34 protein-coding genes (2 of these 34 only partly in view) are annotated in these 57,671 nt (G+C 33.1%); 18 read left to right on the forward strand and 16 right to left on the reverse strand.

Annotation, left to right across the window (positions count from 1 at the left end; translation table 11 throughout):
* Positions 1-1,744, reverse strand: the 5' portion of a protein-coding gene (locus tag ACW9UN_RS00640) for a GH39 family glycosyl hydrolase (protein ID WP_459483061.1). Its footprint begins 812 nt before the window's first position; the window shows 1,744 of its 2,556 coding nt (coding positions 1-1,744); the start codon lies at positions 1,742-1,744; its stop codon lies beyond the left edge, outside the window.
* A gap of 225 nt (positions 1,745-1,969) precedes the next feature.
* On the opposite strand from ACW9UN_RS00640, the gene yiaK reads away from it, so the two are divergent.
* Positions 1,970-2,983: a 3-dehydro-L-gulonate 2-dehydrogenase gene (yiaK, locus tag ACW9UN_RS00645; protein ID WP_459483062.1), complete on the forward strand. Its 1,014-nt coding sequence runs from the start codon at positions 1,970-1,972 to the stop codon at positions 2,981-2,983.
* A 166-nt stretch (positions 2,984-3,149) separates the two neighbouring features.
* Here the strand turns inward: yiaK and rhaT are convergent, their stop codons facing one another.
* The 11 genes from rhaT to ACW9UN_RS00700 form a co-directional block, all read right to left on the reverse strand.
* Positions 3,150-4,202: an L-rhamnose/proton symporter RhaT gene (rhaT, locus tag ACW9UN_RS00650; RefSeq protein ID WP_459483063.1), complete on the reverse strand. Its 1,053-nt coding sequence runs from the start codon at positions 4,200-4,202 to the stop codon at positions 3,150-3,152.
* A gap of 25 nt (positions 4,203-4,227) precedes the next feature.
* Positions 4,228-4,416 (reverse strand): hypothetical protein, encoded by a 189-nt coding sequence (locus tag ACW9UN_RS00655; RefSeq protein WP_459483064.1) that lies wholly within the window; start codon positions 4,414-4,416, stop codon positions 4,228-4,230.
* Positions 4,417-4,517: 101 nt separating this feature from the next.
* On the reverse strand, positions 4,518-6,914 hold the full coding sequence (locus ACW9UN_RS00660; RefSeq protein WP_459483065.1) for a glycoside hydrolase family 3 N-terminal domain-containing protein: 2,397 nt from the start codon (positions 6,912-6,914) through the stop codon (positions 4,518-4,520).
* A gap of 91 nt (positions 6,915-7,005) precedes the next feature.
* Positions 7,006-8,418, reverse strand: a complete 1,413-nt coding sequence (locus ACW9UN_RS00665) for a hypothetical protein (protein WP_459483066.1) — start codon at positions 8,416-8,418, stop codon at positions 7,006-7,008.
* 14 nt (positions 8,419-8,432) lie between these two features.
* Positions 8,433-9,887 carry a sulfatase gene (locus ACW9UN_RS00670; RefSeq protein ID WP_459483067.1) on the reverse strand — a complete coding sequence of 485 codons (1,455 nt, stop codon included), beginning with the start codon at positions 9,885-9,887 and terminating at the stop codon, positions 8,433-8,435.
* A gap of 32 nt (positions 9,888-9,919) precedes the next feature.
* Entirely contained in the window at positions 9,920-11,149 is a 1,230-nt protein-coding gene (locus ACW9UN_RS00675) for an enolase C-terminal domain-like protein (protein WP_459483068.1), read from the reverse strand.
* Positions 11,150-11,226: 77 nt separating this feature from the next.
* On the reverse strand, positions 11,227-14,505 hold the full coding sequence (locus tag ACW9UN_RS00680; RefSeq protein ID WP_459483069.1) for a glycosyl hydrolase: 3,279 nt from the start codon (positions 14,503-14,505) through the stop codon (positions 11,227-11,229).
* Positions 14,495-17,737, reverse strand: coding sequence for a family 78 glycoside hydrolase catalytic domain (locus ACW9UN_RS00685; RefSeq protein ID WP_459483070.1), 3,243 nt, complete (start codon positions 17,735-17,737; stop codon positions 14,495-14,497). The genes ACW9UN_RS00680 and ACW9UN_RS00685 overlap by 11 nt, the downstream gene beginning before the upstream one ends.
* Before the next feature lie 73 nt (positions 17,738-17,810).
* Positions 17,811-19,727, reverse strand: coding sequence for an ulvan lysase-like protein (locus ACW9UN_RS00690; protein ID WP_459483071.1), 1,917 nt, complete (start codon positions 19,725-19,727; stop codon positions 17,811-17,813).
* 128 nt (positions 19,728-19,855) lie between these two features.
* The gene (locus ACW9UN_RS00695) at positions 19,856-21,841 is read right to left on the reverse strand and encodes a T9SS type A sorting domain-containing protein (protein ID WP_459483072.1); all 1,986 of its coding nucleotides are present in this window, start codon (positions 21,839-21,841) and stop codon (positions 19,856-19,858) included.
* 173 nt (positions 21,842-22,014) lie between these two features.
* Positions 22,015-25,473 (reverse strand): glycosyl hydrolase, encoded by a 3,459-nt coding sequence (locus ACW9UN_RS00700; protein ID WP_459483073.1) that lies wholly within the window; start codon positions 25,471-25,473, stop codon positions 22,015-22,017.
* Between the two features lie 231 nt (positions 25,474-25,704).
* Here ACW9UN_RS00700 and ACW9UN_RS00705 point away from each other — a divergent pair, with 231 nt between their 5' ends.
* Positions 25,705-26,646, forward strand: a complete 942-nt coding sequence (locus tag ACW9UN_RS00705) for a hypothetical protein (RefSeq protein WP_459483074.1) — start codon at positions 25,705-25,707, stop codon at positions 26,644-26,646.
* A 290-nt stretch (positions 26,647-26,936) separates the two neighbouring features.
* Here ACW9UN_RS00705 and ACW9UN_RS00710 read toward each other — a convergent pair whose 3' ends face one another.
* Both ACW9UN_RS00710 and ACW9UN_RS00715 read right to left on the reverse strand, forming a co-directional pair.
* Positions 26,937-27,047 (reverse strand): T9SS type A sorting domain-containing protein, encoded by a 111-nt coding sequence (locus ACW9UN_RS00710; protein WP_459483150.1) that lies wholly within the window; start codon positions 27,045-27,047, stop codon positions 26,937-26,939.
* Positions 27,048-27,120: 73 nt separating this feature from the next.
* On the reverse strand, positions 27,121-27,459 hold the full coding sequence (locus ACW9UN_RS00715; RefSeq protein WP_459483075.1) for an RICIN domain-containing protein: 339 nt from the start codon (positions 27,457-27,459) through the stop codon (positions 27,121-27,123).
* Positions 27,460-28,026: 567 nt separating this feature from the next.
* Here ACW9UN_RS00715 and ACW9UN_RS00720 point away from each other — a divergent pair.
* The 8 genes from ACW9UN_RS00720 to ACW9UN_RS00755 all read left to right on the forward strand — a co-directional run bounded on the left by ACW9UN_RS00720 (position 28,027) and on the right by ACW9UN_RS00755 (position 35,785).
* The gene (locus ACW9UN_RS00720) at positions 28,027-28,854 is read left to right on the forward strand and encodes an SDR family oxidoreductase (protein ID WP_459483076.1); all 828 of its coding nucleotides are present in this window, start codon (positions 28,027-28,029) and stop codon (positions 28,852-28,854) included.
* Between the two features lie 30 nt (positions 28,855-28,884).
* A complete protein-coding gene (gene uxuA / locus ACW9UN_RS00725; protein ID WP_459483077.1) occupies positions 28,885-30,072 on the forward strand; it encodes a mannonate dehydratase in 1,188 nt (395 codons plus the stop codon).
* A 76-nt stretch (positions 30,073-30,148) separates the two neighbouring features.
* Complete coding sequence (gene kduI, locus ACW9UN_RS00730; RefSeq protein ID WP_459483078.1) at positions 30,149-30,991, forward strand: 5-dehydro-4-deoxy-D-glucuronate isomerase; 843 nt, start codon at positions 30,149-30,151, stop codon at positions 30,989-30,991.
* A gap of 4 nt (positions 30,992-30,995) precedes the next feature.
* Entirely contained in the window at positions 30,996-31,790 is a 795-nt protein-coding gene (locus ACW9UN_RS00735) for a gluconate 5-dehydrogenase (protein WP_459483079.1), read from the forward strand.
* Between the two features lie 61 nt (positions 31,791-31,851).
* On the forward strand, positions 31,852-33,024 hold the full coding sequence (locus tag ACW9UN_RS00740) for a BT3233 family polysaccharide utilization protein (protein ID WP_459483080.1): 1,173 nt from the start codon (positions 31,852-31,854) through the stop codon (positions 33,022-33,024).
* A gap of 3 nt (positions 33,025-33,027) precedes the next feature.
* Positions 33,028-34,014, forward strand: a complete 987-nt coding sequence (locus tag ACW9UN_RS00745) for a TRAP transporter substrate-binding protein (protein ID WP_459483081.1) — start codon at positions 33,028-33,030, stop codon at positions 34,012-34,014.
* Entirely contained in the window at positions 34,014-34,484 is a 471-nt protein-coding gene (locus ACW9UN_RS00750; protein WP_236548135.1) for a TRAP transporter small permease, read from the forward strand. The genes ACW9UN_RS00745 and ACW9UN_RS00750 overlap by 1 nt, the downstream gene beginning before the upstream one ends.
* A 2-nt stretch (positions 34,485-34,486) precedes the next feature.
* Entirely contained in the window at positions 34,487-35,785 is a 1,299-nt protein-coding gene (locus ACW9UN_RS00755) for a TRAP transporter large permease (RefSeq protein WP_459483082.1), read from the forward strand.
* A gap of 18 nt (positions 35,786-35,803) precedes the next feature.
* Here the strand turns inward: ACW9UN_RS00755 and ACW9UN_RS00760 are convergent, their stop codons facing one another.
* Both ACW9UN_RS00760 and uxaC read right to left on the reverse strand, forming a co-directional pair.
* Positions 35,804-36,769, reverse strand: a complete 966-nt coding sequence (locus tag ACW9UN_RS00760) for a Gfo/Idh/MocA family protein (RefSeq protein ID WP_459483083.1) — start codon at positions 36,767-36,769, stop codon at positions 35,804-35,806.
* Between the two features lie 6 nt (positions 36,770-36,775).
* Positions 36,776-38,179, reverse strand: coding sequence for a glucuronate isomerase (uxaC, locus tag ACW9UN_RS00765; protein WP_459483084.1), 1,404 nt, complete (start codon positions 38,177-38,179; stop codon positions 36,776-36,778).
* A 233-nt stretch (positions 38,180-38,412) separates the two neighbouring features.
* On the opposite strand from uxaC, the gene ACW9UN_RS00770 reads away from it, so the two are divergent.
* The 8 genes from ACW9UN_RS00770 to ACW9UN_RS00805 all read left to right on the forward strand — a co-directional run.
* Positions 38,413-41,553 carry a SusC/RagA family TonB-linked outer membrane protein gene (locus tag ACW9UN_RS00770; protein WP_459483085.1) on the forward strand — a complete coding sequence of 1,047 codons (3,141 nt, stop codon included), beginning with the start codon at positions 38,413-38,415 and terminating at the stop codon, positions 41,551-41,553.
* A 13-nt stretch (positions 41,554-41,566) separates the two neighbouring features.
* Entirely contained in the window at positions 41,567-43,477 is a 1,911-nt protein-coding gene (locus ACW9UN_RS00775; protein ID WP_459483086.1) for a RagB/SusD family nutrient uptake outer membrane protein, read from the forward strand.
* A 34-nt stretch (positions 43,478-43,511) separates the two neighbouring features.
* Positions 43,512-46,598, forward strand: coding sequence for a SusC/RagA family TonB-linked outer membrane protein (locus ACW9UN_RS00780; protein ID WP_459483087.1), 3,087 nt, complete (start codon positions 43,512-43,514; stop codon positions 46,596-46,598).
* A gap of 25 nt (positions 46,599-46,623) precedes the next feature.
* Positions 46,624-48,348, forward strand: a complete 1,725-nt coding sequence (locus ACW9UN_RS00785) for a RagB/SusD family nutrient uptake outer membrane protein (protein ID WP_459483088.1) — start codon at positions 46,624-46,626, stop codon at positions 48,346-48,348.
* Between the two features lie 40 nt (positions 48,349-48,388).
* Positions 48,389-49,552, forward strand: a complete 1,164-nt coding sequence (locus ACW9UN_RS00790) for a DUF5627 domain-containing protein (RefSeq protein ID WP_459483089.1) — start codon at positions 48,389-48,391, stop codon at positions 49,550-49,552.
* 332 nt (positions 49,553-49,884) lie between these two features.
* Positions 49,885-53,412 carry a family 78 glycoside hydrolase catalytic domain gene (locus ACW9UN_RS00795; protein WP_459483090.1) on the forward strand — a complete coding sequence of 1,176 codons (3,528 nt, stop codon included), beginning with the start codon at positions 49,885-49,887 and terminating at the stop codon, positions 53,410-53,412.
* 122 nt (positions 53,413-53,534) lie between these two features.
* On the forward strand, positions 53,535-55,637 hold the full coding sequence (locus ACW9UN_RS00800) for a BNR-4 repeat-containing protein (protein ID WP_459483091.1): 2,103 nt from the start codon (positions 53,535-53,537) through the stop codon (positions 55,635-55,637).
* A gap of 364 nt (positions 55,638-56,001) precedes the next feature.
* Positions 56,002-57,671, forward strand: partial view of a T9SS type A sorting domain-containing protein gene (locus ACW9UN_RS00805; protein ID WP_459483092.1) — the 5' portion only. The gene runs 544 nt beyond the window's last position; the window shows 1,670 of its 2,214 coding nt (coding positions 1-1,670); its start codon is at positions 56,002-56,004; its stop codon lies beyond the right edge, outside the window.

Raw genomic sequence — 57,671 nt, forward strand, 5'->3', positions numbered from 1 at the left:
CGGCAGACCAAGCAGAAAAATCTTCAGTGGTAGCCCAAATAAAAGTTACTGGAGTAATGGCGGTTACAAAATTGGCTTCTGGTCTAAATTCGAATTTTTCAAAAGCAAATGATCCTATTTCAGTAGATAGTGTAACTTCAGAACCAGATTTACCATCACTTCTTGCTTTAGTGGTTAGACTTTTCCATTCTGTAAATTGATGAGGATTTGGATTTTCATAATTTTGATATGCAGTATAACCTGCCTCTGTTAAGGTGCGATCTGGGTTTCCTTTAGAATCAAAACCACTCATCACAAAGTTTGCATTATTGATTAAAAAGTTCTGAAGCTTATTATTCTCTTTTCCATAAGATTTACTTCTATAATATAATGTTGTGCCCACTGCTAAATCTGTAGTAAACGAAACCTCTACAGTTTCATTCGTTTTATAAGAAATTGAACTACTATTGTAGTTATAGATTAATACATCATACTCATCTTTTGTTTCGTTTTTTGCAAAAATAGCATCCAACTCATTTGTGGAAGTATTAGGATTCCCTGAACTACTGGTTTCATAACGAACCAAACCTTGCATTGCATCTAATTCTTTTATACCATCTGGATTTTCACTACCAGTTCTATTTCCCCATCTGTAAATAAATTCTAAGCCTTTATCTTTATTCTTAAAATAGGTATTCGAAAAAATCAATTCTACAATTTCTCTATGCGAAGTTTCACAGGTTATATACCCTTTACCATCTGCTCCACTCATTGTAGTAACCGTAGAATATTCCATAATGTCTATTGTCGTTTCGGGATTCCATTTGGGATTATTGATTAATGGTGCAAAATTTTTAGTGTATTTTCCGTTCATATCTCTAAGACTACTATTGCCAATAATAATATAATCTGAAAGCCCCCAAAAATCACATTTAATATTATTCGCATCATTGTAATCTATAAGGTCTTCTATAAAAGAAGCATAAGGTTCACCTTTATAATTCAAAACAGTTCCATTTCTATACAAAAAACCAGGATTTCTAGTATGTAAACCTACTTTTGCATTGGGTAAAATGGCTCTTACAGCACTTTCTGTATTGGCAAAGTGTTCGATAAAATCTTGTTTAGTACCAAACCAATGATCTGGAGTTTCTATTTCTGAACCTACTCTAAATCGCCATTTTAATACCTGCTCTTCACCATAAGTTTCCACCAATTTAGTCATCAACGCTTTTATAAAATCATGATAAGCTTCTTTATCTGCAGGTGGTAGAGAGTTTCCATAAATGGATATTCTTTCATTTTCTCTAAAATTGATATTATCTCTTGTTCCTTCTGGAATAAATGTATATCCGTGCTGAAAAGCCCAAGGCGGTTGATCTAAAGCAATTTGTAAAATTTCTGTTTGTGAATTGACCACTTTATTTAATCTATTGATAAGCGGATCCCATCTATACACATATTTATTGTTGATAGAATCGTATAAACAAGGGTCAAAATCTAGATCTTTAGCATTCTCACCATTTACCTTTTTATTGATTCCACCAATCATTCTAACAATATTCATTTTAAGTCCAGTACGAATATTAGATCCATTTCTTGGACTTATTCTATTGGCAACATTCCAAACATCGTGTATTGGCAATTTTTTATCAGTTTCACTTGTAAAATCTGTAGATAACTTTACTTGACCTTGTGTCTGGATGATCAAGGTAAAACTCAATAAAAGAAAAACATATTTTTTTATAAAGGTTAATTTTTTCATTATCAATAATTTATTGTTGAATATATTTTCTCGAAACTAATATTTATTGATAATATTAACATCCTGTGATGTCCTGTCCTCTCTTTTTTAAAATTTTTATTAAAAAGAATTTACATTACTTTTGACTTTCAAGCAAATAACCCAGGACTAAACACAAAGAATTTTAAACGCAAATATTATATTGTTTTGACTCAAAAAATTAAAGTATAACATAAAAAAGAATACATGACCAAAACTATTCAAAGTAAAGAAATGAATGATGTTCTTACTTCGCTCTTTAGTAAATATGGATTTAATAATGAAAAAGCGAAACTATTAGCTGAGGTTCATACAGAAAACACCTTACATGGTGTAAATTCCCATGGTATTAACAGGGTTCCTTTTTTTATTGAACAACTTAAATTAGGGTTAATTGCCAAAGATGTTGAACCAGAAAAAGTAGAAAGTTTTGGTTGTATAGAAAGATGGGATGGTAAACTAGGTTCAGGAGTAATAAACGCAATTAAATGTACGAATCGTACTATCGAAATTGCAAAAGAAAACGGAATGGGATTGGTAGCGCTTAGAAATACCAACCATTGGATGCGAGCTGGTTATTATGGCTGGATGATGGCAAAGCAGAACTGTATTGGTATTCTATTTACAAATACAGAACCTAATATGCCTGCATGGGGAGGTAAAGAAGCCAGGCTTGGCAATAATCCTTTAGTGATTTCTATACCTAGAAAAAAAGGACACATTGTACTTGATATGGCCATGACCCAATTTTCTTTTGGAAAAATGAACGAATATAAATTGAATAAGAAATCCTTGCCTTTTGATGGAGGATGGGATACCAATGGTAACCTCACAAGAAACCCTGAAGAAATTTTGACCACTAAAAGTGGACTTCCTATAGGTTATTGGAAAGGATCTGCACTCTCTATGGTTTTAGATATACTTGCTACTTTACTTTCGGCTGGAAAATCTACTTATCAACTTGGTTTAGAACCACACGAATATGGGGTATCTCAAGTTTATTTATGCATTAATCCTAATACGTATAATGATCTTGATCTTCAAGAAAAACTTACTGAAGAAATCATTGCTTACACTAAAGATATTACACCTACAGAGCCTAATGGAAAGACTTATTATCCTGGTGAGCGATCACTTATAAACAAAATTAAAAACCAAAAAGAAGGAATGAAAGTAAGTGAAGAAGTCTGGGAAAAAATAATCGAGTTAATCAACAAATAAAATATTATGAAAACTAACAGGTGAGTAAAAAATGGTCTTAAAAATAAAGCGACACAACTTTCGTGGTTATGTGTCGTTTGAAAGTCTGTGAGATGGAGATCCGAAAGAAATTATCAAAGACATGCTTTATGATTTTAAGAGGGAATTTAACAAAGGCTAGAATAGCTTAAATAGAGTTTCCAATACCCACCAAAACAACAGATAAAATAATCACAACAATTCCAGATGTTATGGTCCATTTTGTTTTTTTGGTGACACCTTGCCATTCTTTTCGATAAATTCCCCAGAGATTGGCAGTTAAAATAATCGTAGACATATGTAAAATCCAAGAACTTGCTCCATTTCCTAATTTACTTTCTCCCATTCCGTAAAAGAAAAATTGTAAAAACCATATGGTTCCTGCTAATGCGGAGAATAAAATATTATTACGTATTGGTGTACTTTTATTTGTAAAATCTTTATACGATTTATTTCTGATACTCAAAATGGTAGTCCATACTAAATTAGTAGCTAAACCACCCCAAAGAATCACCACAAAAGTAACATTGTTAGCAAACAAGTGGTCATATCCTGCTGCAACAGCAGCATCTGCTAAAGGCTTTCCCGCTTCTATACCAAAGCTAAAAAAGGAACTTAAAATTCCTGATAAGATTGCAACAATTAATCCTTTTATCAAATTGAATTCTGAAACACTCTTTTTCTTTTCTTCTTCTGATAATTCCTTCTCTTTTAGCATTCCCGCTTTTCCAGAAAGCGCAATTCCTAAAAGACATACTAAAACTCCGAGTAAAACAACTTGTCCGCCAGTAGAAGATAACATCTCAGTAAATGAAGTTTTACCTTCTTGCGGATTAAAATTATAATAAATTGATGGTACAATGGCTCCAAAAGCAGCACAAAATCCAAGTACAACTGAATTTCCTAATGACATTCCTAAATAACGCACTCCTAAACCATAAGACAAACCTCCTATACCCCAAAGTAAGCCCATTAAAAAGGTAATTCCTAAAATTGTATTGGAGCTTGATGCAATAATTTCTACAAAACCTGGTACTGTTAAATAAGCTGCAATGGGTGGCACAATTAACCAAGACATAATACCTCCAACCATCCAGTAGGTTTCCCAAGACCAACCTTTTACTTTATTATATGGCATGTAAAAACTACCTGCTGCTACGCCTCCTAATGAATGAAATAAAACTCCTAAAATTGCTTGCATAATTTTTTTTTAATATAAATTAGTATTAGATCTTATTGATGTACTCTAGATTTTTAGTTTTTGGAATAGGTGCATTCGTGTCTTTCCAGCCCATATCATCAACATTTATAATGATGATATTAGGAGCTGCTACCTCTTGTTTTTTGTTGCACGAAGCTAATACCAAAGTAAATAACAGTAAGGTTCTTAGCAGTAATTTGTACACCCTATTCATAAACTATTCTTCTTAATTTTTATATTAAAACGTGTTTTCTAAATGCAACACTAACCCTCATAAGTTTTACATTAGCTTCTCTGTGCGTTTTCTTATAAATCTTAACGCAACTTAAACTCTCCTTTTAGTTTGATATCAACAGAAGAAGCTCCAACGTTTACTTTAAATACGCCTGGTTCTACAATCCATGTATTATCTAAACCTAGCATTTCTAAATCGCGCTTGGGATTAATGGTAAATGTGACTTTACGAGATTCTCCTTTTTTTAAGGTTACACGTTCAAAACCACGTAACAACTGATCAAAAGGAGACACAGAGGCTATTTGGTCTCTAAGATATAATTCTACCACCTCATCACCATTACGATTTCCTGTATTTTTAATCGTACATCTTATGGTAATGGTATCGTTTACAGAAGGATTCGCAGGACTTATCTGTAAATCGTTATACTCAAAAGACGTGTAACTTAAACCATGCCCAAAGTGATACAACGGATTGACCAAACGTGTTTGTCCCCACCCGTTTGGATCGTTCTTTTTGCTTTGTCCGCCCCAAGCTTTTACACGGTATGGAAATGCCATTGGCAATTGCCCTACAGTACTTGGAAAAGTAACGGGTAGTTTTCCACCTGGATTGTAATCGCCAAATAAGGTTTCGGCAACTGCTTTACCTACTTTTTCACCACCAAACCAACTAACGATAATACCTGGCACATACTGGTCTGTCCAGTTGATAGAAGCCGCACGACCAATCATTAATACAACAGTTACAGGTTTCCCTGATTTTACCATTTCTTGAATTAATAAACTTTGGTGCCCAGGTAAATTAAGTGAAGTTCTAGAATGCGCTTCTCCTGTGGTAAAATGATCGTCTCCAACAACAACCACAATAGCGTCTGCTAACTTTGCTTTTTCCTTGGCTTCATGAAGTGCTGCCAATTCTTCTTCATTGGGAGCTATTTGCATCACATCCGATTTTGGAAACATTGCATCTACATGTTCGCAACCTTTGGCATACAATACATCTACTTTTTTTCCTAATCGTGCTTTAATTCCTTTTAAAGGCGTAATTACTTTTGACAGTCCTGGCCCGTACTTGCTAATCATTGGTTTTACATGGTTGGCGTTAGGTCCGGTTACTAATAATTTCTTGATTTTCTTAGCATCTAAAGGTAACGCCTCATCCTGATTTTTTAAAAGTACGATAGATTTTCTAGCGGCTTCTAAAGTAATGGCTTCATGTTCTTTATTATGTACAATGCTTTCCGCTTTATCGGCGTCTACAAAAGGCGTATCAAAAAGTCCTAATTTAAATTTTACACGTAACACATCGGCTACTCTAGCGTTTACGGTTTCTTCTGTAACTTTTCCTTGCTTTACAGCATCACGTAAGGGCTGTACCAAATCTTCCATTTTTTTAAAATCGGTACGTACATTAAGCCCTGCGTTGTAAGCTTTAGCTATGGCATCAACAACGGTTGGTTCTGTTTTATGTTTGGTATACTGCCAAAAATCTGCGCCACTATCTGAAACCACATAACCTTTAAAACCGTATTGGTTTCTTAACAATTCGGTTAAAAAATAATGACTTCCTGTTACAGGAACACCATCATAGGTATTTAAAGAACTCATGGTACCCATCACATCAGTTTCTGTAAATACTTTGCGAAATGGTGCTAACAATAACTCGTGCATATCGCGAAAAGGTACTTGAGGATCGGTACGCCCTCCTCCATCACGTCCACCACTAGGAATACTATACGCTGCAAAATGTTTTACAGTGGATGCCATGCCCGCAGATTGAATACCATTGACTTGTGCTTTTCCCATCTCACCTACTAAAAACGGATCTTCTCCATAACACTCTACCGCGCGCCCCCATCTTGGATCTCTACTTACATCTAGTATGGGAGAATACACGTTGGTATAACCTACAGCTTTTCCTTCTCTACCTGTTACCATACCTACGCGTTTTACCAAATCTAAATCCCAAGTGGCTCCTATTCCTGTTTGGTTTGGAAAATTAGAGGCGTTGATATACCCCACACCGCGAATGCCTTCGCAGGTAAAATCGACTGGGATTCCCAAACGCGTTTCTTCTAAAAACCATGCTTGAATTTCATTCATTAATTCTGCGTGTTCTTTAAAGCCTAGATACGGTTTAATACCTCCACGTCCATTCATGTGCTCGTCTAAATTACCCGCGCCATCTTTCCAGATGCGTTTTTTCCAATCTTCTGTAGGATGTATGTCTTTAATGACTCTTTTGTATCCGTAAATAGTTCCAAACTGACAGGTTTTTTCATCTAATGTCATTTGAGACAATAGGTCTTCTACACGTTTATCTATGGGTGCATTCGGATTTTCATAGACATCCATTTTCCCATTTTTGTTCAAATCATTCCACTCTTTTTTATAGATTTTAGAATTTGTCTGCGCTATACTTAGTGTTGAAAACAACAGTAGTAAGTAGCTTATGGTAAAAAGTTTTTGTTTCATTTTATTTTAATTTTCTTTCAACTTAAAATTGAAATTGATTTAATACTTGGGAGCTCATTTGATATGATTTAACCCAGAATAAGGTTCTCTATTAGCAAATACGGACCACTCGTAAATTTAAAATATTTCCTAATTTTTCTATTTTGTTGGCAATATGTCCTACCCCAATAGCACAATGATGTGATGGTCCTTGTTTAGACCATTCATTCATAAATACTCTAGCGCCTATTGAAAAACGGTAACGACTGTTTGTGTTACCTATTTGTAATATTGGACCTTCAACAGACTCTCCTTCAGCCACTAATAGAAACACATCGTCTTTACCTTCAACAACTGATAATAAGGTTACTGGACCATGTTTTACAGTCATTTGAATAGACAACCCTTTACCTGGTTTTCCATGATAAACTGGTAATGGCACTAATTGAACATTACCTTCTGCAATTGCAAAATGTGCTGGCCCGTCATGACCAAGCATAACAATATCATCATTAAAATCCATTGCATAAAATTCAGAAAACGAACCGCCTACACCAAAAGCATCCATAATTTTCATGGCTTGTGCATTCTTCACTTCATATTCTCCTGCTACTGGAACATTTTTTCCCGTTAACAATGTGTTTCCGGCAATTACAGAAGTTACAATATTTTCATATTCGTTAGCATTTTCACCTTCGTAATAATAGGCTAAAGAACCTAAATCGTGGTTTTCTACCAATTTATCTAAAGCTATGGATGTTTTTGCTGCACGAACCAATTCTTCTTCTTCACAAGCATTAATCACTTCAAAATTAGTTTTAAACTCTTTCAATTTTTCATCAACCTCAACTTGTGTAACCGCATCTCTGTATTTTTTCACTTCACACATCTCCACAATTTCTATGTGTGTTCCAAAGGCTGAAGACTGTTTGGTTAAATCGGAATATACATCTAGCATTCCAGCATAATAATGCCCTAAAACTCCCAATCTGTTATTTTGCATTATAGCAGCAACTTTGGCAGCATCTATCCAATCCTGAATCTCATCCCAAACGACTTGTTCTCCTAAATAGCCTGTAACAAATTCATAATCAATTCCTGCACGATTAAATACATTCGCAAATTCTGGTACAGAACAAGCTTGACAATGTGCCAACCACTCTCCTGTCATTTTTCCACGATCTCCTAGCGCATTAAAACTATCGTAATCTATAGCGGCAACAGGTTGTATGTTTAAAATAATCACAGGGCATTTTACTTTTTGTACTACTGGTAATACTGTTGATGATAAGGCATACGTTGAGATGTATAAAAATAAGATGTCTACATCCTCTTTTTTTAGCACCTCTGCTTTTTCTCTAGCAACCACAGGAGAATCTACCAAATCAACATTTACAACCTCAGCACCAAAACTTTCCATTTTAGTAGCAATTTGTTGTTGATAACCTTCTAAACGCTCTAATAGTCCTTCAAATTGTGGCCAATAGGTATCTAAACCTATTCCAAATAATCCTACTTTTATCATTATTTAATTTATTTTTACTTTAGATTTAACCTAGACCTTAACTTCACTTTTAAGTCTTTAACTAATTCTGGATATTCTTCAGCTATATTCTTGGTTTCCTTTTCTTCAGTCGTGTGGTCGTATAACTCTACATACCCATCTTTATGAAGTGTCATCCTATGTGTTTCCGTTCTAATGGTTGAAGCTTTATTTGTATATGATATAGCTGTATGACCATTGGAATTCGGATTAACCAATATCTCTTTTAGCGATTCTCCTTGAATATAATTTGGCTTTTCAATACCTGTTAAATCACATAAAGTAGGGAAAAGATCGAGGGTTTCAACGACAGCATCAGTATTAGATCCTGACTGTTCCATCCCAGGGTAGTGAATGATTAGAGGAGAATGCAAGGACTCTTCAAACAAACTATGTTTCCCCCAAACGGAGTGCTCTCCCAAGTGCCAACCGTGGTCGCCCCAAAGCACAACAATGGTATTCTTATCCGCACCTGTTCTTTTCAGTTCGGCTAAAACTTTACCAACTTGAGCATCGGCATAGCTCACACAAGCGGCATAATGACGACGTACTTCATCCGCAAAAGCTATATCTTTATTTGGGTTTTTACCCCAACGATTATATCCCATAAACTCACCAGAGCCATGCCATGTTGTTTTTCCTTCTGGTTTTTGAGGGTGATTTATTGCTGGCAGTTTAACGCCTTCATACCTGTCATAGTAAGTTTTAGGCGCACCGAAGGGTAAGTGGGGTTTAATAATTCCAACAGCAAGAAAATATGGTTTTTCATTATTGCTTGCCAGTTCGCGCAGCTGCTTTAAAGCTTCATCGGCAATTGCTCCATCTGGATAAATGTTATCATTCCCTTCTACCGTTTGAAAAACGTCCATACCACCTCTTGTTACCCGAATCTCTCCATTAGCTAATCCGTGCATCATCCCACGCGGATGTTGCCATTCCGCAACTGGCATCAAATATCTATCCCATGCATTTGGCATTTCAATTTTTGTACTATCATTCCAATTTTTACCACCTCTTCCTCCAGGGTGATGAGATACTTTCCCGACTGAAACTGTTCTATAACCATGTGCTTTAAACCACTCTGGCATACTTTGTTTTGTTTCTTCTTTGCCATTTTTTATTTTCTTTGCTCTAAGAAAAAGTGCGTTATTTCCAGCTGGCCCATATTGTCCTGTTAATAAGGTATATCGAGATGGACCGCAACTTGGGGCATTTACAAAATGATTTTGAAAGGCTACCCCTTTTGCTGCAAAAGCATCTATGTTTGGTGAACTTATATAGTCTGCTCCAAAGCTCTTTAATTCTGGACGAAGGTCATCCACACAAATAAGTAGCACATTTGGCTTTTGAACAATTTGTTCTTTTTGACAACTCGTTATCATAAAAAAAGATAACGCCGCACAAATTAACGGTATTGTCTTTTTAAGGTTCATCATTATATTTTTTATCATTTTCAATATTCTTTTAAAAATTTGTATTTATGTTAAACTTCTATATACAATTCACTTACTTTTTTCAAACGGTCTGTATCTATTTCTAGTCCAAAACCAGGTGATGGTTTAAAGGAATAATATCCATTGGGTTCCTTTTTTGTAGCAGCGCTTTGCAAACATTCTAAATAGTTTTTAGAATCTTCTTTTTTCTCAATGGCTTCTACCCAAGTGGCGCCAACGCCTATTGCTATTTGTTGCCACGCAGAACAAGCAGGTCCAACTAAACTATCATCACCTATCATTACTTTTGCACCTATTTCCTTTACTTTATGGGCTAATTTTGCTGTGTGGGTTAAACTTCCCATTGTAGATGGATGCAAATTGTAAATGTGTCCCATTCCTTTTTGCATTATGTTGATTCCTTTCCAAGCAGGTCGCATAGGAGCATCAGGAATTAAAGTTAAATCAGCCACCATTTCTTGTAATTCTATCCATTGTTTTGTTTTTAAATGTGCAGGATCTTCTATGGCATTTAATCCGTTTTCTTTAAAACGATCTAAAATCCCTTTTAATTCGTCTAATGATTTCCACTTTTTATAGCCTTTATTCACGTCTGAAATTACTACAGCTTCATTTCCTAAAACATCTCTAATGGTTTTAAGTAACTTCATATCCACTTTTTCATCACCATACATTTTAAATTTTAGATGATGACCAAGGTTTTGTTCTATACTTTTTTCAGTTTCTTCTCTAACTTTTTTCTCGTCCTTGTCTAGTATGCAATACAATCCTGGCACTGGTTTAATTCCTGTTAAACCTAATAATTTAACAGCAGGTTTATTTTGCAATCTTCCTGAAAGATCTAAAAGTCCCATATCTAAAGACTCCAACATTTTTAAAGATCGTTTTGAACCCAAAACTTGTTCTGATGCTAATAATTTTTGAGCTTCACCTAAAGTCATTCCTTTAAATTGCTTTAAATAATCAACCCAAGCCGTTGGTTTAAAATCTGGATTATTTTTTGAGGCTGGTGTTTCTGTCCAACCATAAAAATTTCCTGATGATATTTTTATAAATAAATGCTGACGATTGTGCCAAGTACCCCAAGAAAAATAACGAGGTATATTAATATCGTATCGAAATATTTCGATTTTTGTAATCTTTTCGTTTAAATATTCATTTCCATTTTTAGGTACACAAGCAGATAAAAGAGGATATGTTGCACCAACAATACCCCATGCTGACATATTTTTTATAAAATCGCGTCGGTTGGTTTTCATACTGAAGTAAATATTTTTAAATCACTTAAGATTGATGAAATTACTTATTCAAAAACATTGGCTATTCTTAAAATTCACTAATAATTTATAGACTCAATTACCACTGGCCCTAACAATCCTGAAGGTTGTAAGTTAGATTCTGGCTTAATATCATCAGTTACCAACCAAGTATATTTTTCTTCTTTTGGTCTTTGTTTATCTTTAATTAATTGGTTTCTCCAAAGGTTAACTACTTCAACTTCTAATTGATTTTCTCCTTTTTGTATCGCTTTTGATATGTTTAAACGATAAGGTGCTATCCAAACACCTCCTAAATCTTTTCCATTCAATTTTACTTTAGCCATTACAGAAAGTTTGCCTAAGTTGATATAAACTTCTTGATTTTTTGGAAGTTTATCCACATTAAAGGTTGTGGTATAATTTGCTGAGCCTGAGTAATACTTTATTTTTTCATTTTCTGAGGTTGACCAATCTTCTAAAGCACTAAAAACAACAGGCTCTTTTGGACCAATTTCTTTGTTAAAAAAATCTACAGTAAACGACTCTTTTAACTCAGTTATCTTTTCAAAACTTGGAAAATTTTTGGAATTCATTGGTTTTGCTAATGATTTATTTTCTTTAGCAAATACAACAAACCAACTTTGAGCAACATTCAATTTTAAAGGTATTTTTATACCAGTTTCAGTAATTTCAAAATCAGGTAATGCTCTGATTTCTCCTGAAACTGCATCCCACAATTGTGGTTTTAATTTTTTATTGACCCTAAATACTGGAGCTATTTCTATTTCTTTATTACTTTGGTTAGTGATAAAATACACGTCCATTTCTGATGTACTTCTATGCGTCCATAATACAGGTGCATCATCAGCAATGGTAACATCTTTTGTGAGGTTTAAATCTAAAAAAACTTCTGCCAATTCGTAACCATCAAACACTTTTCCTTCTCCATATTCTTTTGTCATTTTTCCAGTTTTGTAATTTCCATCCCACATTTTGTTGGCGATAGTTTTAACGATATGGTCACTTGCTGGGTAATTTTCTAAACTTGGTGATTTTTCTGGTTTCTGCCCTAAAATTATTCCACCTTGTGCTACTAAACTTTCTATCTTCTGCAACAATTCTGGTCGCATGGTTTTAAAAGGTGGTAATACCATTACTTTGTAAGACATGCCATCTGGCAATACAAAACGACCATCTTTTACGGATAATCTTTTTAAAATAACTTCTGCATTAATGTAATCATAAGAATAACCTTTAGGAATTTCAGGAACCCTTCCACCTGTCATTATTGGAGCGTCTTCTCCAATAAAATAACACACATCAGCCACATATTTTCCTTGTTGTAATAAATATTGACAGCGTCGCAAATAATCAAAATAAGTATCCGCTTGACGGAACCACGTATTATGACGATTAAATTCTGTACCAAACCAAGCGTTCATTCCTGGTTTTCGATTATCATCTGGCTGTTGAATGTACAAATGTAAGACAAAGTGATTGATGCCTTCAGTTAACGCCCAATCTCCTCGTTTTTTTAGCATTGCAGGATGTCTTAAATAGGTTTTTCTGGCGGATGTAAATGCTTCTGCAGAAGTTATGGGTTTTCCGTAAGTATGTGCTGTTGATGATGATGCTTTACATTCAATATTTCCTAAAGTACCTTCGTTCCAAAACTCGCCAGCAATTAAATCAGATTGACCTCCATACATCATAAATTCTCCAGGAAACCCCCAATGACCATAGTTTTCTAACCAAGTTTTAAGGTTGTGTTTGTTACTTGCTTTTTTTAAGGCACCAACGTATTCATACGCCACATCATCTGCAATAGTTCGTCTTAAATCCCAAAGAAAACGCTCTGATTCGTCAACACTTCCTACAATTCTACCTGAAAGAACTGGTAAATATTTTACAGGGTCGTAACCGTATTTTTCTTTAAATTTTACTTCATAATTATCGGTCCAGTTTTGAGAACCCATTTCGTAACTGTCTGCAATTACATATTTAAAAGCAGGTTTGCTTTCTTCTGGAATTCGCTTTAGCAATTCGCCCACAAAATTATCGAAGTGATATTGCACCAGTTCGCTATTCATTTTATCAATTTCGTAACCTACACCTTGTGGTGCAGCAGGCGCATTTTTGGTTCCTGTAGGTGTCATCCCTAATCTTAAAATAGTCCAATTACCTTTTGGAGCATTCCATTTTAAATGTCCATTTTCATCAATTTTATCGCTAATATCAATAACTTCATCAGGGTTTATACTTAAATTTTCTGATAGTAATTCATTTTGCTTTTTAAATATATAGGTATTCCAATTGGGTTTAGGAGATGTGTGCATTTTACCCAACTGTTTTTCTATATATTTCTCTAAAACTGGAGCTTCTGAAATGTTGATATTTGCAATACCATAACCTCCATTTCTAACAATTCTAAAATCAGTAAATTTCAATTTGAACTGTTTTGCTTTTACATCTGGTATATCTGTAGCATAAGCACCCTTTTTTATAGGCCCCACATTTGGTGTCATTCTAATACGATTGAAAGGAAACTTTTTGATTACTTTTTCTTTACCATTAATTGTAGCATATAACGTTACGTTACAAGTAAATGGTTTGCTAGGTACTATAGCAATAGAACGTGCTGTAATCACATCCTCCATTGTAAAGGTTATTTCTAATGCTTTTTTCTTTTCGGGTACAAAACTAATATCAGTATTGATGTTTCCATCAATTAAACCACTAACATTTAAATTATAATTGTTCGTTACTTTTGTAGAAATATGTTGAATACTTTTATCTTCTTCAAGAAGCGCTTTAAAAGCTAATGTGTGCGTATCTTGAAATTTATTGTTAGGTCGCTTTAATTTTAAATTAACTAGTTTTCCACCAGCAACTTTGGTTTCACTAAAGGTTAAATAGCGCATCGCTTTTTTAGCATCTACCCAAGGGCCACCACTTTGACTCCAACCAGGGCAATTAAAAACGCCAATATCTACACCAATTCGTTTTCCTTCAACTACGGCGTGTACCATATGAGACCACCAATCTTCACTTAGCATGGGTACTTTTCCATCTTTACGAGCAGGATTGATGTTACCAATTAAAGCGCCACCAATACCTGCTTTTTTCATCGCCTCTAAATCTTTGGTAATCCCTTCTTTAGAAATGTCGTCATTAATCCAATACCAGTAACACCATAAATTATTATCTGGTGTTGGGTTTATAAAATCAGATTGGATTACATCAAAATATTTAAAATTATCCTGTTTAGGAGCATTAGAATTTTTACATCCTAAAGAGAGAAATACAACACAATTTAGAATAACAAATGAATTCTTTAAATGGTGTTTATGCTTCATTATTATAGATTTTCAGTTCTTTTATTGATGGTTCTTTTTTTGCATCAACAATAAATAACCTACATTTTGTAGATGTGATGTTTTCAAATTGATGCGTTTTATTTGTACCACAATTTTTTCCTTCTGTGATATCTTTCCATTTATCATTTTGCCAATATTGTAGTTTATATGAAGAAATATTATTCTCATATTCATCTACAACAATTTGATTAAAGGTTTGTGGTTTCACCCATTCTACCTCCAAATATTGATTTTTGGTTTCTGTAGCCAACCAACGTGTTTCTTCATCTTCATCATTTACCCTAAAGGCTTCAAAAACTGGTAATTTTTCAGTTTGAATACACATAGATGAGGCATTCATTCTTCCTAATTTTGCAAGATTTTTAATATCATCTAAAGGTGCTGGAAATTGTGTTTTAGGCATTTCATCAACTTTAAAATCATAAATTCCAGAAGTAATTTTGTAAATTATGTAATTACCAACAGCTTTGCTTTTTTCTGTTCCTATAAAAGTAATTCCTTCTGCATTTTCAGCCAATACACTACTTTCTTGAATTCCATCTTTACTTGTTGCTGGTAAATACACTTTTGCACTTGTATTTACAGGAACTTCAATATGAAATGTTGCACCTTTCCCTTCTTTTTTCCAGTTGACAACTACATTACCATACATCGATTCATATTCGGTATTTACAAAGGTTAAATCGCCAACAAGTGCTGGTTTAATCATCATATTTTGCATTCCTAATTCTTCAGGATTTGGGCGAATTCCACCAAAACCTTTGATAAAATATCCGCCAATTCCAGTATAACAGGTATGGATTTGGCTGTTACCAATTGCAGACCAACGTTCTGGCCAAACCGTTTTGCCTTGTTCTAAAAAATAGCCATAACTAGGGTGATGCTTGTCTCTTAACAACTCGTAAATTAAATCCATACGTTCTCCATACTCTGTAAAGTAACGAGTATATAATGCCTGTCCTGAACTTCCGGTGTCGTAATATGGAAATTTATACAATATATTATCCACCAAAACATCTTCTACTTTTTCTTTTTCAGATAAAGGCGTTACACCAGATAGCAATGCAAAGGCTTGATCTACTTGATAACCCTTTAAATATTTACCAGTTTCTGGATTGTAAGACAATTTATGAGTGGCCTCTTGTTGTACTTTTAATCTTTCTGCATAGATTTTAGCATCCTCAGTTTTGCCCAAAGTCTCTGCAATTTGCATTGCATTTTCCAACATAAACGCATACACACAATTGTTAAAATGTGCAGCGTCTGGAGAATTACTACTGGTCCAAAAATTACCTCTTGGAGTACACCAATCTCCTAAACCTGGCATTTCTCTTTTTCCTTGTTCTCCTATTTTTAAAGCGCCACCAATATTAAAATTAGAGTGTTCATACAACCAATTCATCCATTTTTGCATCGATTTATAATTGTCTATTAACACTTTTTTGTCCCCTAACATTCTATAGGTTTCCCAAACAGTTAACGGACTATTGGCTTTCCACATTAAAAACGGACGATCTTCTTCATTTAAAACCGCTCTTGTTTGTCCATCAGGGAGTTGCGCATCTCTAGTGTATTGTAAATACTGATCCATATACGCGCCACTTTCAAAGTTTGACAAGGCATCTCCATACATTGCAGCTACAGTAACTTCTCCCCAACCACGTCTTTCACGATGTGGGCAATCTACCAAAAGTCCGTCCATAGTATTGGCTAAATACGTATTTAAGTTGATTTGATAAATTTGATTGAGTTGCTCGTTTGAAGATGTAAACTTACTGACCTGTCTTCGATCATTGGTAACCACATATCCTTTTGCATCTTCTATTTTAGGTTGATATTTTAATCCGTAAACGGTAACCCATCTACCACCTGCAACATTAAAACGATTTTGAAATTTCCCTTTTCCAGATTTCCCGTAAATGTATTTACTCTTTTGGTTCCAACTTGTGGTTGTTTCTGTTTGATCGCTTATTTCAAACAAAATAGAATCGCCTTCTACACCTTTATACAGATCCATTTCGAAAAAACCAGTGTAGTTTTCGCCCATATCAATTCTGTACGTTCCGTCTTCATTTTTATCAACTCCAATCGCTTTTATTTCTTTAAATTTTACCTGAGGCTCTACCATTTGTGCGCTTAAAGTAGCTCTTATAGGGCTGTATAATGCACGTACTTCTCTATCTTTTCTGCTATTTAATGCAAAACTGATGTTGTTACCATCTGGTATTTTAGCGTTTAATTCTTTGTGATTGTACACACTGGCATTCATCCAATTGCTATCATCATATGCTACTGTATTCCAATCATTTTCTCGTTTACGGTCATCAATGGTTTCGCCTCCAAAACGCAAAATATCCCAATCGCCATAATATTCAGTATAACTCTTTTTGGTTTTCCAACTGGTATCTGTTTTTAGGGTGATATTTTTTCCTCCAGCTACAATTTCTGCTTGCGCTTTAAACACAAAAGGGATGTTTCTGTACTCTCTAATGCGTCGCCAACGAGCCCAACCTGCAGCGTGCCAAATGGCAATAACGTTATCTCCTTTTTTTAGTTTATCTGAAATATCATAAGTTAAATACGCAATTCTTTTCTTCATATAGGTAGAAACAGGATTCATTACATTTTCCGTAATTTTTTCTCCATTTACATACAATTCGTGATACCCAAAAGATCCAACAAAAACAAATGCAGATTCAGCGTCATCTGAAAGTGTTACCTTTTTTCTGTACCAATTGTGGTCTGTTTTTTTCTGATCTGATTTTAAAATCCAATCGCCTTTCCAATCCGATTGCTTTAATAAGCCCATTGAAAATTTCCCATAATCGCTCCAATTTGAGGCATTCCCATCTTTATCCCAAACTTTTACTTTCCAGAAATAGGGTTTCGCAGATTGTAATTCATTTCCTTTATACGTGTTATTCACAGATTGATTGGAATCTACCTTACCAGAATCCCAAACATCTGCAATATTTTTATCAAGGTTTTCTAAACTACTAGCTACAAAAATTTGATAAGCAGTTTGTTTTTGTCCTCTAGTTTGATTCGATTCAAAAAGTTTCCAACTTAAACGAGGTTTTGTATTCTCGATTCCTAATGGATTTTTGCGGTATTCGCATTTTAAATCGTCTACTTTTATTACTGATGAGGATTCGCATCCATAAAAAACAGCTATAAGAAAAATTAATATGAATGGGTACCTTTTAATCATTTGTGAATTTTTGGACAGATTTTAAATTTCTGTGATTATTGTATAAATTGTAATAAAATAGAATCAGAAAAAATTAACTTACGGTTATTGATATTTCTAATTCTTTACTTCCTTTTTCGAAAAACACTTCTAATGGTAAGGCTTCTACTCCTGGAACCATATTAAAAGTCCTTTTTCCTTCCATTTCTTTTGTCTTAATTGATGCTGTTGCCTTAATAGTTACCAATCCTTCTGGTTTTTGAATGGTAATTTCGTTCTCACTAATTTTTGAAACAACTTCACTTGAAGGAGAAATTATTGGCAATACAAAAGCAGTTTGTGCTTTGATATCTTGTTGTGTAGTTACTGTAATTTCTGTTTTATCAGCAGTACAATTGTACCCAATATCGAATGTAGCAGCAGTACCTTCAACTTCTTTTCTATCTACATTTTTTAATTTTACGTCTGCTATTAATTCAATAATTCCGTTTGTATCTTTAGTTGCTACTGTTGCTGGTAAATCGTATAAGTTTGTGTACCAAACCTCGTCTTTAAAAGTTTCAATTCTTGGCGTTAAACAAATATCTTTACCTGGTTGTGGTTGCTGATTGTTTTTTTCTACTAAATGATATTCTGCCATACTTGCAGCACATAAAAGTCCGACTTTGTTGTGATATAAAACTCCTAAAGCTCCACCAGATGCTTGTCTAAAATCGTATTTATAATGATATTCTGCATCGTAAGCACTTACAGTTCCTCTCCAATCTCCTCTTGCAAAAAGATACACATCTAAATCTTTAAAATGTTTTACACCATCAGTAGTTGCTCTTGGTAAACTTGTATTTGCATTTATTTCTGGTAAATGATCCCAATGATCTAACAATGCTGCCAAAGGTTTTGCGTGTGTAAACGTATGATGCACACAAGGTGGAATTCCTGCCTCAATAAAACCAGGACCTCCATGAATTAATCCATCTGCAGTACAACGTTGTAATAATTCAGTGTTTTTTACAGCTGCTGTTCCGAAAGCAGGGTTAATGTTTGACATCATTGCAAATGCTGGTTGACTACCATCACAAGTTCTACTTCCCCAATAACTCCATTTATACATTCTGTTACCCCAACTATTATCCCAAGCACCATCTGGCAACATAAACTCTAAATGACTGTTTAATGATTTGGTTAAGATTTGTAGTAATTCATCATCTTTCTCTTTTATTGCATACATTACTAAACTATTCAGCGTTTCTTCTACGTTATAACCTAAATCAACTCCATGTAAGCCTTTTTCACTTAGCTTACTTGAGCTTTTTTTACATTCACCAAATAATAAACCTTCATTTTCTGTAAAATAACCTTTTACTTGAGTCGCTAAAGTTTTACTCTTCGCTTTAAAATCTTCTCTATTTAAAACGTTCCCTATTAAATTTAGTCCATAAACTGCTGTTCCAGGATAATTAATATTGGTAAAGTCAATTGTAAATGTGTCATAAATATATTGACCCGCTTTTTCTAAACGAACTGTCCATGCTTTGCGAGTTTCTTCATCTAAAACATGGCCATGATAATGCAATGCTTCCGCTAACGCTATTGCACCAAAAATTGTAATTCCTTTCCAAGATTTTGGGTTTTTAATTACGGTCCAAGCTCCACTTTCTTGAGAGACATTGTTTTCTGCCCAAGTCATTACTAATTTTGCTCCTTCTACATATTTTTGATCTCCTGTTTTATCTGCCATATATAAAAAAGGATAGACAGCATCCATACATCGTCCATGAATATGAGAGCAAGAAGGACAACCTAATGCACCATGAACATCTAAATTAGATGGATTATTGATTTGCACTTTTAGCATTCCATCACTCCAATCTTTTAACAGACTTGTGATTAATTTTTTAAATTCTAAAGAATGTTTTGGCTGATTAGTACATGCGTTTAATATTCCTGACATGGGTAATGATAAACCAACACCTGCTAATGCAGAAAGTTGTAGAAAGTTGCGTCTTTTCATTTGGGTTGTATTTAGAGGTTTAAATTATGGAGGTATTGTTTAAATTCTATCCTGTTTTGTCCTGTTTAAATTAAAAAATCCAGAAGACATCTATATCTTCTGGATTTTTAAAATATTTAAAAAGTATATTATTTAATCATTAATTTAGAATGATAGAATTTATTATCATTAGAAATTACTTTTATCATATATAATCCTGGTGCAAACTGTGAATTATTTTCAATTTTAAGGCTACCATTAATGGTTGAACCTATATAGATAGATTTTCCTAGAGTATTGTAAATAATAATTTTTGCTTGAGAAACATTACGTAATGAAATTGTAAATACATCTTTTGCTGGGTTTGGATACACATTTAAAGAAACTGTATTTAAGTCATTATCATTAACACTTAAAGATTGGCTAGTAGGTATTGCTTCCCAATGACTTCTTTGATCATTTTCATTGGCATCAATATTAGAAACGCTTCCATCTTCTTCATGATATAAAAACTTACCATTATTCCTAGCTTCAATTCTATATATATTTTCAGTGCTAGTTTCATGTATGGTCCAAACTTTATCTGTGTCTGTGGCTGGAGCCGCTTTTGATGTGCTAACAACTCCTCCTGTTCCTAAAGCACGGATTATCCCAAAGGTTTCACTATCTATATTGAAATAATCTCCAGATTTCACAAAAGTCCAATGTGTGTTAGTTGCTTCACCTGCATCTGACATTGTAACAGGTGTAGCACTTGCACCCGCATCTGTTAAAAACTTACCTGTTTCTAGATTTCTTAATCTAAAAATATCATCAGATGGCTCTACAGTATTATTGTCTTCAATTTCTACTTTTTGATATGTAGTGTTTGCCCATCTAAATTGAGCTCTACCTCCTTTTACTCTGTAAGCTCCATATCTTATGCCAGATTCTAAACCTCTTTCTGGTGAAGGGATATTATAATTAAAAGCTTCGCCACCAATTATAGCATCACAATAATGTATTTTTTTCGTAGCATCATTTGGATCTGCTCTAAAACCTACTTCTAATTGAAAGTCAACTTCCTCATTTTTATTTACTCTTTTTAGAAAAACAACTTCTCTACCACTGCCTTCTCCACCACGTTCTAAAATACGTTCAGCATAAATATCAAAAGCTACTTGTTTATCTGCATTGATTCCATCTCCATAAACAGGGTGAGCTCTATATAAAAGAATAGCTGGGTCATTGGAACCTCCACCACCAGAATGTTTTCCTTTGGCCTGCGCTAAATAACTTCCATTTTGACTGAAAGAACCTCCATCACCCACTTCTAAAATTCTAAAAGTTCCATTAAATCTTGCAAAACTACCCACGCCAGTTTCACTAGCTCTAGGTAAAGAACGTTCTATTCTTGGTTGTAAAGATGTTCCATCCCAATGGTTAGAGCCATCAGTAATATTGTAAACACCCCAAGTTTTGCCGTTCACACTACTTTCAGAATAATCAGAGTAGCAGCTTCTATCATCTGCAGTACCTACATTAACAGCATTTGCTATATCTACATTTCTTGTACTGTTATTTTCGAATTCGCCTGAGGAAGGACAACTTAAATCTGTGTTGGTATCTTCATCAGGAGCAGTTTCTATAGGAGTTTGAACATAAGGAGTAAGTTTCCAGTTGCTTCTGTCGTCAGTATCTTCTGCAAGAGCATGAGTTACAGTTCCATCTTCCTCATGATACATAAATCTACCAGTTGTTCTAGAACCAAATCTATAGGTGTCATTTGTATCATTATGATATATGGTCCAAGTTTTATCTGTGTCAGAAGCTGGTGATGCTTTAGTTGTACTAACCACTACATAAGCTCCCCCTGGTCCACTAGCACCTGGTGCACGTAATATACCTAATGTTTCACTATCAATATTGTAGTACGAACCACTCTGTACAAATCTAAAATGTGTATTTGATGCTTCGCCTGAATCCGACATTGTCACAGCTGTTGCACTTGAACCTGCATCCGTTAAATATTTTCCTGTAGCTACATTTTGTAGTCTAAAAACACCATCAGAAGGTGGTGCGTTTTGAGCTATTATAGAAATATTACTAAGTACAAAAACTAAAAATAATATTAATTTAAAAGTATTTTTTATCATGATTTTAATCTTTTTAATTATTGTAAATTTCTAAGGTTTTGTTTTAGAAAGTATCCTGACCTATCCTGAGGAATACTAAATTACATATTACTTAACATTTAATTCAATTTTTTTAATTTTGAAAAAAGAATTATAATTTTTATTACATAAATTATATACTTTTAATCACACTATTAGTGATTTAATTTGATACTAACTGGACCAATTAAGCCAGATTTTTCCAATTCAGTTTCATTATTTTTTGGTCGGGCTGTTGTCCAAGTTTTCTTAGAGTTCTTTGGCCTTTTATTATCGAAAATCAATTGATTGCGCCAAGTATTGGTTACTTTAATTTCCAATTTGTTTTCTCCAACTTGTATTTCGTTTGTAATATCAAACTCAAAAGGTGGTGCCCATTTTATACCCACTTTTTTACCATTACACCACAATTCTGCAATGTTTGCAACTTCTCCTAAATCAATACTCATGAATTCTCCTAACTCTTTGACTTCAAAAATTTTGTTATACGTTATTGTACCTGAGTAATGTTGTATGGCTTTGTTTTCCAATTCAGTTAACGATTTTAATTCATCAACAACAATAGACTCTGGGGTATCCCAACCTTTATCAAAAGATAATTGCCAGTTGTTTTGTAATGACATTTTTTTAATATCAATTGACTTTACAATTTCCTTTCCATTTTGATGAAAGATATACTCTCCAGATTTTGATGCTTTAACATCATCTTTATCCCAAGATATTTTTGGGTAATCATTCGTTTTATGAATTCGATACCACTCTGTTTTGGCATCTAAAATAGTTTGGTTATTAGAGATTACTTTTGATGCAAATGATTTTTTATCACTTTTAGAAAACACAATAATTGTACTTCCATTTTCAGGTAAAGAAACAGCAACATTTGTTCTACCATTTATGGTTTTCCAAACTTTAGCATCTTGTTGAATTCCTGTAAACGCATCCCAAATTTGTGGGGTTAAATTTTGTATTCTAAAACTTAATGACACATCAACTGGATGTTCTACTTTAGAAGCTACAAAATAGATATGCGCATCTTTTGTTTCTCTGTGAATCCAATTGATATCTAAATCTTCAGAGACAATCACGTCTTTGGCTATTTTTTCTGCTTGTAAAACTTCATCAATGGTTTTACCCCAATAAACTCGACCTTTTCCAACTTGTTTCACACCGCTTTTGGTGTTACCCCATAATTCATCAGCTATTGATTTTAGTTCTAGCAAATCCTTTTCATCATCCATTAAACTAGGAGAGTCTTTAGGTTTATCACCCAAAATTACTGCCCCATTCGTCACTAATTCTTTCAGTTGTTTTGCTGTTGATAGCAGTATACTTTCTGAATCTCTCAATTTGATGATTCGATAATCCCCTCCATTTTCAACATGGATTTTATCCCCTTTAATACTGATTTTTTCTTGTAATATTTCTGCATTTAAATAATCAAATCTGAATCCTTTTGGGAATTCATCTAAATCAAATGGTGGACGTTCAAAATGATCTCCATAATACCACAATACATCTGCCACATATTCTCCTTGTTGCAACACATATTGATTTCTAGACAAATACGCTATCCAATCTGGCATGTATTTCCACCAAGTTTGTTGACGCACAAAAGGAAAACCGATATTACCGCCAAAACTAGATCCTGGATTAACATCTGTTTGTGGTGTATGAGAAAACGTGTGAAATACCAAGTGATTTACACCTTTTGCAAAATTATAATCGATTAAATATTTTACTGAAAAAGGATGTTCGTTCCACTTTACCCCAACTTGCGTACACGCTTCTGCTGCCAATTTTGGTTTATTATACAAATGAGTTGCTGAAGAAGCGTTGTAAATGGGTTTTGCGTATTCATTTTGATCTGATGGTGCTTTTGGATACCAAAATTCGGTCATAGGAATATCACTAACGCCATAATAACGCATTGGATCTACAGGCAACACCTCTCCACCTGCACCTTCTGTATACACTTCTGCGCCCATTTCGTGCGCAACTGTTGCAAAATGTTTGAAGAAATTATCAATAAAAACCTCATCCATTGTTTGGCGTAAATCTCTTAAAAATTTGGTTGTGGTTGCTGTACTTTCTACAATATAACCCATTGTAGCAGGTAGATATTTTTTTAGACTATATCCTCTTCTTTGTTCAAATTCTTTGAACATATCCTCAGAATTGATGGTCCAAGTAGGCACGTGACTTTCCCAACTATCAATTAATAAACCGTGTAATTTTCCATCTCCAATTGGTCCTCCATCTTTAATAAGATTTCCAATCATACCGTTTTTTAAATGATTTTCTATGGCAATTTTATCGAGTTTAGAAGATTCCCAACCTGTAGCTTCAGGAACTGCAGGTTTGTTGGTCAATCGCATATTGATGTGTCCAAAACGTACAATTGTCCAATTTCCATTAGGAACATTCCAAGTTAGTTTTCCATCAGCAGATAATTTATCGGTTAAGTTGATGATTGTCTCAGGTTTTATAATAGTATTTTCTGAGTAATTATACTGTACTTCTTTCTTTAAACGTCTCAATACTTTTGCTGCTTTTGCCTCATGATTGTGCAATTTGGGTTTTGCACTTAATCTTATAGATTCTGGAGCAATAGCGTGTTTTCCTAAAAAAGTAAATTTAAATACAGTAGCTGTTGTTTCTGGAACGGCTAAGGTTAGGTATTTGCGTCTATCATTCCAATTGGCATCTGGTATTTTTAAGGTTGTTATTTCTTGTAACTTATTATTGATAAGTGCCTCTACTTTAATCGAAACTTCTACTCTTGGATAATTTGTACCTGTAATAATATGGCGCAACTGAGGGAAAACTATAGAACGCAAAGTAATCTCTTTATCAAACGAAGTTTTTACCCAAGTTTTTTGTTTTTTCACTTGAGAAATTCCTACTTTTCTATACTCTTTAAGCGGTTTTTTTAATCGAGTATTTTTTCTGGTAACAATTAATTCTGAATCTGGATTAAAAATATCTTGCCAAGGAACTATCCAATTGTTTGTTTCAATTTTTGATGGATTGTATGGTTTTAAATCATCACCTGCTAAAGTTGGAAAAGCCAGTACCTGAATATCTTTATAATCGTAATCTGGAGTATGGTATAAGGAATCTACCTTTAAATTTTCTTGAAAATGTTTGCCTCCTGAAATGTGATATGTAGTTTCTACCACTTCACGTTGCGCCTCATTTGCAGGTACCCAAGGACCACCTGTCATAGACCAACCAGGACAATTTTGCATGGTAAATTTTAATCCTAAACGCTGGCATTCATCCGCAGCAAAACGAATCATTTCTTCCCATTCTGGAGATAAAATTTTTATTGGTTTTACGTTAGGAAAAGCACGACCTGCTTTGTTAAATAAATGAATACCCTGTAAACCAGCATCTTTAATTGCTTGTAAATCTAATTTTAATCCTTCTTTACTAATGTTGTTTCCATTTAAATGGAACCAAGTTTCTGGATGGTATTCTTTTGATGGAGAATTGAAGTTTTGAGATAACTCTTCTAAACTTATCTCAGATATTACCTCTGTTGTTTCAGATGTTTTTGGCTGACAGCTTAAAATTGAAACTAGTATAAGGCAGTTCAAAAATTTAATTTTCATATTGTAGATCTTTTAAAACATCAATAAACTGCTTTTATTTATTAAATACATCCTGCTGAATCCTGAGAATGGTAATTTTTACCCTAATTTTTACATAAGTCAGTTATCTATCACATCTTATTTGTTGACTACGCATATGGCCTTTCAATGTTAAAACTCTTATCCATCAGGATACCACAGAACAGTTAAGTTATAGTAAACCCTATCTTTGACTCAAATTTGTATTATTTTATGAAAAAATCAATATTCAGTTTCAAACTTATTTCGACATTAGCATTAATAGTTTTTGTAGTCTTTTCTTCTTGTACTAGAGATGGGCTTGGGCTCTACTCTGAAGACAGCCTAGTTTTTGACACCCCAGATCCAGACCCAGATCCAGCCCCAAGTGCTGTAGTTGTAGCTGAGGATGAAGATACAGGTTCTTACACAACCTGTAACACTGATGGTGAAAATGAGACTAGGACTTCAGATGATTTACCAAACCCTGTTAATGTAGGAACTATAGATGACAGGACTTGTTATGCCAACTATAAAGAAAGTACAATTGATGGTCTTACATGGGGTATATACAATATTACTGCAGATTCTAACAATCAAGACGCACCAAATACCTTACAACCTAGAATGGAACGTTCATTACCTATAGCGAATGCAAACGTAGGCTCATTCGTAAAATTTAATGGAGATTTTAGAATCCTTGAAGTAGCAGATAATGGCGTTTTTGGTCAAAGTGGGACTTACATTGCGCAGGCCAAAGGGCAACACACAGGTGGAGGTGGTTCTCCAGACCCTGCTATTTGCTTATATAGAGCACATCCCGTTTACGGTACAGGCGTCAATGCAGATAAGCAGGTGGCCTTTGATATTTATGCAGAGCGTATCTTAGAACGTGGTGGTTCTGGTAGTGGTAGAGAAGTTGTTTTTCTAAAGCAAGTTGATAAGAACGAAATAGTTTCATTTGAAATGAAAGTAGGTTTTATAGAAGACCCTAATGATGCCACAAAAAAAATACATTATTGCAATGCCATAATTGGCGGAGAAGAATTTAATTGGAATATCCCAGATCCCGAAAGAGGTACACAATCTAAAATTAGATATGGTGCATATCGCGTTAGAGGTGGGAGAGCACAAATTAGATGGGCAAATACAGTACATGAAAGAGTTCAACAATAGATTTAATTTCTTTGGAGCAAAATATGATTAGTATTCTAAGTCAATAGATACTTTGAATACTAATTAATATTCTGACTTAGCAACTAATACATCATCATAAAAATAATAGGAGAGGTGCCATTACAAAACTAGTAATGATACCTTTTTATAAACTAATGCATTATGGTGTACTACTTCTAAAGATGGAGAAAATGTTTTTCTGTTAGATTTTCTATGAGCAGCATCCCACAAAAAAAATAAAAAGAACTAATAAAAAGACTTGTAATTTATATTAAACGGTGGCACTTGTGTTAATTTATAATTAGCTTATATAGATAAACCTTTTGATTATCATTGACTACCTTTAAAAGGTAAAGACCTTTAGAAAAACCATTAATATTTATTTCTGAGTTATCTACTATATTTTTTTATTGAAAACTAATTTTCTTAAATAATTGTAAATTTTAACAGCTACCTTAACAAGGTTGTTTAACTTTAAACTGAAGCTGGTGCAGCTTTAGAAGTACTTACTACATAATAAGGTTTTTCTCCATTTTCAAAACCAGAACCCGTAGCTCTAATAATTCCAAATGATTCACTTATTATATTAAAATAGGAACCACTCTCAACAAAAGTCCAATGTGTGTTTGTTTCCTCTCCTGAATCTGACATGGTAACTGCTTTAGCACATGAGCCTACATCTCTTAAATATTTTCCTATGGCTACATTTTGTATTCTAAAAACGCCATCAGGAGGTGGTACGTCTTGAGCAGGTATATAAAGTGAGAATAAAGTAAAAAATAATAATATTGGTTTATAAGTGATTTTTTTCATGATTATTTTGACTAATATTACATTGTTAATGTGTAGTTTTAGTAAAATGATCTAGAAGGCATAAAATTACTAACCTGAACTGTCCTGAGACAAGGAGCATAAATTAAATACTTGTCGTAAGATTTTGTTAATATGTGGTATTATTAAAATGGATTATTGCAATCTATTGTTTTAATACACACTAATTTTACTTTATAATTTTAGAATTGAAATGTTATTGTTTTAATAAATGTTTTGTAAGAAATAAATCGAATATTATCAAATTAATTGACTAAATGGGTGATTGCTTAAAGTTTGAAATACAGGTAGTAATAAAAGAAATGTATTGGTTTTATAATTAACCAAATAATTAGTGAATTAGTCTACAAAAACTAGTTAAGGAGATCTTTATAGATACATTTTTAAATAAAAAATAATTTAGCAATTAAAACTTGTAGTCGTAATCATTTTATTTTTTCAAATATTTTTTAAAATTTATTCAATAACAAGATAGTACAGGATATTTAAAAATAGTTTCTTATTTACATTTACTTTTTTTAAAATTCTTAATCAGATATAAACTTACCAATGAATAAAACAATCGTATTAACAGGAGCAGGAGGTGTACTTTGTAGTACAATGGCCAAAGCATTAGCCAAAGAAGGGAATAAAATTGCAGTATTAGATTTACGAGAAGAAGCTGCAAATAAAGTTGCCCAAGAAATTAACGATGAAGGAGGAAAAGCAATAGGTGTTGCAGCCAATGTCTTAGAAAAAGATTCTCTAGAAAAAGCAAAACAAGTTATAAATGATGCTTTTGGAAAAGTGGATATTTTAGTAAATGGAGCAGGAGGTAACCATCCTTTAGGAACCACTTCTAACCCGTTTTTTGCAATGGAAGATTTGCAAAATGCAACAGAAGGTTTTAAAACTTTCTTTGATTTAGATCCAAAAGGTATCGAGTTTACATTCAATTTAAATTTTTTAGGAACGTTAATTCCTACCCAGGTTTTTGCCACTGATATGGTTGGAAGAGAAGGATGCTCAATCTTAAACATTTCTTCTATGAATGCATTTACTCCGTTAACAAAAATACCAGCATATAGTGGCGCAAAAGCGGCTATATCTAATTTTACACAATGGTTGGCAGTACATTTTTCTAAAGTAGGTATTCGTGTAAATGCGTTAGCTCCAGGTTTTTTCTTAACAGATCAAAACCGTGCTTTATTAACAAATGAAGATGGTAGCTTAACCCAAAGAGGTCAGCAAATTATAGATCAAACTCCAATGGGTCGTTATGGAACGCCTGATGATTTAATTAGTTCTACTTTATTTTTATGTGATGATGCATCAGCATTTGTAACAGGAATTGTAATTCCTATAGATGGTGGATTCGCAGCATATAGTGGAGTTTAAGAATTGCTAATTTTTAAAGAAAAAATAAAAATGACTCAAAATTTAGAACAAACTTGGCGTTGGTATGGACCTAACGACCCAGTTTCTTTGTCAGATATAAAACAATCAGGAGCAACAGGTATTGTTTCTGCTTTACATCATATTCCAAATGGAGAAGTTTGGACAGTTGAAGAAATTACCAAAAGAAAACAAACTATAGAAAATGTCGGTTTAACTTGGTCTGTGGTAGAATCTGTACCCATTCACGAAAACATTAAAACCAAATCAGGTGATTATCAAAAATATATAGAAAACTACAAACAAACACTTTTAAATTTAGGGATTTGTGGTATTGATATTGTTTGTTATAATTTTATGCCAGTATTAGACTGGACACGTACCAATTTAGATTACGAAGTATCTGATCAATCTACAGCACTGCGTTTTGAAGCGGCTGCTTTTGCTGCTTTCGAATTGTATTTGTTAAAAAGACCTGGTGCAGAAAACGAATATTCTGAGGCGCAAAAACAAAAAGCGGCTGAGTTTATCAAAAATTCATCAGAAGAAGAACAAACCAAGTTGATTAGAAATATTATAGCTGGTTTACCTGGTGCTGAAGAAGGATATACTTTAGAAGAGTTCAATCAAATTTTAGCAACTTATAACAATATTGGTCCTAAAGAATTGAAAGCAAATTTATTTTCATTCTTATCAGAAATTATTCCAGCTGCAGAACAAGCTGGTGTGTTAATGTGCATTCATCCAGATGATCCACCTTTTCCAATTTTAGGTTTACCTAGAGTGGTATCAACAGAACAAGATATCGAAGATATTTACAATGCAGTTCCTTCTCAAAATAACGGATTAACATTTTGTACAGGTTCTTTTGGTGTAAGAGCAGACAACGATTTAGCAGGAATGGTAGAACGCTTAGGAGACCGAATTCACTTTATACATTTGCGTGCTACAAAACGTGATGCTGAAGGAAATTTCCATGAAGCAGATCATTTAGAAGGTGATGTAGATATGTATGCAGTAATGAAAGCGTTAATTTTAGAGCAGCAAAAAAGAATTGCAGCAGGCAGACAAGATGTAAGAATGCCTTTTAGACCCGATCATGGACATAAAATGTTAGACGATTTAAAAAAGAAAACAAATCCTGGGTATTCAGGAATAGGACGTTTACGTGGTTTGGCTGAATTAAGAGGCTTAGAACTAGGTATCAGACGTTCATTATAAAATCGATTAGATTTTAATACTGAACTTGATTCAGTATCTAATCAAGTTACAATTAAATAAATAAAAAACAAAAACTATGGCAACAACTTTCGAAACAAGATATGCTTCAAGTCCGCAAGCAGTAAAAAAATACGATACTCAAGAATTAAGAGATGAATTTTTAGTTCCAGATTTAATGCAACCAGGAAGCATCAAATGGGTATATACGCATTATGATAGATATATGGCTGGTGGTGCAGTACCAACATCAGAAGCATTAATTTTAGAAACTATAGATCCTTTAAAAGCTGAATACTTTTTAGAAAGAAGAGAAGTTGGAGTTATCAATGCAGGAGGAACAGGAACTATTATTGCTGATGGTGAAGAATTTAAAATGTTACATAAAGATGCATTGTATCTTGGTAAAGGTGTAAAAGAGGTTGTTTTTAAAAGTGATGATGCTAACAATCCTGCAAAATTCTATATGAATTCTGCTCCTGCACATACTGCTTATCCAACAAAACAAGTTACAAAAGCAGAAGCAAACAAAATAGAATTAGGTAGTTTGGAAACTGCAAATCATAGAACCGTAAACCAAATGATTATTGGTGGTATTGTAACAACTTGCCAATTACAAATGGGAATGACAGAATTAAAAACAGGTTCTGTTTGGAATACAATGCCAGCTCACGTGCACGATAGAAGAATGGAAATCTATTATTATATGGATATCATGGATGAGCAAGCTGTTTGTCATTTTATGGGAGAACCTCAAGAAACACGTCATATTTGGATGCAAAATCATGAAGCTGTTATTTCTCCACCTTGGTCTATTCACTCAGGTTCTGGTACGTCAAACTACACATTTATTTGGGGTATGGCTGGTGAAAACCTAGACTACAATGACATGGATGTTGCAAAAATCACCGAATTAAGATAAAATTATGTCACAAACATTATTTGATATTACAGGTAAAGTAGCCTTGGTAACTGGTTCTACACATGGTTTAGGAATGTCTATGGCTATGGGATTAGGAAAAGCAGGTGCTACTATTGTAGTGAATGGAAATTCATCACAAGAAAAAATTGACAAAGCAGTTGAATTGTACAAAGCAGAAGGAATTAATGCTGTGGGTTATAAATTTAATGTTGCTGATGAAGCTCAAGTGATGGAAAGCATCAACAAAATAGAAACTGAAGTAGGTAACATCGATATTTTAGTCAACAACGCAGGAATTATCAAAAGAACGCCATTGGCAGAAATGGAAGTTGAAGATTTTAAACAAGTTATTGATATCGATTTGGTAAGTCCATTTATCGTTTCTAAACATGTTATCAAAGGAATGATGGAGCGTAAAGCTGGAAAAATCATCAATATTTGTTCTATGATGAGCGAATTAGGTAGAAATACAGTTGGAGCTTACGCAGCCGCTAAAGGAGGTTTGGTTATGTTAACCAAAAATATGGCTACAGAATGGGCACGTTTTGGGGTACAAGTCAACGGAATTGGACCTGGGTATTTTGCAACTTCACAAACGGCTCCAATTAGAGTTGATGGACATCCTTTTAACGATTTTATCGTGAACAGAACACCTGCAAAAAAATGGGGAGACCCAAATGATTTAGCAGGAGCAGCAGTGTTTTTATCATCAAAAGCAAGTGATTTTGTAAATGGACATATTTTATATGTTGATGGAGGAATCTTAGCAACTATTGGTAAACCTTCTAACGAAGAATAAATATTAAAAATTCAGACCTTTCAGGTTTCTAAAACCTGAAAGGTTTAAACAATCAATCTAAATGAAAAAAATAGTTCTCTTTTTTCTTACGGTTTCTCTTTTTGTCAATTGTGATAAAAAAGCTGAAATTGTTTCAACAGTAACAGTAAAAAATACTTTAAATATTGATAGAGATTTTGAAACAGTTGAAGTAGATATTTCTGAAATAGCAGCAGAAAAACAAGCTAATTTAGTTGTTTTAGATGATGAAAATAAAGTTGTTACTTCTCAAATTGTAGATGCTGATTTAGATGGTAAAAATGATGTAATTTTATTTCAACCATCAATTAAAGCAAACGCTACAAAAACATATACGTTATCAATTTCTGATAAAAAACAAGACTCAGTAATTAATTACTGTTATTCTCGTTTTGTACCAGAAAGAACAGATGATTATACTTGGGAAAACAATAGAGTTGCCTTTAGAACTTTTGGTCCAGTAGCCCAAAAAATGGTAGAAGATGGTGTAAAAGGAGGAACCTTGTCTAGCGGAATTGATGCATGGTTAAAACGTGTAGAATACCCAATTATCAATTTATGGTATAAAAGAAACGATGAAAAGAAAGGAGCATATCATAAAGACCATGGTGAAGGTGTAGATAATTTTCATGTGGGTGTAAGTAGAGGTATTGGTGGCACTGCTGTAAAAGTAGATACTTCTTTTTATTTCTCGAGAAATTTTACTTCTTACAAAACCATTACCACAGGTCCGTTAAGAACCAGTTTTGTGTTAACCTATGCTACTTGGGATGCTAATGGTAAACAAATCGATGAAACCAAACACATCTCTTTAGATTATGGTCAAAATTTAACACGTTTTGAGATTGATGTAAAAGGAACAGAAACCATTTCATCAGGAATTACATTACACAAGAAAAAAGGGGTTACCAATCAAAATGATGCTAACTTTTGGGTAAGTCATTGGGAAACCTTAGACGATTCTGAAGTAGGAACAGGAATTGTAACTACAAAACCCTATTTTTCAGGTTCAGAAAAATATATTACATCTAGAAAAGACGAAAGCAATCATTTTCTACATTTAAATGTAGTTAACGGAAAAGTAATTTTCTACAGTGGTTTTGGATGGAAAAAAAGTAAGCAGTTTGCAACTCAACAAGAATGGGAAAATTATTTGTCAGATTTCTCAAAAAAAATAAATACTCCATTAATAGTAACCAAAACTAATCAGCTTTAAACAATGAAGAAGCAACACTTTTTTCAATCCATATTTGTTTTAACTTTATCGTTATTCTTTTTTGGTTGTCAATCAGAATCGTCAGTGAAAACCTTACGTTTAGGTCACACTTTAGATACCCAGCATCCTGTACATAAGGCAATGGTTATCTTTGGGGAAGAGCTAAAAAAAGAATCTGATGGAAAGTTATTATTAAATATTTATCCAAGTAGTCAATTAGGTGGCGAAAGAGAATGTTTAGAATTATTACAAATTGGTAGTTTAGATATTACTAAAGTTTCTGCAGCAGTTTTAGAAAATTTTATACCAGAATATAAAGTATTTAGTGTGCCTTATATGTTTAGAGATAAAGCACATACATTTAGCGTTTTTGATAGTGAAATTGGTGAAAGTTTATTGTTAAAAGGTGAAAAATTTAGACTTCGAGGATTGACATTTTACGATGCTGGAAGTAGAAGTTTTTACATGAAAGAAGCACCTATAAAATCGCCAGCAGATTTAAAAGGAAAAAAGATTAGAGTACAAAAAAGTAATATGGCTGTGGCTATGGTGAATGATTTGGGAGGTTCTCCAACACCAATATCTTGGGGAGAATTGTACACTGCATTACAACAAGGAGTTGTTGATGGTGCAGAAAATAATCCACCAAGCTTTTATACCTCAAAACACTATGAGGTTTGTAAGTTTTATTCTTTGGATGAACATACAGCTGTGCCAGATGTTTTGTTAATAGGTACAGATACTTGGAGCCGTTTAAACGAACAAGAGAGAGTATGGGTAAGAAAAGCGGTTAAAGTAAGTGCTATTGCGCAAAGAAAATTATGGGCAGATTCAGAAAAAGAATCTTTAGAAGCAGTAAAAAAAGCAGGTGTACAAATTGTTTATCCTGATAAAAAACCTTTTGAAGAACAAACCAAAGGAATTTTAGAAATGTTTGATGGAAATGAAGAAATGAAAACACTTATTACTTCTATAAAAAATAAACAATAATGAGAGCAAAAATAGATAGCGTTTTAGAAAAATTAGTGCTTTTTATATTAGTGCTGATGTTAGTTAGTGTCGTTTGGCAAGTCTTTTCGAGATTTGTATTAAGAGCACCAAGTACCATTACTGATGAAATTTCTAGTTTCTCATTAATTTGGGTAGGTTTGTTAGGAGCAGCCTATGCAGCAGGTAAAAATTTGCATTTGGCAATTGATTTAATCCCTGAAGATGTTGTTAAAAAAAGACAAGGTTTGTTTAACGGAATTGTATTTATATCTATAGCCGTTTTTGCATTAACAGTAATGATTATTGGTGGATTTAGATTGGTGCAATTAAGTTTTCAGTTTGGCCAAACATCAGCAACCTTAGAAATCCCTTTAGGATTTATTTATATGGTAGTTCCAATTTCTGGAGTTTTAATTTGCTACTATAGTATCGATACATTAATCAATTTAAGAAAATTAAATAAAGCATAATTATGAATTTAGTAGAAGTCCTTATTTTAGTTATCAGCTTTTTGGTTTTCTTATCATTAAGAGTGCCTATAGCGTTTGCAATTGGTTTAGCAGCGTTATTTACATTATTAAGTGCTATGCCATTTTTACCATCGGTAACTACATTGGCGCAAAGAATGGCAACTTCTTTAGATAGTTTTACACTCTCTGCAATCCCGTTTTTTATTTTAGCAGGTCAAATTATGAACAGAGGAGGAATTGCAGTTCGGCTCATCAATTTTGCCAAAGCCATAGTTGGACCCCTTCCTGGTGGTTTAGCTTTTGTAAACATTATTTCTTGTATGTTATTTGGAGCTATTTCTGGTTCTGCAGTTGCAGCAGCATCTGCAATTGGTGGGTTTATGAATCCGATGATGGAAAAAGATGGGTATGACAAATCGTTTAGTGCAGCTGTAAATATTACCAGTGCAACAACAGGTTTAATTATACCACCTAGTAATGTGCTCATCGTTTACTCTTTAGCAAGTGGTGGAGTTTCTATTGCAGCCTTATTTATTGCGGGTTATGTTCCAGGTTTATTAATTGGTTTAGCTTTAATGATTGTAGCTTTAATCTACTCAATCATTAAAAAATATCCAACAGACAAGTTAGTAGGTTTTAAAGAGTTCTTTAAAAGATTTGTAGATGCTTTCCCAAGTTTGATGTTGTTAGTTTTAGTAATTGGAGGGATTGTAGCTGGAATTTTTACAGCCACAGAAGCTTCAGCAATTGCAGTAATTTACACGTTAGTTTTAGGTTTTGTATACAAAGAAATTACCTTTAAAGATATTTCTCCAATATTGTTAGAAACCATTAAAACCTCAGCAATTGTTTTGTTGTTAGTTTCTACCTCTATTGCTATGTCTTGGGTAATGAGTTACGAAAATATTCCACAAGAAATTAGTAATACACTATTATCTATTAGCGATAATCCCATTGTAATTTTAATCATCATCAACTTAATTCTATTGTTTGTAGGTGTTTTTATGGATATGACTCCAGCAGTTTTAATCTTTACACCAATCTTTTTACCAATTGTTACAGAATTAGGTATGGATCCAATTCACTTCGGAATTATCATGATTATGAACTTATGTATTGGATTATGTACACCACCAGTTGGTTCTGTGCTCTTTGTAGGTTGTAGTGTAGCAAATCTAAAAATACAGCAAGTAATTAGGCCACTATTGCCACTCTTTTTGGTGATGATTGGTGTGCTTTTGTTAATTACGTATTTCCCAGATTTAACACTTTGGTTGCCAAGAGCTTTTGATTTGATTTAAGAAGTTTAGCTTAAATAATTAAGTTGTAAATACATCTAATATCTTCATAACTTCAACACCATCATTAATTGAACATGGGTTTGTTGCTTTTTCTAAAAAGTAGTTTACAGTTTGTTCAATTAAAGGCTGTTGAACATGTGCAGGATTTTCAAAAGAAAATACCTCCTCTTTGTCTGTAGTATTTAAAAACACTTTTTCACCGTAAAAAGAAAAAGTAATTGTGCCTTTTTCACCGTAGATTTTACATTCATCTTTTACCTCTTTTTCTGAGGCAATAAAATTCCAAATTCCTCTAAATTGCACTCCGTTTTCGAATTCAATAATTCCATTTACAATATCTGCAACTTTATTATTTTGGGTTGAGGTTGCATAACCTTCAGCTTTTTCGATGTTACCAAAATAATGATACATTAAATCTATTTGATGAGGCGCAATGTCGTGAAAATAACCACCACCAGATGTTTCTGGTTGTAATCTCCAATTGTCATCTGTTTTGGCAATTACATTATTTGTAGTGGATTGTAAAATGCTAATATTTGCAAAATGTACTTTACCAATACTATTTGCTTCTAATAACTCTTTTACTTTTTGAAAAGCAGGTAAATTTCTTCTATAATGTGCAACTACTATTTTATCATTTTTATTTACCAAGGCTTCCAGTTCTAGTGCTTCATCAGCATCTATGGTCATAGGTTTTTCTAAATACACAAATTTGCCAGCTGATAAACATTTTTTTGCTATTTCTAAATGTGTAGAGGGTGGAGTTGCAATATACAGCGCATTTATTTCTGGATGATTGATAATAGCATCAACAGTATCATAAAAAAAAGGTACATTGTGTCTTTTAGCAAAATCTTGAGCTTTTTCACCATTTCTTCGCATCACAGCAACCAACTCAGAATTGGCTACTTTTTGAAAAGCAGGTCCACTTTTTACTTCTGCAACATCACCACAACCAATAATTCCCCATTTAATCGTATTCATATGTTTTTATTTAAAGTTGAAATAGTTTTTCGCATTATGATAACAAATATCGCTTACAATTTTACCTAAAAATGCTTCATCAGCAGGTAACTCTCCATTTTCAACATCAGTACCAATTACATTACATAAAATACGTCTAAAGTATTCGTGTCTTGGAAAAGATAAAAAGCTTCTAGAATCTGTTAACATTCCTACAAAACAAGACAACAAACCTAAATTAGATAAGGTATTTATTTGTTTTTCCATGCCATCTTTTTGGTCTAAAAACCACCAAGCAGCACCATATTGCATTTTCCCTTTAATAGTACCATCATTAAAATTTCCAACCATAGTTGCAAAAACTTCACTATCTGCAGGATTTAAATTGTAGACAATTGTTTTTGTCAATTGATTTGTGCTATCTAATTTATTTAAGACACCACTTAAAGCTTTTGCTTGAGATAAATCACCTATAGAATCAAAACCAGTATCTGGTCCCAGTTCATCTAGTAATCTTTTGTTATTATTTCTAATTGCACCTAGGTGAAACTGCTGTGTCCAGCCAATTTTGTGATACATTTTACAAAGTTCAATTACTGTTTTAAATTTAAAGAAATCAACTTCTTCTACAGTTAAAGCTTGATTGTCTTTTACTTTGTTAAAGAGGGTTTGTATATCATAAATGTCACTTTCAAAAAACGACAACTGCTCAAAACCATGATCAGATAATCTACCTCCATTATCATTAAAGAAGTTAATCCTACTTTCTAAAGCGCTTAGTAAATCATCGTAATTATGTATGTTAACCTTCGATACTTTTTCAAGTTTAGTTAAATATTCATTATAAGTTTTGGTGTTCTCAACAGCAAAAGAATTATCGGGTCTAAAAGTAGGGAATGCCTGAACTTTTGAAGCATCTTTTTGAATAGCAATATGATATGCTAAAGAATCTGCAGGATCATCTGTAGTACACAAACTTTCTACATTTTGCAATTTTAATAATCCGTTTGCAGAATGTGATTTTTGCTGTAAAATTTTCGAGGTTTTCTCATAAATTTCTTCAGCATTTTCTGGGGTCAAAATTTCATCAATATCAAAATAGGCTTTTAACTCTAAAGCAGTCCAATGAAACAGTGGGTTTTTAATAGTATAAGGTACAACTTCGGCCCATTTTAAAAATTTTTCTTTATCAGTAGCATTACCAGTAATGTATTTTTCATCAATACCGAAAGCACGCATTGCACGCCATTTGTAGTGGTCTCCATACAACCAAACTTGGGTGATGTTTTCAAATTGAGTATCTTCAGCAATCTGCTTAGGAGATAAATGGTTGTGGTAATCTATAATAGGTAGTTTTTTAGCAATATTATGGTACAATTTTTTTGAAAAATCGTTTTGAAGTAAGAAGTCTTCTGTAAGGAATTGATTCATAGGTACTAGAGAAAAAAAGTTAAATATTATGGCAAAGATACAATCTTAACATGTTTTTTTAAAAGCAAATTATTAATCAAAATTTAATATAAATAGGTTAGGATAACATATATTTCAGTATAGTACAGGATGCGCGATGCTTGTGTAATTCGTAAAATTGTACATTGTTTGTTATGAGTGTTTTAACAGAACAGTTAATCAACGAAATAATTTATTTTAAATTGAATTTAAAAATGAAAAAAACTTTTAAAAAACGAAATCCTTTACTGAGACTAACGTATGTTCTTGTTCTCGTACTTTCGGGTTTTACAAATTCTAATTTATCAGCTCAAGAGAAAGTAACTGGTTCCGTTTCTGATAAAGATGGTAATCTTTTACCAGGAGTAAGTATTTTACAGAAAGGAACTACAAACGGAATTAGTTCTGATTTCGATGGTAATTATGCCATAACTTTAAAGCCAGGTGAAAAAATATTGATATTTTCTTACTTAGGTTTTAAAACACGTGAAGTTCCAGTAAAAAACCAAAAAGTAATTAATGTAATCCTAAATGAAGCCTCAGAAAGCTTAGATGAAATTGTTATTGTTGGTTATGGAACGCAAAAAAAAGAAAGCGTTGTTGGGGCAATTACACAAGTAAAAGGAGAGGATTTAATGGAAAGGACAGCTGGTATAGCCAATATGGAAGAAGCATTGCAAGGTAATTTACCGGGTGTTACTGCTATTCAAGGTAGTGGGGTTCCTGGGCAAAACAATATGAGAATTTTTGTTCGAGGTAGAAGTTCTTGGAATGGTGAAGGTGGTCCTCTAGTGCTAGTAGATGGTATTAAGAGGTCAATGTCAGATATAGATATGAATGATGTAGAAAATATATCTGTGCTTAAAGATGCTTCTGCTACCGCAGTTTTTGGTGTAGAAGGTGCTAATGGGGTAATAATAATTACTACTAAGCGTGGTAAAATAGGTAAAGCACAACTATCGCTAAGTGTTAATTCTACTATTAAAATGGTTTCTCAATTGCCAGAGAAGTTAGATTCTTACAATGGCTTATTAGAAGCAAATAGTGCTATTTTAAGAGGTATAGCTCAAGCACCAAATACATGGAATAATTATACCCCATTGCCAATTGTAGATAGATATCGTAACCCTTCTAGTTTAGAACAAAGTTATATTTATCCTAATGTTGATTGGGAAGATGAGTTGTTGAAAGATTTTGCACAAGATTACAGAGTTAATTTGTCTGTGCGCGGTGGAAATAAAAAGACTAAATATTTTGGTAGTTTAGCTTATCAAACCGTAAGTGATATTTTTGATGGCGGTAAATACGACAATGGAAGAGGTTATTTAGGTCAGTATAAATATGATAGATTCAACTTTAGATCTAATATAGATTTTAATATAACCAATACAACTGAATTCTCAGTTAGTTTAGGTGGTTATATGGGGGTTAGAGAAAGCCCTGGTTCAATAGGTAATGTAACTAATGGACTATACTTAATAGCTCCAACTCTTTACCCTCCTGTGTATCCTGATGGAATTTATGGAAACCCTTTTAGCTATTTTAATGTGTACGTAAATCCTGTAGAGACTTTACAGGCTAATGGTTATAATACGTTTAGAACTTTTCAAATCAATACTGATTTTATTCTAAAACAAAAACTAGATTTTATCACTAAAGGTTTGTCGTTTCAAGGACGATTTTCTTTAGATAATACTCAAAGAAGTAGACAAGATTTGAATGACGGAGGTGTAATCCGTAGGGTTTATGATGGAGATCAGGAGATTCTTCTTACTCCAGATGTAACTACTCGATTTGGTTATGTACAAGATCCATGGAATTTAGAAACTTCAGAAGTAGAAGAGGGACAACGACAACGTAGAATGGTCTATGACTTTTCATTCAATTACAATAGAACTTTTGCGGACAAACATAACTTAACGGCTCTATTTTTAGTGAGAAGACAAGAATCAGCAAGTGGTAGTGGAGGTGTTAATGCTTTTCCAAGATATCGAGAAGATTGGGTAGGAAGGGTAACTTACAACTACGACTCAAGATACTTTTTAGATATAAATGGTGCTTACAATGGTTCCGAAAAATTTGGTCCAGGGTTTCGTTTCGATTTATTCCCATCTATAGCGTTAGGTTGGACTATTACAAATGAATCCTTTATGGAAAAAAGTGAAGATTGGCTTAACAATCTTAAAATTAGAGGTTCTTATGGTCTTGTTGGAGATGATAATTTTAATGGTAGGTGGAGATATATTACGCAATGGGAATCTGGTAGCTCTGCATATTTAGTTCCAAGTTCGTATCAAGGTAATAATGGAAGATCTCCTTATAACTTTTATAGAGAAGCTATAGTAGGAAACCCAAACCTACAATGGGAAGAGGCCGTTAAATATAATATAGGTGCAGAGTTTTCATTATTTAATGGTTTACTAACTGGTGAACTAGATTATTTTGCAGAAGATCGAGATAATATTGTAATTGTTGGTAATCAAATACAAACGTTACCAGATTTTTATGGAGCAACGCCTCCAGATATTAATAAAGGTATCGTTGAAATTAGAGGTTATGAGATTGTTTTGGGGTCTAGTTATACTTTCAGTAACGGTTTAAATATTTTTGGTGATTTCAATTTTACGCAAGCTATAGATAAAGTAATATTAAGAGATGATCCAGAATTACAAGCCGATTATCTAAAAGATGCAGGTTTTAATATTGGGCAAGGTAGATCAGCTATTCCTGCAGGTATTCTAACAAGTTGGGATGACGTGTATATGTCAACTCCACAAAATCAAAATCAAGATTTAACACGAGTAGGATATTATGATGTTGTAGATTTTGATGGAGATGGTATTTATAATAATAATTTTGATAATGCACCATTTGGTTATCCAAATCAACCTCAAAGAACCTGGAGCGCTACTCTAGGAGCCAGATACAAAGGTTTTAGTATTTCAGCTCAGCTGTATGGTACCCAAAATGCATCTAGATTGTTCAGTAACAATACTTTTAGTAATTCAACACCTTTAATCTTTACGCAAGATTTAGATTATTGGACTGTAGATACGCCAAATAATACAGATACTCAACCATCATTTGGAGTTCAAGGTGCAACAAATCCTAGAGATAATTGGTTAGATTCATCTTTAACAAGGCTTAGAGCAGTTTCTTTGACTTATGATATTCCTAGTAAAACTTGTAAAAAACTTGGACTTAAAAAACTTCAAGTTTTTGCAAACGGTAACAACCTGTTCTTATGGTCAAATATGCCAGATGATAGAGAGTTCAATACAGGTGGTGGAGGACAGCAAAGAGGTGATTACCCTACATTAAAAAGATTCAACTTTGGTTTTAATATGAATTTCTAAAAAATAAGTAAAAATGAAAAACTATATAAATAAAATACTAATAATTTTAGGACTCGTATTTTTCTTTTCTTGCGAGGACTATTTAGATGTGGCGCCAGACGCAGTTATAGACGAAGAGGTGGTTTTTTCTACCTTTAAAAATGCACAAGGCTTTGTAGAAGAAATGTATGCATTAGTGGTCTCTTATGAACAACAAGGGCATACCTTTCAAGATTTTCTTTTAGGTGATGATGGTTTTGTTGATAGACCTACAAAAGCAAGTGGAGATATTGACGCAGGTAGATTTAATGATGTAATAAGAGACAATTTTGTTTACCTAAACAATCACCTTAATTCTAATTATGGATCAACAGGTACTAACTCTGCCAATGTTGAAAACAACAATTCTTTCAATAGACAACGACCAGGCTTGTATGATGGTAGTTTACGTGGTATTCGTAAAGCTAATATTGTAATTAGAAACGTAGAAGAGTTAGATTTAATGGTAAATGCAACTCAAGCAGAAAAAGATGTTATTCTTGGACAAGCCTACTTTTTTAGAGCATTTTTTCATAATGAAATTATGAAATTTTGGGGCCGCTATCCTTATATAGACAAGGTGTTAATAGATGATTTTGAATTACAACGACCTGAGACTTATAAAGAAGTTGCTTTAAGGGCAAACGAAGATTATAAAAAAGCTATTGAATTATTACCTGTAGATTGGGATAATGAACCTTATGGGCAACTTACACGTGGCGAAAATATGGGTAGACTTACTAAGGGTACAGCATATGCTTTTCAAGGTAAAAACTTACTTTTAGCAGCAAGCCCATTAATGAAAGGAAACAATGTTAGTATAGCCACTTACGACTATGATAAAGAATTATGCGATATGGCAGTAGAAGCTTTTTCTGGAATTCTTAAATTAGCTGACCAAGGACGTTATGGTTTAGCTACTTCATTGGACGAATTAGATGAAGTATTTTGGAAGTCACCAGCACCAGGTGCTTGGCCAGGAAGCACAGAATTTATATTTGCTGCAACTGGAGGTAATCAAGTACAAGCAACAAGATTTATGACGTCTGGTGTATCTAAAGTTATTCATACCAATTCTGGTGGATATGAAGTTATAAGTCCTACACACAACTTTATTCATAATAATTTTGGGATGGCTAACGGACTTTCTATAGAAGATGATCTTAGTGGTAAGTATGGCCCAACATTATTTAACCCTACTAAACCTTTCGAAAACAGAGATCCACGTTTTTATAAATGGCATATCATAGATGGTGATGTTATTGATCCTGGAGCCGATGACCCTCATAAAACTGCACAGCTTTGGTTTGAATCGTCTACAGTAAAAGGTATTCATAGAAGTAATAATGCAGAAAACATCAAAATATTGAATAATACTGGATATATGTGGACAAAGTTTTTTCCTAAAGTTGATGGTAAGTATCATACCAGATGGAATCCTATTATAAATCAATACGTTGGTGTACGAATGCACATGAGACTTACAGATGTTTATTTAATGTATGCAGAAGCATTACACGCTTCAAAAGGCGCAACTACAACGCCACCTTCTTACAGCTTAACTGCTGAAGGAGCTATTAATTTATTACGTACTAGAGCAGGAATACCTAATGTAAATGCTAGTATTGTTGCAGATAATAACAAGTTTATGGATGAATTAAGAAGAGAAAGAGCTGTAGAGTTAAGTTACGAAGCACACAGATGGGTAGATATTAGACGATGGGGCTTGGCTCATTTAGATAAATACAAAAGAAAGTTAGCTTTAAATTTCCCAGAGAATAGAAGTAGTTTTACAGAATCGCTTCTTGTTGAAAGAATATGTGAGTTTCCTAAGCATTATTGGTTACCATTTCCTGTAGAACAAACATTAATTTACCCTGGTTTTTCTCAAAACCCTGGATGGTAATCTTGTATAAATCCGCTTAAATTATTAAGAAAAAATGAAAATAAATAAATTATATAAGTTATTTACTTTGCTTAGCTTAACCATGTTTTGCTTTAGTAATTTTACAATGGCTCAAACAAATGGCACAGAAGTAACAGCAACTGTAGTTGATGAACAAGGTACCCCAATAAATAATGTTAATGTCTTTAATGCAAATGGAGATAAGGTTTCTTCGGATGTTAATGGACAGTTTAAAATTATATTACAAGATGATGAAGAATCGGTATCACTAGAAAAAAAGGGTTACGAAACATTAATTTTAACCTTGACCGATTTAACGGGTAATATAACCATGAAAAAATCTCTTTTCTTAGCTTCAGAAGAAGATGAACTACAGTTGGGAGTTGTCACTAAAAACAAACGTAATATTGTAGGGGCTATCACTTCAATTAACCCTAAAGACAGATTAACCTTTGATAATACACAGCGTGTAAGAAATTACATCAATGGTTTGATGTTAGGTGTAAGAGGCTCTGGTAATATTAGAGGTATTGGTGGTGCAAATGATGCAGTTTTTGTAATTGATGGTGTTATTGGGCGTGATCCTAATATACTAAATATGGAAGAGGTTGAGCAGATAACGGTGTTAAGAGATGCTAATTCTGTTGCGCTTTACGGTAGTCAAGGAAGAAATGGTGTTATTGTTATTAATACCAAACGTGGAAAAGCTAATAAAAAAGAAGTTAAAGTTAATGCGCTTTCTAGTTATAGTATACCTATTTCCTTACCTAAATATTTAGGATCAGTAGATTATATGAACCTTTTTAACGAGGCAAGAAATAATGATGGGTTATCCGATTTTTACCCTCAATCTTTTATTCAAGAATTTAATTCAAGTTCAAACAGATTTGAATACCCAGATTTAGACTTGTATTCAAAACAATTTGTACAGCCTCTAGTGGTTTCTACAAATGTGATTACAGAATTTTCTGGAGGAAATGAAAATAATCAATACTATGTTAATGTAGGTTGGAATCGTAATGGATCATGGGTTGATATTAATGATGATATTAATGCAGGAACTAATCGTTTTAATGTAAGGGGTAACATAGATTTTAGAGTAAACGATTGGATTACTAGTAGTTTTGATGGTATAGTTGTTATAAGTACAGAAAAGTCATCTAGAGGCAATTTGTTAAATGCTGCAACTACCTTAAGACCTAATACATACTCTCCATTTTTACCTATAGATTTGCTTAATACTAATGACCCTGTTATTGTAGGGCAACTAGATGCTGCAAACACATTTAATGGTATGCTTTTAGGATCAACTCAACAGTTTGGCGCAGATGCCCCTGTAGCTTTAGCTATTGCTGGAGGATATCAAAACACCGTTTTTCGTTCAACTCAGTTTAACAACACAATCAATTTTGATTTAGATAGAATTACAAAAGGTTTATCAGCTAAAACGTATTTAAGTTTTGATTTTTATGATTCTTACAATGCTACAATTGCCAATCAATTCAAAACCTATGAACCAACTTGGCAAGATGGTAGCATAATTGGTCTTAATGTTTTTGGTGAAGACCTAAAAGATCAAAGAGAAAATCTTAGTACCAATAATTTTATTTCACGATTTGGTTTTTATGGATTAGTAAATTATGATACTACTTTAGCTAAAAATCATTCTTTAAATACAACTTTTTTAGGTTTTTTTAATTCTCAAAGGCAAAATGATGCCAAACAAACAGACATTGATTCTCACTTAGGATTACAAACATCTTATGACTACAAAAAGAAATTATTTGTCGATTTTACTGCTACCTACGCAAACTCTATAAAATTGCCAGAAGGTAATAGAGGAGCACTATCACCAACCGGAGGTATAGCTTATGTTTTAAGTGAAGATGCTTTCTTAAAAAACAACAAGTTTATCAACTATCTAAAAATAAAGGCTTCAGGTGGTATTATAAAATCAGATAAAGGTATTACAGCACTTAATAGTGGTGGGTCTGTTAATAATAATGCTAGTGCTTACTTTTTATATGATTCAAATTACTCTAATGGCAATAATATTAATTGGGCAGATGGTAACTCTAATAACAGACAAAATATTACGCAGGGAGAAAACCTCAATTTAACATTTGAAGAACGAATTGATTTTAATTTAGGTTTCGAAACATATTTAATGAATTCACTATATGTAGAGGCCAATTACTTTAGAACAGAGCTTGACAAACAAATTACATTTTTACAAGATCAATACCCTTCTTTTTACGATACTTTTAGACCGTACGATAATTATAATAAAAACTTATACACTGGTTTTGAACTAGGTATCAATTACAATAAAAGTTACGAAGATCTTTCAATTAGTATAGGTGCTAACATATTATATAGTCAAACAGAAAGAACCAGAAGGTCTGAAGTATTTGCAGAAGACTACCTACAAACACAAGGAAAAGAAATTTCTACAATTTTCGGATTAGTTGATCAAGGTTTTTATTCTGAAGCAGATTTTACTACAGATATAAATGGAGATAGAGTTTTAAATACAGGTTTACCCGTACCTCAATTCGGTAATGTACAACCAGGAGATATAAAATATGAAGATAAAAACGGAGATAACATTATCGATAATGATGATAGAGTTGCTATTGGACAATCTAGTAGCCCTTGGACATATGCGTTAAATCTTAACTTAACCTATAAAAGATTTAACCTTTTTGTTTTAGCTACAGGTCAATCAGGTGCTATGAGTAATAAGTTAAGTAATAATTTTAACGAATACTATTCTGTTGATGGTAATGACAAATACTCAGAAGTTGTTATAGGACGATGGACACCAGAAACAGCAAATACAGCAACCTTTCCTAGGTTATCTTCGGTTACTAATCAAAATAATTTTAGAAATTCTACATTTTGGTTGTACAAAAATAATTTCTTTAATATTAGTAGAACTCAGCTCACTTATCAATTTACTAATGTTGTATGTGATAATTTAGGACTAGAAGATTTTAGTATGAATATATCTGGAACAAATTTATTCGAGATATCTGAGAATAGAAATATACGTCAATTAAGAATTGGTTCAGATCCTCTTGCTAGAACTTTTACACTAGGTTTAAGAGCATCATTTTAATTCAAACTATAAATTAGATTAACAAATGAAAAGTTTAATAAAAAATATATTAATTGTATTGGTTTTTGCTGGAATAATTGGTTGTGAATTGGAGCCAATTGATGAAAACCTAGTAACTTTCGACGACATCAGCACTTTTCCTGAAAGAGCAGAAGGGATATTATTAAATGGATATACAGGTCTCGTAAACCAATATTCATTTTCAGAAGCAGCAACTGATGATGCTGTCAATAACAACTTAAACAATAGCTATAAGCGAATTGCGTTAGGAGAGTTAAATGCACAATTTAACCCAGCAGCTCGTTGGGACAATTATGAACAAGTATTTTGGGTAAACCAATTCTTAAAAATTGTTGAAGAAGGAGAAACACAATGGAGTAGAGATACCTTAACTAATACAATGTTTGAAATGCGTATGAAAGGAGAAGCACTAGCTTTAAGAGCATTACATCATTTTTATGTCCTTCAAGCACATGCAGGTGTTGGTCAATCTGGTCAACTACTTGGTATTCCATATTTTACAGAATTTATTGAGTCTGATGGCAACTTTAATGTACCTCGTTTATCATTTGAAGCGTCTGTTCAAGCTATTATGGCAGATTTCGATGCAGCTTTAGAATTGTTACCTACAGATTACGGTCTAAGCGCAGCAAATGTAGATCCATGGTATTCAAGTTTAGAAGATTTTGATTATGCTAAATATGGAATAGTAAATGATAGCTTTTTTGACCTACGTATTTCTGGAAGAATAGTAAAAGCTTTAAAAGCACGTTTGGCACTTTTTGCAGCTAGCCCTTCTTATTTAGATAGCCAAAGTTATTATGAAATGGCAGCAACTAATGCCGCACAAATTTTAAATACTATTGGAGGGGTTGCTGGCTTAGATCCAAATGGTAATGAATTTTATGCTTCCGATGCTAACATTCAGAGTAGAGAGTCTCTTTGGCGTGGTTCTATAGGGGGCAATAGTACAACTTATGAAAGAAGAATGTTTCCACCATCAGTAAATGGAAATGGTGAAATAAATCCAACACATAACTTTGTGATGGCATTTCCAATGCAAGATGGCTTTCCTGCAACTGCATCAAACGGTTTCGACCCTCAAAACCCTTATGCTAACAGAGACCCAAGGTTAGAAAAATATGTTGTTGTTAATGGTGCTGAATATGGAGGAGGCACAATTAATACAGGTTTTGGAGGTGGAAATGATAGGTTAGATTCTATCCAAGGGCAATCTACAACTACAGGATATTATCTAAAAAAATTATTGCATCCAGAAGTTAGAATTAATAATGACGGAACTGCACAAGGTAAAAGACATGCCGATGTATATTTTAGATATACTGAATTGTTTTTAATTTTGGCAGAAGCAGCTAATGAAATTGCTGGTCCAGATCACCAAGTTGATGGTATTTCTGCTAGAGATGTAATTGCAGCAATTCGTAACAGAGCTGGTATAACACAACCAGATAATTACCTAGCATCAATTACAACTAAAGAGGCAATGCGTGAGCTTATTAGAAATGAACGTCGTATAGAATTAAGTTTTGAAGGACATAGATTCTGGGACATTAGAAGATGGGGATTACCTTTAAATGATGCGGCTAAAGGTTACTTTTTTGACGGAAATAATTATACTGAGTTGCCATCTGTTGAAATAAGAAATTATCAATCATTCGCAACGTATATGCCTATTCCAAATTCCGAGATATTAAAATTCTCTGAACTCGAGCAAAATAACGGATGGTAGTGTGTAATTTTGTAATTTAAAAGAATAAAAGATATTAAACATGAAAAAATATTTAGTAATATGCGTAATTGCCTTTAGTATATTGGCTTGCGAAAATCAGATAAATGATTTCCCTGATTTTGGTTCAACTTCAGTGTATTTCCCATTTCAAACACCAGTAAGAACATTAATTCAAGGGAAGTATGATTTAGGATTTAATGATAATGATAATAATGGGAGATTTGAAATTGGTGTTACTATGTCAGGAGTTTATAATAATGATATAGATCGAAAAGTACACTTTGAGTTAGCTCCTGACTTAATAGATGCAACTGCTTTAGGACTTGACACTGTAAATGTAGAGGTGTTGCCATCTTCATACTATACAATAGAACAAGAAAGTCCATTAACAATTCCTTCTGGTTCTATAAAAGGACGTATTCCTGTACAGCTATCAGATGCCTTTTTTGACGATCCAAAATCATTTGCAGAGTTTGGTGAAGTTCATTATGTAATTCCATTAAAAATTACAGATTATGAACAATTAGATTCGCTTTTAGTAGGTGTGCCAGCTGAAGGTGTTACAAGCCCTATCAGAATTAAAGCAGATGATTGGCAGTCATTGCCTAAAGACTATACTCTTTTTGGTATTAAGTATATGAATAAATACCAGGGAATCTACTTAAGACGAGGAGAGGATACAGCTTTAGGATCTAACGAATCAGTAACAGTTTATGCAAATGGAGATCCAACAGAAACTGTAACAGAAAACATCGAAGGTTCTACAGTGTATCGATCTGAATTTGTTGTTGAGGATGAGTTACTACCATTAGCAACATCTGGAAGAAATGAAGTAACAACTACTATTGCTGTTAGAAGACCTGGTAGTGCTACTAATAGTACATTATTTTTAAATTTAGCATTTAATGATAATGAAGAAATTACAGTAACTAATGCAGACCCTAATAGTAGTGTTACTGTAACTGGTACTGGAAATTTTGTAGAAGATGGAGATGAATGGGGAGGAAAAAGCAGAGATGTGATTTACTTAGATTTTCAATATCGAGAATTGGTAGTTGAAGTATCCGAGAATCGTTTCTTTGGTAGATTAATTTCCACAACTACCAATACATTCGACTTGTTACATACAGTTAAAGACACTTTAGTTATAAGAGATAGAGATGTTAAATTTGAAGAATTTACTATTAACTTAGAAAAACAATAAATTGAAACTATTCATCTTTTTGTAATTAGAAAATCAATAAAAGCACAGCCCTTCATTTTATAAAATGGAGGGTTTTTTATGTTATTTGACTAAGTGGAATGATTAAACCCAAAAAATATCATTAAACTGCAATACCATTTTAAAGAGAAAATATCAGAATTTATTAAAAAATTAAAACTAACTTAAAAATTAGCCTAAATATTTATATGTATTCATTGAAATTTCTCAGGATAGGACAGGATAGGGTTTTATACCCTAAGTATTACTTTTATCAATCATCAAACTTTAGTAAAGTCAAAATTAAGACAGTTAATATTTTAAGAAAACAAGATATGTTTAAAAATAGTTTTTTACTAGCACTACTTTGTGTTTTTAATGGTTTACTTTCAGTAAACGCCCAACAAAAAACAGATTCAGAAAAACCAAATATCATTTTTATTTTAACGGACGACCAGCGTTTTGATGCCATTGGTTATGCAGGAAATAAATTTGTAGCAACTCCAGAAATGGATGATTTGGCAAAATCAGGAACCTATTTTAAAACTGCAATTGTAACTACTCCTATTTGTGCTGCAAGTAGAACCAGTCTTTTAACAGGTTTATATGAAAGAGCACATAATTATAACTTTCAAACAGGTAATGTAAGAGATGAGTATATGGATAATTCTTATCCAAGATTACTAAAAGATAACGGATACTATACAGGTTTCTTTGGTAAGTATGGTACCAGATACAATCATTTAGATAAACAATTTCATGAGTACGATTCTTATGATAGAAATAACAGATTCAAAGATAAAAGAGGATATTATTATAAAACAATAGGCAAAGATACTGTGCATTTAACTAGGTATACAGGGCAACAAGCTATTGATTTTATAGATAAAAATGCAACAGGAGATAAACCTTTTTGTTTGTCTTTAAGTTTTAGTGCACCTCACGCACATGATAGAGCAGAAAAACAATATTTCTGGCAAAGTACTATGGATGAAATGTTGCAGAACACAACAATGCCAGAACCTGCCTTAGCTGATGAAAAATATTTTCTAGCGCAACCAAAAATAGTTAGAGATGGTTTTAATAGATTACGTTGGACATGGAGATACGACAATCCAGAAAAATACCAACATAGTATAAAAGGATACTATAGAATGATATCTGGTGTTGATGCTGAAATCAAAAAAATACGTGCAAAACTAAAAGAAAAAGGACAAGATAAAAATACAGTAATCATTGTTATGGGCGATAATGGTTACTTCTTAGGTGAGCGCCAGTTTGCTGGAAAATGGTTAATGTATGATAACTCAATTAGAGTGCCTTTAATTGTTTTTGATCCAAGAGTAAATAATCATCAAGATATTGATGATATGGTATTGAATATTGATGTTACACAAACCATTGCAGATTTAGCGGGAGTAAAAGCACCAGATTCTTGGCAAGGTAAAAGTTTAATGCCAATTGTTAGAAAAGAGAAAAAATCTATTGAAAGAGATACTGTTTTAATTGAGCATATCTGGGATTTTGAGAACATTCCTCCAAGTGAAGGTGTACGTACAAAAAAATGGAAATATTTTAGATATGTAAATGATAAAACAATTGAAGAACTGTACAATTTAGAAAAAGACCCACAAGAAATTAAAAACTTGGTTGGTAAAAGAAGATACAGAAAAGTTTTAGCAAATTTAAGAGCTAAAACAGACGATTTAATCAAAAAGAATAGCAATCACTTTAGAGCAGCCCCAACAGATTTAACAGTTGAGTTAATAAGAGCTCCAGAAACAGAAGTAGAAATTTTCGATTTAAAACCAGAATTTGGTTGGACAGTTCCACTAGGTGCAAAATACCAAGGAGCTTATCAAATTTTAGTAGCATCAAGCAAAGAAATTATCGATGCAAATAATGGTGATGTTTGGGATAGTAAAAGAGTAGCGTCATCAAAATCTACAGATGTTGAATATGGAGGAAAAGATTTGGAAATTGGTAAAACGTATTTCTGGAAAGTTAGAATTTGGGACGAAGCAAACAGATTGGTAGATTATGCAGAGCCTCAAAAATTTACGACTGGTAAAAGTGATAGTTATATCATATCCACAGAAAATAAATACATTACTACAAAAGTAAAACCTAAAAAGTTTGAAAAAAGAGGAGACTTTTATTTTATAGATTTTGGTAAAGCCGCTTTTGCAACCATGAATTTTAATTATGTAGCAAAAACACCTCATACAGTAACTGTTAGAGTGGGTGAAATGTTAAATGATAAAGGCAATGTAAACAGAGTTGTGCCAAAAAGAAGTAACATTCGTTACCAAGAATTAAAGGTTGATGTAAAACCTGGTAAAACTCAATATCAGATAAAAGTACAATCAGATGAAAGAAATACAAGAGCCAACAAAGCAGTTCCTTTGCCAGATGGTTTTCCTACTTTAGTTCCTTTTAGATATGCAGAAATAGAAGGATTTGAAGGAGAACTAAAAGCAGAAGATTTTACACAATTGGCTTTCCATAGCTATTGGGATGAACAGGCAAGTAGTTTTAAGAGTAATAATGATGTTTTAAATCAAGTTTGGGATTTATCAAAATACTCTATAAAGGCAACTACATTTAATGGATTGTATGTAGATGGAGATAGAGAACGTATTCCTTATGAAGCAGATGCATACTTAAATCAATTAAGTCATTATACAACAGATAGAGAATATGCAATGGCAAGAAGAACCATTGAGTATTTTATGAAAAATCCAACATGGCCAACTGAATGGCAACAACACGTTCCTTTATTAATCTATGCAGATTATATGTACACAGGAAATACAGAGTTGATAGAACGTTATTATGAGCCTTTAAAGCACAAATCTTTATTCGAATTATCTAATGAAGATGGATTAATTACATCAACTAAAGTTGATGCAGAATTTATGAGAAAGTTAGGTTTTCCTGACGGATACAGAAAACCATTAACAGATATTGTTGACTGGCCTTCTAAGAACTTTGCAGGTAGTAAAACAAAAGGAGAACGTGATGGTTTTGTATTTAAACCTTACAGTACCGTAATTAACTCTTTCTTTTACGAGAATATGAAAATTATGGCAGAGTTTGCTAAGTTACTAGGCAAAACACAAGAGGCTTTAGATTTTGAGTATAGAGCTGCAAAAGCTAAAAAAGCAGTTAACGAACAAATGTTTAATAAAGAAAAAGGTATTTATGTAGATGGTATTGGTACAGATCATTCATCTTTACATGCTAATATGATGCCTTTAGCATTTGGTTTGGTTCCTGAGGAGCATTACCAATCTGTAGTAGATTTTGTAAAATCTAGAGGAATGGCTTGTAGTGTTTACGGAGCACAATTTTTAATGGACGGTTTATACAATGCAGGTGAGGCAGATTATGCATTAAAATTGTTAGCAAGTAAAGCTAAAAGAAGCTGGTATAATATGATTCGTGTAGGTTCTACTATTACTTTAGAAGCTTGGGATTACGAGTATAAGATAAACTTAGACTGGAATCACGCTTGGGGTGCAGCTCCTGCAAATGTAATTCCTAGAGGTTTATGGGGTATTAAACCTAAAACACCAGGTTTTGGTATTGCTACTATTAAACCTCAAATGAGTAATTTAAAAAATAGCGAGATAGAAGTACCAACTGTAAGAGGAACTATCAAAGCAAAATATACTTATAATGGAAGAAGATTACAGACGTATGAAATTGAAATTCCAGGAAATATGGTTGCAGAATTCTCTTTAAATGGTTCAGAAGGAAAAGAGTTTATCCATAATGGAAAAAGTGTTCCTTCAGCATTTAAAATTGTAAGATTAACACCAGGTAAACATACCATTCAATTAAAAATTAATTCTTTTTAAATTTTATGAGTACTGTAATTTTTTAAAATATAATAGACAAAAATAAAAGGCAGTGCAAAACTGCCTTTTATTATTAATAAACACATCTAAAAGCGAATTCAACAAACCATAATTCCACCCGTATGAAAAAAATATTATTATATCTGTTGATGATTGGTTCTTTGAATACAATTACAGCACAAAAGAAATTATCAGCCACGTTAAAAAGTGCTACTAGAGTTTCAGAAGAAGGCGAAGGAGGATTGTTTTTTGCAGGAGAGAGAAATGTAAATTATAGGTTCGGAAAAAGAATTACACCTCATGGAGATTGTGTTGATGTTATCAACGGATATGCCTTTGTTACTTGGTATAAAGGAGGTATGGACAAACGAAACTTAATGTTGTCCAGAAAAAATTTAACCGTAGAAAACTCACCTTGGGTAACCATTCAGTTTCCTCATCAACATGTAGGTCAAAGTGGTGAGCTTTTTAAAGGAACAGGAATTAGAGGAGATTCTCACAATACAGCTGCAATAGGTATTAGTACTATAGACAACACCATACATATCATTTACGACATGCATGCATACTCTAAAAGTGCCTTACCAACTGTGTTTTTCAACTACTCTGTGTCTAAAAAAGACATGGCTTTTGTAGCTGATAATGAGTTTACTTTAGAAATTTTTAATGCTAAAAGAACATATCTTAAAGAAGGTCAAAATTACGAACGTTTAACATATCCCATGATTCATAGGGCTGATGATGGTAGTTTAATTGCGAGATACAGAAAAGGCGGTTCTGGTAATGGAGATATTTTACTAGCACATTACAATGGTACTTCTTGGTCTAATAATTGGATATATCATGAAGGTACTTTAGCACTACCCAATAGAAATAATATGTATGGAGGCGAACGTTTTTTAAACGGTAAATTCTATGCTGGATTCTCTATAAGATATTCTACCAATAATGATGCAGATACAAGCAATGGTTATATGTTAAATAGTGGTTTGTATTATGCATATACAAACGGAATTCCAAAAAATATTTCTACGCAATGGTTTGATGTCAATGATAATCCAATTACATTACCCATAAAAAATAATATAGACCCTACAAAAGATCCTGTGCAAATTGGGCAGCCAGGAGATGATTTTGGTACAGCTACACTTCCACGATCATCATCAGACCCAGCTTGGACAGTTACCGAAAACGGAGCCATTCATTTTGTACAAAGAGTAGATAATAGAAACGTACATTATTATAAAAAAGCTACTGATGCTAATTTTTCAAAAAATGCTGGTGGTTTAATTCCCAATCCAGATACAAGAGGCGAAATATATAGCTACAAAAACCATGTGTTTATGGTAGAATTGATCAATGGAAAAATAAATATTAAAACTACTTTAGAAGGCGAGAATAACTGGCAAGTAATCTATACAGGTCAAGAAGTGATTTCTTTCGACCATTTTGATGCCTTTGTAAATGATGATAAATTGTACGTGTATTTGATGGAAGATACTGGAAACAATACTGTAGGTGTAGGTGATAAACGTCCATTGTATTTTCAAGAGTTTAACTTATCTGAAATAGAAGATGCAAGTGGAAGTTTAATAAAAGTTATAGAAGCAGAAGATTTTACCACAGCTTCCAATGATATTACTGTTGGCACAAACAGTGCAGCTTCAGGAGGAAAATACATAGATTCATTTACAAGCAATCAATTTTTAGAATATAAATTTGATATTGCTGATGCAGGTAATTATGATATTGTACTACATGCAGCTGTTAGAAATAGAGACGATTCTGTGATGGATGTTCAAATTAATGAACAACTTTATGAGAATTTTTTAGTTGTAAAAACCGGAGATTGGGGAATTTATGGTGAAAATAAAATAGAAAATGTTAACTTAATTCAAGGAGGAAATACGATAAGACTTACTCAAAGACGTTCGCTGTCTAGTGAGCCAGATAAAATTGAAATTTTCTCAAAAGAAACGTTAAATACAAATAGTTATAACCCAAATGATATTTCCATTTATCCAAACCCTAGTAATGGTATTTTTAAGTTGAATACATCCATTAAAAACATTGAATATCAATTGATAAATGTGCAAGGCAGAATTTTACAAAAAGAAATTTATCAAAACCAATTAAACTTTTCTAGCTATGCTAAAGGGATATATCTATTACATTTAAAAGCACCTGATCAAAATTTTTTTATAAAACGAATTATTTTAAAATAAACTGAAAAATTAGTTTTAATAGATCACATCATAAATATTTTATTTATGATGTTTTTTATGTTTAAAACCTACAAAAAATAATGTAGTAATTTAATGAGATAATTTTTTTTTTAAAAATTTAAGGCAAGAGATGATTATTTGCTGTCTAACTCAAATATAATAGGTGATTCAATAAAATTTAAGAATTCATTTTTAGATAGTATTTTACCACATTTCTATACTTTTTTACCTATAAACAGTATAGAGCAGGATACTTCAGCACAGTTATGTTTTTAATATTGTACAACTAAAATTTTATACAATACAACAAGAACACCTCCTAATTGTTGTGAATAAACTAAAATTCAATTAAAATTTATTAATTATGAAGAAAATTTTACTCAAACTATTGTTTGTTGTATTCCTTGTAAGTGGTTCAGCAATCTATAGCCAAACAGCATTGCCTGGAACTATTGAAGTTGAAAGTGGAGATCTTTCACAAAATAATGCACATTTTGAAAGAAATATTGTAGGTGATGGAAACTCAGGAACTAGTAATATAGTATTAGGATGGAGAAAAACCCGAATCGAAGCTACTGATGGTGATGGTGAAAGTGGCGCTGGAAAAGATGGTACTATAATCAATCATGTATCTATTGCTGCAGATGGGAATTATGACTTTACATTTACGTATTATAAGAGTTCAAATGATAATACAATAAGCATTAATTCTACAAATTCAACAGGAGGAAGTTCTACGACATTGGCTTCATTTACTCTTCCCAAGAACTCTAGTACAGGAGCTACACCTAGTAGTTATGGTACTCATACAGTTACAGGTGTTGCTTTAACTACAGGTATTACTTACATTACATTTAAAAATGCAGCACCAGCTGTTTTAGATTTAGATAATGTTATAGTAGCTGCATCAGCTGCTGCTACACCTCCTACAATGACATCAACTGGTACTGGAGATTGGGATGATCCTGCTACATGGACGGTGTCTGGTGAAGCTGCAACTGTTCCAAGTACAACACCTACTGCAGAATATGACGTTGTTATAGGTGCTCATGTAATAACAATACCTTCAAATACGGGAGCTGTTGCTGCTAAATCAATAACCTGTACACCTAGTGCTGGAGGTCAATTAATATTAAGACAAAATAATAATTTAACAGTTACTGAAAACTTTTCTTTAGATAAATCTAACAATGGTATGATTATTTACGCTCAAAATGGAACGATGTCTACAATGACCTTTGGCGGATCATATCTTGCAACTAAAAAAACTACCATTATAAAAAGACTATCTTCTTTAAAATGGCATTTAATAGGTAACCCTTTTAATAATAATAGGGTAGATCATACTACTGAGCATTCTAGTTCACAATTAAGAGATAATGGATCTGTTTTATCTCTTGGTTCTTATGACACAGCTACTGATGCTTATAGCTATTACACAAATGTTACCCCACTAACTAGTGGACCAAGATTTGGTACTGCTCAGGGGTATGCAATTTCAACTGAACATGCAACGACTCCTGATTATGCTCTTCAGGGAGATCAGCATAGTGGTTCTGTTTCTTATACTTTATCTACTGCAGGTAATGGTTTTAATTTATTAGGAAATCCATATTTGTCATATATACATGCAAACGATGCAGCAGATGGTACAAATAATATATTAAGAGTTAATGGTGCTAATGGATCTAATATTTTAAGTGAAGATACGATTTGGTTATGGGATGCTGATAATGATACTTGGATTACAAAAGTTTTAGGTGATGCTTCTTACCGTATAAATCCGTTACAAGGATTCTTTGTAAAAGCAAGTTCAGCATCTGCTTTTAGCTTCACAAAGAATATGGAAACTCATACAGCAACTGATGCATTTTTAAAGTCTAAAGATAGCAGATTTGAAATAGATTTATCAATAGCTAATGGTAAGAAAAGTGTAAGTACATCTATAAGATACATAGATGGAGCATCAAAATCTTTTGATAATGGATATGATGGTTCAATTTTTGGAGGTTATGCTTCCGAATTTCAAGTGTA

Source organism: Polaribacter litoreus, from assembly GCF_054584775.1.

What these genes read in the sequence shown, in the direction of transcription:
- uxaC (WP_459483084.1), bottom strand. Translation starts at nt 38,179, where the DNA reads ATGAATCAATTCCTTACAGAAGACTTCTTACTTCAAAACGATTTTTCA.
- ACW9UN_RS00670 (WP_459483067.1), bottom strand. Translation starts at nt 9,887, where the DNA reads ATGATAAAAAATATAATGATGAACCTTAAAAAGACAATACCGTTAATT.
- ACW9UN_RS00735 (WP_459483079.1), top strand. Translation starts at nt 30,996, where the DNA reads ATGTCACAAACATTATTTGATATTACAGGTAAAGTAGCCTTGGTAACT.
- ACW9UN_RS00780 (WP_459483087.1), top strand. Translation starts at nt 43,512, where the DNA reads ATGAAAATAAATAAATTATATAAGTTATTTACTTTGCTTAGCTTAACC.
- ACW9UN_RS00680 (WP_459483069.1), bottom strand. Translation starts at nt 14,505, where the DNA reads ATGAAGCATAAACACCATTTAAAGAATTCATTTGTTATTCTAAATTGT.
- ACW9UN_RS00795 (WP_459483090.1), top strand. Translation starts at nt 49,885, where the DNA reads ATGTTTAAAAATAGTTTTTTACTAGCACTACTTTGTGTTTTTAATGGT.
- ACW9UN_RS00775 (WP_459483086.1), top strand. Translation starts at nt 41,567, where the DNA reads ATGAAAAACTATATAAATAAAATACTAATAATTTTAGGACTCGTATTT.
- ACW9UN_RS00720 (WP_459483076.1), top strand. Translation starts at nt 28,027, where the DNA reads ATGAATAAAACAATCGTATTAACAGGAGCAGGAGGTGTACTTTGTAGT.
- ACW9UN_RS00655 (WP_459483064.1), bottom strand. Translation starts at nt 4,416, where the DNA reads ATGAATAGGGTGTACAAATTACTGCTAAGAACCTTACTGTTATTTACT.
- ACW9UN_RS00745 (WP_459483081.1), top strand. Translation starts at nt 33,028, where the DNA reads ATGAAGAAGCAACACTTTTTTCAATCCATATTTGTTTTAACTTTATCG.
- ACW9UN_RS00715 (WP_459483075.1), bottom strand. Translation starts at nt 27,459, where the DNA reads ATGAAAAAAATCACTTATAAACCAATATTATTATTTTTTACTTTATTC.
- ACW9UN_RS00690 (WP_459483071.1), bottom strand. Translation starts at nt 19,727, where the DNA reads ATGAAAAGACGCAACTTTCTACAACTTTCTGCATTAGCAGGTGTTGGT.
- ACW9UN_RS00705 (WP_459483074.1), top strand. Translation starts at nt 25,705, where the DNA reads ATGAAAAAATCAATATTCAGTTTCAAACTTATTTCGACATTAGCATTA.
- ACW9UN_RS00740 (WP_459483080.1), top strand. Translation starts at nt 31,852, where the DNA reads ATGAAAAAAATAGTTCTCTTTTTTCTTACGGTTTCTCTTTTTGTCAAT.
- ACW9UN_RS00785 (WP_459483088.1), top strand. Translation starts at nt 46,624, where the DNA reads ATGAAAAGTTTAATAAAAAATATATTAATTGTATTGGTTTTTGCTGGA.
- ACW9UN_RS00800 (WP_459483091.1), top strand. Translation starts at nt 53,535, where the DNA reads ATGAAAAAAATATTATTATATCTGTTGATGATTGGTTCTTTGAATACA.
- ACW9UN_RS00695 (WP_459483072.1), bottom strand. Translation starts at nt 21,841, where the DNA reads ATGATAAAAAATACTTTTAAATTAATATTATTTTTAGTTTTTGTACTT.
- ACW9UN_RS00665 (WP_459483066.1), bottom strand. Translation starts at nt 8,418, where the DNA reads ATGATAAAAGTAGGATTATTTGGAATAGGTTTAGATACCTATTGGCCA.
- ACW9UN_RS00770 (WP_459483085.1), top strand. Translation starts at nt 38,413, where the DNA reads ATGAAAAAAACTTTTAAAAAACGAAATCCTTTACTGAGACTAACGTAT.
- ACW9UN_RS00760 (WP_459483083.1), bottom strand. Translation starts at nt 36,769, where the DNA reads ATGAATACGATTAAATGGGGAATTATTGGTTGTGGTGATGTTGCAGAA.
- ACW9UN_RS00750 (WP_236548135.1), top strand. Translation starts at nt 34,014, where the DNA reads ATGAGAGCAAAAATAGATAGCGTTTTAGAAAAATTAGTGCTTTTTATA.
- ACW9UN_RS00700 (WP_459483073.1), bottom strand. Translation starts at nt 25,473, where the DNA reads ATGAAAATTAAATTTTTGAACTGCCTTATACTAGTTTCAATTTTAAGC.
- kduI (WP_459483078.1), top strand. Translation starts at nt 30,149, where the DNA reads ATGGCAACAACTTTCGAAACAAGATATGCTTCAAGTCCGCAAGCAGTA.
- ACW9UN_RS00685 (WP_459483070.1), bottom strand. Translation starts at nt 17,737, where the DNA reads ATGATTAAAAGGTACCCATTCATATTAATTTTTCTTATAGCTGTTTTT.
- ACW9UN_RS00660 (WP_459483065.1), bottom strand. Translation starts at nt 6,914, where the DNA reads ATGAAACAAAAACTTTTTACCATAAGCTACTTACTACTGTTGTTTTCA.
- ACW9UN_RS00675 (WP_459483068.1), bottom strand. Translation starts at nt 11,149, where the DNA reads ATGAAAACCAACCGACGCGATTTTATAAAAAATATGTCAGCATGGGGT.
- uxuA (WP_459483077.1), top strand. Translation starts at nt 28,885, where the DNA reads ATGACTCAAAATTTAGAACAAACTTGGCGTTGGTATGGACCTAACGAC.
- ACW9UN_RS00755 (WP_459483082.1), top strand. Translation starts at nt 34,487, where the DNA reads ATGAATTTAGTAGAAGTCCTTATTTTAGTTATCAGCTTTTTGGTTTTC.
- rhaT (WP_459483063.1), bottom strand. Translation starts at nt 4,202, where the DNA reads ATGCAAGCAATTTTAGGAGTTTTATTTCATTCATTAGGAGGCGTAGCA.
- ACW9UN_RS00790 (WP_459483089.1), top strand. Translation starts at nt 48,389, where the DNA reads ATGAAAAAATATTTAGTAATATGCGTAATTGCCTTTAGTATATTGGCT.
- yiaK (WP_459483062.1), top strand. Translation starts at nt 1,970, where the DNA reads ATGACCAAAACTATTCAAAGTAAAGAAATGAATGATGTTCTTACTTCG.